The organism is Streptomyces sp. NPDC085946, assembly GCF_044540485.1.
In the GTDB taxonomy this organism is placed as follows: domain Bacteria; phylum Actinomycetota; class Actinomycetes; order Streptomycetales; family Streptomycetaceae; genus Streptomyces.
The window spans coordinates 57,165-112,611 of record NZ_JBITSF010000021.1; the positions used below are offsets into that span (position 1 = coordinate 57,165).

The 55,447-nt window shown below is 74.8% G+C and carries 51 protein-coding genes and 3 pseudogenes (2 of these 54 only partly in view); 29 read left to right on the forward strand and 25 right to left on the reverse strand.

Annotation, left to right across the window (positions count from 1 at the left end):
- On the reverse strand, window positions 1–797 hold the 5' portion of the coding sequence (locus ACIF8T_RS31645; protein WP_400039751.1) for a cytochrome P450. 409 nt of this gene lie to the left of the window's left edge; the window shows 797 of its 1,206 coding nt (coding positions 1–797); its start codon is at window positions 795–797; the stop codon falls past the left edge of the window.
- 235 nt (window positions 798–1,032) lie between these two features.
- Here ACIF8T_RS31645 and ACIF8T_RS31650 point away from each other — a divergent pair, with 235 nt between their 5' ends.
- Window positions 1,033–1,257 carry a helix-turn-helix domain-containing protein gene (locus tag ACIF8T_RS31650; protein WP_400039752.1) on the forward strand — a complete coding sequence of 75 codons (225 nt, stop codon included), beginning with the start codon at window positions 1,033–1,035 and terminating at the stop codon, window positions 1,255–1,257.
- Between the two features lie 138 nt (window positions 1,258–1,395).
- Here the strand turns inward: ACIF8T_RS31650 and ACIF8T_RS31655 are convergent, their stop codons facing one another.
- Window positions 1,396–2,547, reverse strand: a complete 1,152-nt coding sequence (locus ACIF8T_RS31655; RefSeq protein WP_400039753.1) for a helix-turn-helix transcriptional regulator — start codon at window positions 2,545–2,547, stop codon at window positions 1,396–1,398.
- Window positions 2,548–2,952: 405 nt separating this feature from the next.
- Between ACIF8T_RS31655 and ACIF8T_RS31660 the strand changes: the two genes are divergently transcribed.
- From ACIF8T_RS31660 to ACIF8T_RS31670, 3 genes are all read left to right on the forward strand, one after another.
- Window positions 2,953–3,573 carry a hypothetical protein gene (locus ACIF8T_RS31660; protein ID WP_400039755.1) on the forward strand — a complete coding sequence of 207 codons (621 nt, stop codon included), beginning with the start codon at window positions 2,953–2,955 and terminating at the stop codon, window positions 3,571–3,573.
- A gap of 319 nt (window positions 3,574–3,892) precedes the next feature.
- Window positions 3,893–4,864: a bacteriorhodopsin gene (locus ACIF8T_RS31665; protein WP_400039756.1), complete on the forward strand. Its 972-nt coding sequence runs from the start codon at window positions 3,893–3,895 to the stop codon at window positions 4,862–4,864.
- Window positions 4,861–5,925, forward strand: coding sequence for a Brp/Blh family beta-carotene 15,15'-dioxygenase (locus ACIF8T_RS31670; RefSeq protein ID WP_400039758.1), 1,065 nt, complete (start codon window positions 4,861–4,863; stop codon window positions 5,923–5,925). Before ACIF8T_RS31665 ends, ACIF8T_RS31670 begins: the two co-directional genes overlap by 4 nt.
- Window positions 5,926–6,543: 618 nt before the next feature.
- Here ACIF8T_RS31670 and ACIF8T_RS31675 read toward each other — a convergent pair.
- Window positions 6,544–8,295 (reverse strand): ThuA domain-containing protein, encoded by a 1,752-nt coding sequence (locus tag ACIF8T_RS31675; protein ID WP_400039760.1) that lies wholly within the window; start codon window positions 8,293–8,295, stop codon window positions 6,544–6,546.
- Window positions 8,296–8,311: 16 nt separating this feature from the next.
- A complete protein-coding gene (locus tag ACIF8T_RS31680; protein WP_400039762.1) occupies window positions 8,312–11,167 on the reverse strand; it encodes a PQQ-dependent sugar dehydrogenase in 2,856 nt (951 codons plus the stop codon).
- Window positions 11,168–11,568: 401 nt separating this feature from the next.
- Between ACIF8T_RS31680 and ACIF8T_RS31685 the strand changes: the two genes are divergently transcribed.
- Window positions 11,569–11,973 carry a pyridoxamine 5'-phosphate oxidase family protein gene (locus tag ACIF8T_RS31685; protein ID WP_400039763.1) on the forward strand — a complete coding sequence of 135 codons (405 nt, stop codon included), beginning with the start codon at window positions 11,569–11,571 and terminating at the stop codon, window positions 11,971–11,973.
- Between the two features lie 66 nt (window positions 11,974–12,039).
- Here the strand turns inward: ACIF8T_RS31685 and ACIF8T_RS31690 are convergent, their stop codons facing one another.
- The 3 genes from ACIF8T_RS31690 to ACIF8T_RS31700 all read right to left on the reverse strand — a co-directional run bounded on the left by ACIF8T_RS31690 (window position 12,040) and on the right by ACIF8T_RS31700 (window position 14,606).
- Complete coding sequence (locus ACIF8T_RS31690) at window positions 12,040–12,300, reverse strand: hypothetical protein (protein ID WP_400039765.1); 261 nt, start codon at window positions 12,298–12,300, stop codon at window positions 12,040–12,042.
- Window positions 12,301–12,649: 349 nt separating this feature from the next.
- Entirely contained in the window at window positions 12,650–13,360 is a 711-nt protein-coding gene (locus ACIF8T_RS31695) for an SDR family NAD(P)-dependent oxidoreductase (RefSeq protein WP_400039766.1), read from the reverse strand.
- 247 nt (window positions 13,361–13,607) lie between these two features.
- Window positions 13,608–14,606: a MerR family transcriptional regulator gene (locus ACIF8T_RS31700; protein WP_400039862.1), complete on the reverse strand. Its 999-nt coding sequence runs from the start codon at window positions 14,604–14,606 to the stop codon at window positions 13,608–13,610.
- Window positions 14,607–14,798: 192 nt separating this feature from the next.
- Here ACIF8T_RS31700 and ACIF8T_RS31705 point away from each other — a divergent pair, with 192 nt between their 5' ends.
- From ACIF8T_RS31705 to ACIF8T_RS31730, 6 genes are all read left to right on the forward strand, one after another.
- On the forward strand, window positions 14,799–15,401 hold the full coding sequence (locus tag ACIF8T_RS31705) for a sigma-70 family RNA polymerase sigma factor (RefSeq protein ID WP_400039768.1): 603 nt from the start codon (window positions 14,799–14,801) through the stop codon (window positions 15,399–15,401).
- 103 nt (window positions 15,402–15,504) lie between these two features.
- Window positions 15,505–16,353 carry a DUF4397 domain-containing protein gene (locus tag ACIF8T_RS31710; RefSeq protein ID WP_400039769.1) on the forward strand — a complete coding sequence of 283 codons (849 nt, stop codon included), beginning with the start codon at window positions 15,505–15,507 and terminating at the stop codon, window positions 16,351–16,353.
- Window positions 16,346–16,990 (forward strand): class F sortase, encoded by a 645-nt coding sequence (locus tag ACIF8T_RS31715; RefSeq protein ID WP_400039771.1) that lies wholly within the window; start codon window positions 16,346–16,348, stop codon window positions 16,988–16,990. Before ACIF8T_RS31710 ends, ACIF8T_RS31715 begins: the two co-directional genes overlap by 8 nt.
- A 60-nt stretch (window positions 16,991–17,050) precedes the next feature.
- Window positions 17,051–17,506, forward strand: a complete 456-nt coding sequence (locus ACIF8T_RS31720) for a hypothetical protein (RefSeq protein ID WP_400039773.1) — start codon at window positions 17,051–17,053, stop codon at window positions 17,504–17,506.
- Between the two features lie 247 nt (window positions 17,507–17,753).
- Window positions 17,754–21,917, forward strand: a complete 4,164-nt coding sequence (locus ACIF8T_RS31725; protein ID WP_400039775.1) for a SpoIIE family protein phosphatase — start codon at window positions 17,754–17,756, stop codon at window positions 21,915–21,917.
- Window positions 21,917–22,228 (forward strand): STAS domain-containing protein, encoded by a 312-nt coding sequence (locus ACIF8T_RS31730; protein ID WP_400039777.1) that lies wholly within the window; start codon window positions 21,917–21,919, stop codon window positions 22,226–22,228. The genes ACIF8T_RS31725 and ACIF8T_RS31730 overlap by 1 nt, the downstream gene beginning before the upstream one ends.
- A 22-nt stretch (window positions 22,229–22,250) precedes the next feature.
- Here the strand turns inward: ACIF8T_RS31730 and ACIF8T_RS31735 are convergent, their stop codons facing one another.
- Entirely contained in the window at window positions 22,251–22,565 is a 315-nt protein-coding gene (locus tag ACIF8T_RS31735) for an STAS domain-containing protein (protein ID WP_400039779.1), read from the reverse strand.
- 458 nt (window positions 22,566–23,023) lie between these two features.
- Between ACIF8T_RS31735 and ACIF8T_RS31740 the strand changes: the two genes are divergently transcribed.
- From ACIF8T_RS31740 to ACIF8T_RS31750, 3 genes and pseudogenes are all read left to right on the forward strand, one after another.
- Window positions 23,024–23,323 carry a hypothetical protein gene (locus ACIF8T_RS31740; protein ID WP_400039780.1) on the forward strand — a complete coding sequence of 100 codons (300 nt, stop codon included), beginning with the start codon at window positions 23,024–23,026 and terminating at the stop codon, window positions 23,321–23,323.
- Between the two features lie 129 nt (window positions 23,324–23,452).
- Window positions 23,453–23,674: pseudogene (locus ACIF8T_RS31745) on the forward strand (cupin domain-containing protein); the annotation flags it as partial.
- 143 nt (window positions 23,675–23,817) lie between these two features.
- The gene (locus tag ACIF8T_RS31750; protein WP_400039782.1) at window positions 23,818–24,225 is read left to right on the forward strand and encodes a helix-turn-helix domain-containing protein; all 408 of its coding nucleotides are present in this window, start codon (window positions 23,818–23,820) and stop codon (window positions 24,223–24,225) included.
- Here ACIF8T_RS31750 and ACIF8T_RS31755 read toward each other — a convergent pair.
- Window positions 24,131–25,960 carry a protein kinase gene (locus tag ACIF8T_RS31755; protein WP_400039784.1) on the reverse strand — a complete coding sequence of 610 codons (1,830 nt, stop codon included), beginning with the start codon at window positions 25,958–25,960 and terminating at the stop codon, window positions 24,131–24,133. The genes ACIF8T_RS31750 and ACIF8T_RS31755 overlap by 95 nt on opposite strands.
- Window positions 25,961–26,155: 195 nt before the next feature.
- Between ACIF8T_RS31755 and ACIF8T_RS31760 the strand changes: the two genes are divergently transcribed.
- The 3 genes from ACIF8T_RS31760 (at window position 26,156) to ACIF8T_RS31770 (ending at window position 28,650) form a co-directional block, all read left to right on the forward strand.
- Complete coding sequence (locus tag ACIF8T_RS31760) at window positions 26,156–26,761, forward strand: TetR/AcrR family transcriptional regulator (RefSeq protein WP_400039786.1); 606 nt, start codon at window positions 26,156–26,158, stop codon at window positions 26,759–26,761.
- Window positions 26,762–26,883: 122 nt separating this feature from the next.
- A complete protein-coding gene (locus ACIF8T_RS31765) occupies window positions 26,884–27,783 on the forward strand; it encodes an NAD-dependent protein deacetylase (RefSeq protein ID WP_400039788.1) in 900 nt (299 codons plus the stop codon).
- Between the two features lie 105 nt (window positions 27,784–27,888).
- Window positions 27,889–28,650, forward strand: coding sequence for a ZIP family metal transporter (locus tag ACIF8T_RS31770; protein WP_400039790.1), 762 nt, complete (start codon window positions 27,889–27,891; stop codon window positions 28,648–28,650).
- A 598-nt stretch (window positions 28,651–29,248) separates the two neighbouring features.
- Here the strand turns inward: ACIF8T_RS31770 and ACIF8T_RS31775 are convergent.
- The gene (locus ACIF8T_RS31775; RefSeq protein ID WP_400039792.1) at window positions 29,249–29,680 is read right to left on the reverse strand and encodes a hypothetical protein; all 432 of its coding nucleotides are present in this window, start codon (window positions 29,678–29,680) and stop codon (window positions 29,249–29,251) included.
- On the opposite strand from ACIF8T_RS31775, the gene ACIF8T_RS31780 reads away from it, so the two are divergent.
- From ACIF8T_RS31780 to ACIF8T_RS31790, 3 genes are all read left to right on the forward strand, one after another.
- Window positions 29,667–30,023: a CAP domain-containing protein gene (locus ACIF8T_RS31780; protein ID WP_400039794.1), complete on the forward strand. Its 357-nt coding sequence runs from the start codon at window positions 29,667–29,669 to the stop codon at window positions 30,021–30,023. The two genes, ACIF8T_RS31775 and ACIF8T_RS31780, sit on opposite strands and share 14 nt — an antisense overlap.
- Window positions 30,024–30,215: 192 nt before the next feature.
- Window positions 30,216–31,082: a potassium channel family protein gene (locus ACIF8T_RS31785; RefSeq protein WP_400039796.1), complete on the forward strand. Its 867-nt coding sequence runs from the start codon at window positions 30,216–30,218 to the stop codon at window positions 31,080–31,082.
- 231 nt (window positions 31,083–31,313) lie between these two features.
- Window positions 31,314–32,084 carry a GNAT family N-acetyltransferase gene (locus ACIF8T_RS31790; protein ID WP_400039863.1) on the forward strand — a complete coding sequence of 257 codons (771 nt, stop codon included), beginning with the start codon at window positions 31,314–31,316 and terminating at the stop codon, window positions 32,082–32,084.
- Window positions 32,085–32,305: 221 nt separating this feature from the next.
- Here ACIF8T_RS31790 and ACIF8T_RS31795 read toward each other — a convergent pair whose 3' ends face one another.
- The gene (locus ACIF8T_RS31795; RefSeq protein ID WP_400039798.1) at window positions 32,306–33,508 is read right to left on the reverse strand and encodes a heparin lyase I family protein; all 1,203 of its coding nucleotides are present in this window, start codon (window positions 33,506–33,508) and stop codon (window positions 32,306–32,308) included.
- Window positions 33,509–33,911: 403 nt separating this feature from the next.
- Between ACIF8T_RS31795 and ACIF8T_RS31800 the strand changes: the two are divergent.
- From ACIF8T_RS31800 to ACIF8T_RS31810, 3 genes and pseudogenes are all read left to right on the forward strand, one after another.
- Window positions 33,912–34,123: pseudogene (locus ACIF8T_RS31800) on the forward strand (hypothetical protein); the annotation flags it as partial.
- 254 nt (window positions 34,124–34,377) lie between these two features.
- Window positions 34,378–34,710 carry a glyoxalase superfamily protein gene (locus ACIF8T_RS31805; protein WP_400039800.1) on the forward strand — a complete coding sequence of 111 codons (333 nt, stop codon included), beginning with the start codon at window positions 34,378–34,380 and terminating at the stop codon, window positions 34,708–34,710.
- Between the two features lie 36 nt (window positions 34,711–34,746).
- Window positions 34,747–35,881 (forward strand): annotated as a pseudogene (locus ACIF8T_RS31810) (IS630 family transposase); the annotation flags it as partial.
- A gap of 68 nt (window positions 35,882–35,949) precedes the next feature.
- On the opposite strand, the gene ACIF8T_RS31815 reads toward ACIF8T_RS31810, so the two are convergent.
- Window positions 35,950–37,209 carry an SLC13 family permease gene (locus ACIF8T_RS31815; RefSeq protein ID WP_400039865.1) on the reverse strand — a complete coding sequence of 420 codons (1,260 nt, stop codon included), beginning with the start codon at window positions 37,207–37,209 and terminating at the stop codon, window positions 35,950–35,952.
- 177 nt (window positions 37,210–37,386) lie between these two features.
- Here ACIF8T_RS31815 and ACIF8T_RS31820 point away from each other — a divergent pair, with 177 nt between their 5' ends.
- Complete coding sequence (locus tag ACIF8T_RS31820) at window positions 37,387–38,904, forward strand: MFS transporter (protein WP_400039802.1); 1,518 nt, start codon at window positions 37,387–37,389, stop codon at window positions 38,902–38,904.
- Between the two features lie 362 nt (window positions 38,905–39,266).
- Here the strand turns inward: ACIF8T_RS31820 and ACIF8T_RS31825 are convergent, their stop codons facing one another.
- From ACIF8T_RS31825 to ACIF8T_RS31835, 3 genes are all read right to left on the reverse strand, one after another.
- Window positions 39,267–39,743, reverse strand: a complete 477-nt coding sequence (locus tag ACIF8T_RS31825) for a DUF6083 domain-containing protein (protein WP_400039804.1) — start codon at window positions 39,741–39,743, stop codon at window positions 39,267–39,269.
- Window positions 39,744–40,132: 389 nt separating this feature from the next.
- Complete coding sequence (locus ACIF8T_RS31830; protein ID WP_400039805.1) at window positions 40,133–41,437, reverse strand: MFS transporter; 1,305 nt, start codon at window positions 41,435–41,437, stop codon at window positions 40,133–40,135.
- Between the two features lie 603 nt (window positions 41,438–42,040).
- Window positions 42,041–43,558, reverse strand: a complete 1,518-nt coding sequence (locus ACIF8T_RS31835) for a glycoside hydrolase family 43 protein (protein WP_400039807.1) — start codon at window positions 43,556–43,558, stop codon at window positions 42,041–42,043.
- Between the two features lie 504 nt (window positions 43,559–44,062).
- Between ACIF8T_RS31835 and ACIF8T_RS31840 the strand changes: the two genes are divergently transcribed.
- Window positions 44,063–44,401, forward strand: coding sequence for a hypothetical protein (locus ACIF8T_RS31840; protein ID WP_400039809.1), 339 nt, complete (start codon window positions 44,063–44,065; stop codon window positions 44,399–44,401).
- A gap of 13 nt (window positions 44,402–44,414) precedes the next feature.
- Here ACIF8T_RS31840 and ACIF8T_RS31845 read toward each other — a convergent pair whose 3' ends face one another.
- On the reverse strand, window positions 44,415–44,810 hold the full coding sequence (locus ACIF8T_RS31845) for a cupin domain-containing protein (protein WP_400039811.1): 396 nt from the start codon (window positions 44,808–44,810) through the stop codon (window positions 44,415–44,417).
- A 149-nt stretch (window positions 44,811–44,959) separates the two neighbouring features.
- On the opposite strand from ACIF8T_RS31845, the gene ACIF8T_RS31850 reads away from it, so the two are divergent.
- The 3 genes from ACIF8T_RS31850 (at window position 44,960) to ACIF8T_RS31860 (ending at window position 47,124) form a co-directional block, all read left to right on the forward strand.
- On the forward strand, window positions 44,960–45,403 hold the full coding sequence (locus tag ACIF8T_RS31850) for an RrF2 family transcriptional regulator (protein ID WP_400039813.1): 444 nt from the start codon (window positions 44,960–44,962) through the stop codon (window positions 45,401–45,403).
- Between the two features lie 75 nt (window positions 45,404–45,478).
- Window positions 45,479–46,675, forward strand: coding sequence for a globin domain-containing protein (locus tag ACIF8T_RS31855; protein WP_400039814.1), 1,197 nt, complete (start codon window positions 45,479–45,481; stop codon window positions 46,673–46,675).
- Window positions 46,676–46,701: 26 nt separating this feature from the next.
- Entirely contained in the window at window positions 46,702–47,124 is a 423-nt protein-coding gene (locus ACIF8T_RS31860; RefSeq protein WP_400039816.1) for a hypothetical protein, read from the forward strand.
- Between the two features lie 66 nt (window positions 47,125–47,190).
- Here ACIF8T_RS31860 and ACIF8T_RS31865 read toward each other — a convergent pair whose 3' ends face one another.
- Window positions 47,191–47,799, reverse strand: coding sequence for an ABATE domain-containing protein (locus tag ACIF8T_RS31865; protein ID WP_400039818.1), 609 nt, complete (start codon window positions 47,797–47,799; stop codon window positions 47,191–47,193).
- Window positions 47,800–47,951: 152 nt separating this feature from the next.
- On the opposite strand from ACIF8T_RS31865, the gene ACIF8T_RS31870 reads away from it, so the two are divergent.
- Complete coding sequence (locus ACIF8T_RS31870; RefSeq protein WP_400039819.1) at window positions 47,952–48,671, forward strand: MBL fold metallo-hydrolase; 720 nt, start codon at window positions 47,952–47,954, stop codon at window positions 48,669–48,671.
- Between the two features lie 66 nt (window positions 48,672–48,737).
- Here ACIF8T_RS31870 and kynU read toward each other — a convergent pair whose 3' ends face one another.
- The 8 genes from kynU to paaB form a co-directional block, all read right to left on the reverse strand.
- The gene (gene kynU, locus ACIF8T_RS31875) at window positions 48,738–49,970 is read right to left on the reverse strand and encodes a kynureninase (protein WP_400039821.1); all 1,233 of its coding nucleotides are present in this window, start codon (window positions 49,968–49,970) and stop codon (window positions 48,738–48,740) included.
- Window positions 49,967–50,815 carry an alpha/beta hydrolase family protein gene (locus ACIF8T_RS31880; protein WP_400039823.1) on the reverse strand — a complete coding sequence of 283 codons (849 nt, stop codon included), beginning with the start codon at window positions 50,813–50,815 and terminating at the stop codon, window positions 49,967–49,969. Before ACIF8T_RS31880 ends, kynU begins: the two co-directional genes overlap by 4 nt.
- On the reverse strand, window positions 50,805–51,653 hold the full coding sequence (locus tag ACIF8T_RS31885) for a tryptophan 2,3-dioxygenase (protein ID WP_400039825.1): 849 nt from the start codon (window positions 51,651–51,653) through the stop codon (window positions 50,805–50,807). The genes ACIF8T_RS31880 and ACIF8T_RS31885 overlap by 11 nt, the downstream gene beginning before the upstream one ends.
- Before the next feature lie 101 nt (window positions 51,654–51,754).
- Window positions 51,755–52,531, reverse strand: coding sequence for an SDR family oxidoreductase (locus ACIF8T_RS31890; RefSeq protein ID WP_400039827.1), 777 nt, complete (start codon window positions 52,529–52,531; stop codon window positions 51,755–51,757).
- A 54-nt stretch (window positions 52,532–52,585) separates the two neighbouring features.
- Window positions 52,586–53,806, reverse strand: coding sequence for a 2Fe-2S iron-sulfur cluster-binding protein (locus ACIF8T_RS31895; RefSeq protein ID WP_400039828.1), 1,221 nt, complete (start codon window positions 53,804–53,806; stop codon window positions 52,586–52,588).
- Between the two features lie 13 nt (window positions 53,807–53,819).
- The gene (gene paaD / locus ACIF8T_RS31900) at window positions 53,820–54,323 is read right to left on the reverse strand and encodes a 1,2-phenylacetyl-CoA epoxidase subunit PaaD (RefSeq protein WP_400039867.1); all 504 of its coding nucleotides are present in this window, start codon (window positions 54,321–54,323) and stop codon (window positions 53,820–53,822) included.
- 65 nt (window positions 54,324–54,388) lie between these two features.
- Window positions 54,389–55,162, reverse strand: coding sequence for a 1,2-phenylacetyl-CoA epoxidase subunit PaaC (paaC, locus tag ACIF8T_RS31905; RefSeq protein WP_400039868.1), 774 nt, complete (start codon window positions 55,160–55,162; stop codon window positions 54,389–54,391).
- Between the two features lie 7 nt (window positions 55,163–55,169).
- Window positions 55,170–55,447: the 3' portion of a 1,2-phenylacetyl-CoA epoxidase subunit PaaB gene (paaB, locus tag ACIF8T_RS31910; RefSeq protein WP_400039830.1), read on the reverse strand. Its footprint extends 34 nt past the window's final position; the window shows 278 of its 312 coding nt (coding positions 35–312); the start codon falls outside the window, past its right edge — the gene reads right to left on this strand; the stop codon is at window positions 55,170–55,172.

Sequence of the window (55,447 nt, forward strand, 5' to 3'; positions counted from 1 at the left end):
GACGGATCCGCGCGCAGGGCGGCCAGTTGGTCGGGATGGGTGAGCAGCGCGAGGACACCGTTGGATATGAGGTTGACGGTGGTCTCGTGGCCGGCGACGAGCAACAGCCAGGCCATGCCGATGAGTTCGTCGTGGGACAGGCGGTCGCCGTCGTCGTCCGCGGTGTGCATCAGCGCGCTCATCAGGTCGTCGCCGGGATGCTGCCGTTTGTCCTCGACGAGCCGGCGGATGTAGTGGGCCATGGCGGTGGCCGCTGCCTGGCGGACGTCGGGGTCGGTGGCGCCGAGGGCGTCGTTGGACCAGGTGCGGAAGGACGCGCGGTCCAGGTCGGGGACGCCGAGGAGGGCGCAGATCACGGAGATGGGCAGCGGGAAGGACAGCGCCTCGACGAGGTCGGCGCGCCCGTCGGGGGCGGTGAGCATCCGGTCCAGGAGCGCGTCGGTCGTCTTCTGGATGCCGGGCGCGAGTTGCTCCACGCGGCGCGCGGTGAACTCGCGGGCGACCAGTTTGCGCAGCCGGGTGTGGTCGGGGGGATCGGCCCTGAGCATGTGCGGGCCGGAGGAGACGGCGCCCAGCCCCAGGGCGGGCGAGGCCTTGTCCCAGTCCTTGGAGAGCCGGGGGTCCGCCAGGGCGGCGCGCCCGGCTTCGTAGCCGACGACGAGCCAGGCCGGGGCGCCGCCTTCCGGCATGCGGATGCGGTGCACCGGGCCCTCGGCCCGTAACCGGGCGTAGACGGGATAGGGGTCGCGGGTGAACGACTCACCGAGCGCGGCCAGATCGACGACGTCGGCGTCCATGGGCTGCCACCTCACTTGATCGGGTTTCACGATGCTGACATGGTGCTCCCCCGCGTGAGCGGTTTCGAGCGGTTTACCGCGGGGCGGGGCCGCCCGGTCTCCGCCGGGCGCGCGGGAAGACGCCGCGGTCCACGGCCGCCCGTCCCCCTCGCCCGGTGCCCGGCGTTGTGGCTTCTCCCCCGTCCGGGGTAGACGACGATCACACCCGCAGGTCCCTCACCGAAGGAGACGGATCATGAACAAGGGCAAGCAGATCACCGGTACGGCTCGCGAGGAACTCGCCCGCGAGATGAAGAAGCAGTACGAGAGCGGCCTGTCCATACGGGCCATCGCCGAAGCCCACGGACGGTCGTACGGGTTCGTCCACCGTGTGCTCGGCGAGGCGCAGGTCTCCTTGCGCAGCCGCGGCGGGGAGCGTCCGCGCCGACGGCTGGAGGAGTCCGGCCGTGCGCAGCGGTGAGGACGCAGGCGGCGTCGGGCTGCCGGTCCGGGCGGCGGAGTCCGGGGGCGGCCGGCGCCGCCGTCGGGGCCGGGCCGCGGAGGGGTTCCGCGCCTCCGGGCGCTTTCCGTCGCTCGCCCGCCGGACGCGTGCGGCGCCTCAGGTCGTCGGGCGGGCCGCCGAGGCGGCCGCGTCGCGTTCCAGGGCGGGCCGGTAGTGCCGTGCGAACAGGGCCGCCACCAGGTCCCGGCGGCTGCGCACGCCCGTCTTGTCGAACACGGCCTTGAGATGGTCCTGGACGGTGTGTGGCGACACCCGGGTGAGGTGGCTGATTTCCGTGGTGGCGTGTCCCCGCAGGACGAGCTCGGTGATCGTGCGTTCCCGGGGCGTCAGCCCGTAGGCGGTGCACAGGAACGAGGTGCGTTCCTCCGGCCGGGCCGGCTCGATCGCCACGGCGACGACGGCTCCGCCCCGGTCCAGGGCGGCGGACCGGTCGTGGTCCTCCGCCAGCGACCAGGCGTGCAGCCGCGCCGGGCCGAGGGTGCGCGTGTGCGCCCAGGAAGTGACCGATCCGCCGGCCGCCGGGGCGCGGACCGCGGCGGCCACGGCGCACAGGGCGGGAGGCAGACCGGTGCGCCCGTCGCCGCGCGGGAACCGGTCACCGTCTCCCAGCTCGTCGAGCCACGGACCGGCCGTGGGACTCCGGTGCAGCACTCGGTAGCCGGCGTCGAGGAGGAGCAGCCCCGGGGCGGTGGGAGAGGACGCCTGCCGGGCCTGCCGGGTCACGTGGAGCCGGCGCAGCGCGTCGCCCAACGGCTGTGCGAGCGTCGCCGCCGCCGCGAGATCGGCGTCGTCGAAGGGGCGGGTGTCGGGTCCGCGGCCCAGGATCAGCGCGCCCCACACACCGTGCCGGTCGCGGAGCGCCACCCGCAACTCGTCGCGGTAGCCCAGGGGACGGACGATGTCCTGGTACCGGGGGCTGCGCGCCAGCAGGTCACCGGCTTCGCGGCTCAGCAGCCCGACGGGCGACGGGCGCCGCGCCAGGTCCGGCAGCAGGTTGACATCGCCCTCGCGGTACTCGATGTCCAGCATCCGCGGCATCAGCGCCTCGGGCACGGCGTGGCGGTAGTTGCCGCCGGTGTTCATCAGGGTCTCGGGGTCGACGGTGACACCGGCCCAGATGTCGCAGGGCAGCGAAGGGGCCAGCGTGGTCATCACCGCCTCGAAGAACTCCTCGACGTTCCGCGCGGTCGCCACCGCCCGTAACGCCGCCCTCCGGCCCCGCCCGACGCGTCCCCCGTCTTCGGACATGGGCTCAGGGTAACCACACCGACGGCACACCGACAGCGTCGCGACGCACGGATCGAGTGCCTGCGCCTGCCGGGCGGCCCCGGGACCCGCCGGAAGCCGTCGGAGGCGGCGCCGAACTCCTCCGCGGCGGGTCGGACCGGTTCCGCCAGGTGGTCCGGGTCGGTCGCGGCGCGCGGTGCGGCCCTGTCCACCTCGGCCGGGAGGGTCCCACGGCTCCGGAAGCACCGCGCTTGGGCGTCGGGCGAACGGGGCCGGGCGGTCGGCGGGCGACGTGCCCCTTGCGCTGACCTCGAGTAGCCGGGCCGGTGCGCCGCGTGCACGATGGGGCTCGGAGAGGCGGAGCCCACAGTCCTCCGTCCGGCAGGCAGGCAGGCAGGCAGGCAGGCAGGCAGGGAAGAGGACCCCATGGCGACCACCCCACCGCGCCGGGCCCGGGCACGGGCACGGGCCGCACTGGCCGGGCTGCTCGTCACAGCGGCGAGCGCGGCGACGCTCGTCTCCTGCGGCGGGGACGACGGCGGCGACGGTGCCGCCTCCGTCCGGCCCGGCCTTTCGGGCCCCTACACCGCGTCGTTCTCCGGCAGCCCGGCCTCCGCCCTCGCCTCCCTGGAGGAATCCGCCCGCGAACGCGCCTCGGCCGCCGCCTCCTCGGCCTCCGCCCGCGCCTCCGAGTTCGAGGCGTCGGTGTCGGCGGAGGTCGCGCGCGCCAATGCGGCGGCGCAGCGCGAACTGAAGGACGTCGAGGGCCGGGGCAACGCCCTCGCGGACGTCTCCCTGACCGGGAAGCCGCGCGCGCAGACCGGCGGCCTGCTCGCCGTCGTGGTCAACATCACCAACCACACCGACGAGACCGCGTCCTACGCGGTGCAGGTCGACTTCCGCGACTCCGACGGCAAGGTCGTGGAGACCCGCTACGTCGGCGCGGAGGACCTCGCGGCGGGCGACAGGGCGCAGCCGCTCGCCATCAGCCGCACACCCGCCGGACAGCAGCTGACCGCCGAGATCGCCAAGGCGCAGCGCTACTAGGACCTGCCCCGTCCGTCCGGTGACCGGCTGTGCGGCGGCGTGTCCCGTCCGAGCGGTTCGGGCCGTGTGCCGCGGCGGCCGGCAGGACAGTCACTCCGTCCACGAGGAGGCCGAGGACCAGCGGTCGCCTCAACGGGGGAACTCCGCTCGTCCCGGTCCCCGCGCCGTCCTAGGGTGAGGCCGTACCGGTCGCCTTCCGTCGCCGTGCGGTCACCCCGCCTCCCGCCACAGCGGGGCACGAGGCTCAGGAGGACGCGCCCGCGGCCCTGGCGGACAGGAGTCCGCACCACGGGGCGCCGAAGCGAAGGAGATCCTCACCATGTCCTCCACAGGAACGCCGGCCGCTCCTCCCGGGGACGGGGAGTTCTCGGGAACGCTGATCTACACGATCGGCGAGTACCGCATGATCCAGTACGCCCTGGCGGTGGCCGGTTTCGCCCTGCTGGCCGGCTTCCTCTACTCGGTCTCCAACAGGAACGAGGTGTCGCCGCGCCACCGCACCGCCGTCAACGCCAGCGCCCTCCTGCAGGCCGTGGCGTTCCTGGCGTACGTGGCCCTCTTCCTCTCCTGGCAGAACTCCTTCGTACGGGTGGACGAGAGGTACGTCCCCGTGGCCGGCGAGGCGTACGACGGGGGGCTGCGGTACGCGGACTGGTCCGTCACCGTTCCCCTGCTCGCGGTGGAGTTGCTGGGCGTGTGCGCGGTGGCCGGCAGGCGGCTGTTCCGGCAGCGCGCCACGGCCGTGGCGGCGGCGTTCCTGATGATCGTCACCGGTTTCCTGGGAGCCCAGGTCTTCGACGGCGGCAACCGGGTGCTGTGGCTGACGGTGTGGGCCGCGATCAGCACCGTGTTCTTGCTGGTGCTGTACGCGGTCCTCGGCCGCGCGGTGCTGGCCAGCCGTGACGAGCTGTCCCCGGACGCCTTCACCACCCTGAAGCGGGCCACCGTCATGGAGTTCGGCGTCTTCGGCGTCTATCCGCTGGTCTACCTGATCCAGCAGTCGGTCGGTCCCGGTTCCGACCTGGTCGCCTGGGCCCTGGTCACCCAGCTCGGGCTCTGCGCGGCCGACGTCGTCGCCAAGGTCGGCTTCGGCGCGATGATCCACAAGGTGGCCAAGCTGCGCACCGCCGACGACGTGCGGGCCGGCAGCGAGACCCATCCCGAGGAGGTGTGGGTCTCGCACGTCAAGCGGTCCGACGTCTGGCCCCCGGTGGCCGCGGCGCTGACCGGGCACAGTGCCCACCCCGCGCCGCTGCCGGTGCGTGACGGCGACGGCCGCCACGGCCGTTGACCCCCCGGGCGTTCGCCGGCGGGTCCCCTGCCACGCGGCTCCCCGCCGTCGCCACCGGTGTCTCCACCGGGGCGGTGGTCCTGGTGCTCGCCGTCCAGTGCGCCGCCCCGGGCCTCTGGCACCGCTGGTCGGTCCCGGTCTTCGTGGCCGGTGTGGTGGCCGGGATCCCCCACGGCGCGGTGGACCACCTGGTGCCGGGCTGGTTCCGGGGCACTCCTTCCGCCGGCCGCGACGGCGCCGTCCCGCTCGGCTACGCCCTGACCGCCGCGGGAGCCTTCACGGTCTGCTGGTGGGCGCCGACGTTCGCGCTGTGCGCCTTCCTGGCGGCCTCGGCCGCGCACTTCGGCCACGGCGAGGTCCGGTTCGACGCGCTGCGCCGCGCCGGTCCGGACGCGGACGGGCGAACGCTCGCGACCGCCCACGGCGCGGTCACCGTCGTGCTGCCCCTGACCCTGTGGCCCGAGCAGGTCCGGCCGGTCGTCCGGCTGCTCGCTCCCGAGGCGGAGCGGCTGCTCACCACGGCGGCACGGCCGGTGGCCGCGGTGCTGGCGGGGGTCTGCGTGCTGGCCGGATGCACGGTGGCACTGCTCCGCGCGCGGTTCCGGCAGGTCGCCGAACTCCTGCTCCTGACCGCCCTGTTCACGCTGGTCCCGCCGCTCGCGGCGTTCGGCACGTACTTCGGGGCCTGGCACTCGGTGCGGCACATCGCCCGGCTCGTGCTGACCGACCCGGCCAACGCGGAGCCGTTGCGTTCGGGGCCGACCGGGGCGGTACTGCGGCGGTTCTGCCGCCAGGCGGCCGCGCCCACCCTCGTGACCCTCGCCGTCCTGGCGCTCCTGTCCCGGGCCGCCGCGCCGGACGGCCCCGCGGTCACCGCGACCGGTGTGGCTCTGCTGGCCGCCCTCACCCTCCCCCACCTGCTCGTCGTCGCCCGTCTCGACCGCCACGCCCCTGGGGAGACGCCGGGCCCGGCCGGTAACCCGCGGAAACGGCCCGGCCGGCATGATCGCCCGGACAGGTCCCGGGTGTGCCGTCCGGGCCGGGCGGACGACCGCGCGTGAGGGACTCCGCGGCCAGCCGCCGGGCCGGAGGGGCCGCTTGCCGTGCGGACGCCGTACCGCCGCCGGTCCGTCTCGACAAGGTGCTGGAGGGACGCGCGGGAGACCCCGCGCTGCCGCCCGCGCTCGTCCGTCGCCCCTTCGCCTGCCGCCGGGGCTTCGGCCGCGTCGCCCTGCGCCCGGACCTCGGCGACGGCAACGGCGACGGCGACGGCGACGATCTAGGACCGGCCGGCGTCCGGCCGGTGGCCTCCCCCTGCCGGCGGAGGTGCTGCGGCGTCCGGCCGCCGATCCCGATCCGTGGACGCGGCGGCGGGCCCCGCGCGACCTCGGCCTGCCGGTGGAACTCGCCCGTCGGCCGGCGACCGATCCGCGGTGCGCCGCGCGAGCGCGGCCCGTCCCCGTCTTCCGGCCCGCGACCTGACGCGCCTGCCGGCCGATCCGTCGGAAGCGGTCGCGCCGGCCACGGCCGGCGCCCCCGGTCCGCCGTCCGGGCGGACGCACCGGCTGCTCCGTCCTGGCAGGCCTGTGGCACCGGTGTGCGCGCCGGACGCCGCGCCCCGCTCACACCGGTGAGCGGGGCGCGGCAGCCGGCGGCCGGGGGCTTCCCGGCCGGTCACCTCAGGGCAGGGTCCACTTCTGGTTGGCTCCGGTGTGGCAGGTCCACAGGTGGACGGGCGTTCCGTCGTTCCAGGTACCGCCGGACGCGTCCAGGCACTTGCCGGACTGCGGATTGCGGACCGTGCCGTCGGCCTGGGCCGCCCACTTCTGCGCACCCGTCCCGTTGCACGTCCACAACTGGACCCTCGTCCCGTCCGCACTGCCCCCGCCGGAGACGTCCAGGCACTTGCCCAGCGCCTTCAGCGAACCGTCACCGGAGACCGTCCACGTCTGCGCGGCACTGCCGTTGCACGTCCACAACTGGATCTTCGTCCCGTCGGCGGTGCCACCGCCGTCGACGTCCAGGCACTTGCCGCCGACCCCCTTCACCGCACCGGAACGGGGGCCGGGTTCCTGGCCCGCGCCCTGCTTGACGCGGATGTTGCGGAAGGACACCTCGTCGCCGTCGCCGTGGTTCTGGATGCCGATGTGTCCCTGGCGCAGGCTGCGCGCCGGGTCGGTGTTGGTGAAGTCGTTGATCTTCCGGCCGTTGAGGAAGATCTCCAGCCGTTCGCCGGTGACCCGCAGTTCGTAGGTGTTCCACTCCCCCGGCGGGTTCAGCGCGGCGTCGCGTGCGGCGAGGTCGGCGGACCGGAAACCGTAGACGGCACCGGTGGTGCGGTCGGCCGCGTCGGTGGCGTCGATCTGGATCTCGTAGCCGTTGTCCACCGCGGACCACGGGTCGTCGGAGGCCGGGAAGCCGAGGAAGACCCCGGAGTTGTCGTCGCCGGCCGCCTTCCAGTCGAGCTTGACGGAGTAGTCGCCGGTGAACTCCTTCGCGGAGTACCAGAGCATGCCCAGCCCGCCGTGGGAGGTGAGGGTGCCGTCCGCGAGGGTGAACCCGCCCGGGCCGGCCTGTGTCCAGCCGGTGGTGGACGAGCCGTCGAACAGGGCCGTGTAGCCGGTCTCGGGGCGGCAGTCGGCGTCGGTCATCCCGGCGGCCCAGCGGATGCCGCCGAGGAGGTGGCGGCGGAAGGCGGGCTCGGTGTACGACTCGTCGGTGTGGCCGCCGCCGGTGTAGAAGGCGCGGCCGCCCTCGTAGCCCTTGCACCAGGCGATCGGGTGGTCGCCGGACATGTTCCCGCCCGTGTAGCTGGACTCGTCGAGCGACGCCAGGACGCGGGCGGTGGTGCGCGGGTTGGTGCGGTAGTTGTACCACTCGTCGGTGCGCTGCCAGGCGGTGCCCAGGTGGGCGGTGGCGTCGTGCGCCCGGTCCTCCACCTTGACCGTGGCGGGCTGGATGGCCGGGTGGGAGTGGAAGAGGGCTCCGGCCAGCCCCGCGTAGAAGGGCCAGTCGTACTCGGTGTCGGCGGCGGCGTGGACACCGACGTATCCGCCGCCGCCCTGGATGTACTGCTCGAAGGCCGCCTGCTGGGCGGCGTTCAGCACGTCGCCCGTCGTGGACAGGAAGACGACCGCCTTGTACCGGGCGAGGTTGCCGGCCGTGAAGGCCTGGGCGTCCTCGGTGGCGTCGACGGTGAAGTTGTTCGCGGTTCCCAGGCCGGTCAGGGCCGTGATGCCGTCGTCGATCGAGGAGTGCCGGAAGCCCGCCGTCTTGGAGAAGACGAGGATCCGGTACGCCGGGTCGGCCGCCGCGCGGCTCTCCGCGGCGGCGGAAGGGCTCCCGGCCGCGGGCTGGGCGGCGGCTTGCGGGGTCAGGCAGAGCGCGGCGGCGGCGAACAGGCCGAGGGCCGCTTTCAGGGGTGTGCGCATGGGGGTCGCCTCCTTTCTACGGCAGGGTCCACTTCTGGTTGGCTCCGGTGTGGCAGGTCCACAGGTGGACGGGCGTTCCGTCGTTCCAGGTACCGCCGGACGCGTCCAGGCACTTGCCGGACTGCGGATTGCGGACCGTGCCGTCGGCCTGGGCCGCCCACTTCTGCGCACCCGTCCCGTTGCACGTCCACAACTGGATCCTCGTCCCGTCCGCACTGCCCCCGCCGGAGACGTCCAGGCACTTGCCCAGCGCCTTCAGCGAACCGTCACCGGAGACCGTCCACGTCTGCGCGGCACTGCCGTTGCACGTCCACAACTGGATCTTCGTCCCGTCGGCGGTGCCACCGCCGTCGACGTCCAGGCACTTGCCGCCGACCCCCTTCACCGCACCGGAACGGGTGGTGCCGCCGGAGGTGGTGAAGGAGAACTCGTCGACGTCGAACAGCGAGCCGCTGCCGCCCTTGAAGACGAGGTGCAGCTTCGTCGAACCGCTCGGCTGGTCGGCCAGGCCCGCCGATACCTCCTGGAAGGTCTCCCAGCCGCCGGTCACCGGTACGGTCGCCGTGCCGAGCAGGGTGCCGGTCGGCGATCCGGCGCGGATCTCGATGGTGCCGCCCGCGCCCGCCGAGGAGACCCGGGCGGTGAAGCGGGTGGCGTTGTCGAGGGCGTACGGCGTGAAGGAGATCCAGTCGCCGTTGTCGATGTGGCCGACGGTCCTGCCGCCGTGCGCGGGAGCGTGGTCGACGACCTGGACGCCCGCGGAGCCGCCGTAGTGCTCGGCCTGCCGGTGGCTGGGCTGGGTGATGTGCTGGTCGTGCGTGGTCAGCGCGGGCTGGCCGTTCGCGCCCCTGTCGGTGTACTCGGCGTCGACGACGCCGAAGATGTTGGCGTTCGGGTCGTGCTCGCCGTCCGCCAGGGTCTGCAGGGTGCCCTCGCAGCCGGTGGTGGAGGTCTGCGGGTGGCCGTGGCTGTCGTGTCCGACGATGAAGGTGACCTTCACCTTGGAGCAGTCGATCGTGCCGTCCTCGGGGTCGGTGACCGTCACCTTGAAGGGGATGGCGGCGCCGAAGTCGTAGATCCGTCCGTCCGCGGGCAGGTCGAGCCTGACCGTCGGGGCGGTGTTGCCGACGGTGATCTGCACCGACGCCGTCGCGGACTTGCCGGTCGGGTCCGTGACCTTCAGGGTGGCCGTGTACTGACCGTTGGCGGTGTAGGTGTGGGTGGGGCTGGCCGCGGTGGAGGTCGCGCCGTCGCCGAAGGTCCAGGCGTAGCCGAGGGTGCCGCCGTCGGGGTCGGAGCTGCCGGCGGAGGAGAAGGAGACGGCCAGGGGTGCCTTGCCGGAGGTGACGTCGGCCTTGGCCTGCGCGAGCGGGGCGAGACCGCCGGTGACGTGCTCGATGCGGTACAGGGCGGAGTTCGCGTCGCCGCTGAAGTAGCCGGTGCCGTAGTCGAGGACGTAGAGGGCGCCGTCCGGGCCGAAGGCCATGTCCATCACCTGGGTGCCGCTCCAGGGGAAGGAGTTGACGGACTGCACGGTGCCGTCGCCGCCGGACTCGATCCGCTTGATCCAGCGGCGGCCGAACTCGCCGGCGAAGAAGTCGCCGTCGTACTCCTGCGGGAACTTCGCCTCGGAGGCCGAGGCGGCGTCGTAGCGGTAGACCGGGCCGCCCATCGGGGACTCGGAGCCATTGCCGAACTCGGGGACGGATCCGCCGTCGTAGGGGATCCAGGCGGGCTGCGCGGGAGGCAGGTCGGTCAGGCCGGTGTTGCGCGGCGACGTGTTCCTCGGGGCCGCGCAGTTGAACGCCTGTCCCGAGGCGCCGGTGGCGAAGTCGTAGTCGACGTAGGCGTCGTTGTCGCCGGTGCAGTACGGCCAGCCGAAGTTGCCCGCCTTGGTGATCCGGTTGAACTCGACCTGCCCGGCGGGGCCGCGTGCGGCGCTCGCGGTGCCGGCGTCGGGTCCGTAGTCGCCGAGGTAGACGATGCCCGTGGCCTTGTCGACGCTCATCCGGAACGGGTTGCGAAAGCCCATGGCGTAGATCTCGGGGCGGGTCCTCGCGGTGCCGGGCGGGAAGAGGTTGCCGCTCGGGATCGAGTACGACCCGTCGGCGTTGACCTTGATCCGCAGGACCTTGCCGCGCAGGTCGTTGGTGTTGCCCGAGGAACGCTGGGCGTCGTAGGCGGGGTTGCGGCTCGCCCGCTCGTCGATCGGGGTGAAGCCGTCCGAGGCGAACGGGTTGGTGTCGTCGCCGGTGGACAGGTACAGGTTGCCGGCCGCGTCGAAGTCGATGTCGCCGCCGACGTGGCAGCACAGGCCGCGGGAGGCGGGCACGTCCAGGATCTTCTTCTCGGTGGCGAGGTCCAGGGTGCCGTCGGTCTTCAGGACGAACCGGGACAGCCGGTTGACGCCGTCGAAGGGAGTGAAGTCGGCGGCCGTGCCGTCGGCCGGGGCGTCACCCGCGGGTGTGCTGAGTCTGGGCGCGTAGTAGAGGTAGAGGTACCGGTTGGACGAGAAGCCGGGGTCCACGGCGACGCCCTGGAGGCCCTCCTCGTCGTGGCTGTAGACGTCCAGCTTGCCCGCGACGGTGGTGGTCCCCGCGGCGTTCGTCAGCCGGAGGGTGCCGTCGCGCGAGGTGTGCAGGACCGAGCGGTCCGGGAGCACCGCCAGCGTCATGGGCTCGCCCGTCTCGGCCACGCCCTTGGCCAGCGTGACCTGCTGGAACTCCGGGGCGGCGAGCGGCCGGGCGTTGCCGCCGTCCCGGTCCGCGGGCGCCGCGGCGGCCGGGGACATCGGTAACAGGCAGCCCAAGGCGCAGGCCGCGGCAGTCAGGAGGGAACGGACACGTCTGTGTCTGAGCGGTGTGATGCGCACAGAGGTCTCCCATGGTGGGGTGGGATGACGGCAGTCCTCACCGGACTGCCGGGGAGTGCACAGGCGCGCGCCGTCGCGCCGTCGTGACCGGCCAGCGATCTATGACCGGTTCATTTCAAGGAAGTTAGCGGGCTTTGTCGAGCTCCGTAACCCGTTCCGCACAAGATCTCGGCACTTTTTCCATGAGCGGGACAAAGTGGCGGAAGGGCAGGGAACGGGGCGCCGCGCGGCTTCCGGGCCGGGCGCGGATCGGGGATCTCGGGGAAGGCTCCCGGGCCCGAAGCGGGGTGTGAGGAAGCGGCGTTGCCCTCGGACGCCGTGTCCCCGGGATCACGGACCTGGGCCGATGGTCCGACGCGTCGGCTGATGCGTTCCCCCACGCCTGCTGGTCGGATGGCGGAATGAGCGATCACGTCGACGAGCCGGGGCCCGCCGTCCGCCGGCGCTTGGCCGAGGAGAGGAACGTCTGGCTGTGCACCGTGCGCCCGGACGGCTCCGCCCACGTCACGCCCGTCTGGTTCGTCTACCGGAGTTCCCGGTGGTGGATCGGTACGGACCGCGGTTCCGTCAAGGTCAGGAATATCCGCGGGGAGCCCCGTGTGTCCCTGGCTCTGGAGGACGGCCGGCTCCCGGTCGTCGCCGAAGGAGACGCAGCACTGGTCCATGACGGGTTCCCCCGCGAGGTCGTGGCCGCGTTCCAGCGGAAATACGGGTGGGACATCTCCGCTCCCGCCGGCTCCACCGGCAGCCGGGTGCTGCTGGAAGTGCGGGTGCGTCGGTGGCTGATGGCCGGCACGGCCCGGTGACGGCGGCGACGGTCACGGAATCGTGGTGCGTACCCGGGGGTGTGGGGGGTTGGGTGCGCGTCGTGCTCAGTGAGCGGTGCGAAGACCCACACCGACGGTGTGGTACGTGGCACTCGTCAGCTCGGGGGAGGTCCCGGGGGGCGGCTCGGCGGGGAGGCTGCGTCCGACGTCGAGGAGTAAGTCCGCCGCGTCGAGCAGCGCGCTGCGTGTCTCGTACTGGCCGTTGAGGCCGAGGTGCTTGACGAGCCGGCGGAGGCCCTCCTCGAAGGCCATGACCTGTTTCCGCAGCTCCGTGGGGTGCAGGGGCTGCGCTGTCTCTCTGTTCATTCAAGGCAAGTTAGCGACGGGGCGTACCGCCTGCGTACCGCTTTGCATGTATGCATGTGTGGAGATTCTGCGGTGTCAACCGCGATCGTCCGCCGAGATGACTGTCGCTTCGGACACGGCCGCCGTGTGAGGTCCCCGGCCGGTCCGAAGCCCTGGGGCGCCGCCCCTGACGGTTGGTTCCCCTGCGAGCAGACGCCAGGGGCGGCGGGGCCCGTTGCCCGAGCCCTCATCTCGACTTCGGCTTCAGGGGCGCCGGCGGATGCAGCGACCCGCCGGTTCCGGCGTTCTCACGGCGCCCGGTCGTACGGGGCGCGGCCGCGCGCGGGCCGGCCCGGACGCCGGGTGTCGCTCACCGGGCCCGTCGTTCGGCCACCGGCGTCCCGTCCGGGGCGCCGGTCAGCAGCTCCGCGTCCGCCGCCAGCGCGTCCGCGACCGCCGTGGCGATCCGGCGCGGGTCGCCTCCGGCGGGCAGCGGCGGGGCGGTGCCCGCCACGGGCCGGTCGGCGAAACCGGTGTCCAGGTGGCCCGGCCGGACGTCCAGCACCCGGATGCCGCTGCCGCGTGCCTCGCGGCGCACGGCGTCGAGCCAGGCCTTCAGCGCGGCTTTGGAGGCGCTGTAGTCGGCCATGCCCGGCTGCGGGCGCTGCGCGACCACGCCGGTGACGGCGACCAGCACCGCTCCGGAGCGCATCGTGGGCAGCGCCGCGCGGAAGAACGCGGCGGGTGCGAGGGCGTTGACCGCCATCAGGTGCTCCGCGACCCCGTCGTCGACCTCGCCGGCCGTGCCGAAGGCCACCGATCCGAACGCGGTCACGACGGCGTCCAGGCCTCCCAGGGCGGCGGAGGCGGTGTGCACCGCGCGGGCGCAGGAGCCGGGGTCGTAGGCGTCGAAGAGCACGGTGGGAGCACCCGGGTACGCCCGGGCCGTCCTCGCCAGGCGCTGGGGGTCGCGTCCGGCCAGGGCCGGACGGGCACCGCGGCCGACCAGTTCGGCGGTGATCATGCCGCCGAGGACGCCGGTGGCACCGGCCACCAGGACACGCGCGCCGTCGATCTCCACGCCTCCCCCTCACCGGGTCCGCGAGTGTGTTCCGTCGTCCCTTGCTTCGGGCAGCGCCCGGTTCGGGGATGCGGCTCCGGGGGACGCGGCGGTCCCGGGCCGTGCGCCGGGCCGGGAGCACTCCGCGGGCGGCGCGCTCCCGGCACGACCGCGGGGACGCCCGCCGCGACCGCCCGGCACCGGGCGGCACCCCGGACGACACCCCGCCGGACGGCCGCCACGACCGCCCGGCACCACGGCGGTCCCCTCACCCCGCCGTCACCGACTCCACGACCGCCACGGCCTCCGCCAGTCCCGGCGGGCGCGGCAGGCCGGGCACCGCCTGGCCCGTCCAGCCGGGACCGAGCGTCAGGACGACCGGCTTGCGGCGGGCCCCGCGCACCCCCCACTCCATCGCGGCCACGTGCTGGGCCAGCGGCCGGCTGGCGGTGGTACGGGACTGTGCCCACAGGCCCACCACGCTCGGCCCGGTCCTGCGCACCGCCGTGACGAGCGACTCGACGGGCAGGGCGCCGCCGAACATGCGCACCGGGATCCCGCGCTCGGCCAGCGCGGCGGCCAGCGCCTCCAGCGGCAGGGTGTGCGTCTCCCCCGGTACGCAGGCGAGCACCGCGGCGGCGTGGGGCCGGTCGGCGGCCACGGGGGGCGTGCTGCGGCGCAGCGCGCCGGAGACGTGCCAGGACAGGAAGTGCTCGACCTCGACGTACTTCTCCCCCGAGGTCTCCCACTTGCGGCCGACCGCCTGGAGCGTCGGCATGATCACCTCGGTCCACGCGGTGACCAGGCCGTACTCGGCGATCGCGGCCAGCAGCAGCTCGTCCAGCGCGGCGGCGTCCAGGCGCAGCGCGGCGCGGGCGATCCCCTTGCACTCCTGGCGTACGTCGCCGAGGCGCAGCCCGCTGCCGCCCCGGTCGCGGGCGCGGGCCGGCGGCCGCGACGGGCCGGCACCCCGCGGGAGCGGTGCCGTACCGGGCGGCGCGTCGCCGTTCGCCAGGCGCGCGGCCTCGGCGGGTGGCATTCCGGTCGCCGTCAGGGCGCACATCCTCTCCAGCCGCGCGATGTCCGGGGCGGTCCAGCGCCGGTGACGGCCGCCGGTGTGCGCCTCGGGACCCAGTCCGTAGCGGCGGTCCCACGTGCGGACGGTGGTGGGCGCGACCCCGAGGCGCCTGGCCACCTCGCCGGTGGTCAGGCCGGCGTCCCGCCGGGCGCCCCCGTCGTCCCGGTCCTCCGCGTTGTCTCCGCTCATGCCCATGCCCATGCCCATGCCCATGCCCATGCCTCCACTGTACGACGCACAAACGACGCACGTTGTCTGCGTCGTTTCGGCGCCCGACACTGAGGCATGCGGGCGGGCACCACGGTCCGCGCGGCGGCCGGTGCGGTTCACCGGACGGCCTTTCCGTCCCCGCATCCGCCGTACGGCAGGAGGAGTCAGGCCATGAGTACGCACACCATCACCGCCCCCGCCCCGCCCCTGGACGGAGCCGGGTACGAGGAGGAACTGGCCCGTGGCCTGCGCGCCGCCGACGAGGCGGCCCTCGCGGCGATCTACCGGCACTGGGGCTCGCTCGTCCACACCCTGGCCGTCCGGTCGCTCGGCGACGCCCACGAGGCCGAGGACGTGACCCAGCAGGTGTTCCTCGGCGCCTGGCGCGGCCGCGACGGCTTCCGCCCCGAGCGCGGTCCGCTCAGCGCCTGGCTGGTCGGCATCACGCGGCGCAAGATAGCCGACGCGCTGACGGCCAGGACGAGGCGTCTGGCGCTGGTCGACTCCGCCGCCCGCCAGGCCGGCACCGCCCGGCAGGTCCAGGCGGCACCGGACGACGTGCTGGACCGGGTGCTCCTGATCGACGAGCTGTCCCGTCTGCCGGCCCCCCAGCGGGAGGTGCTGTGCCTGGCCTTCTACGAGGACCTGACCCAGATGCAGATCGCCGAACGCACCGGCATGCCCCTGGGGACCGTCAAGAGCCACGCCCGCCGCGGCCTGAACCGGCTGCGCCAGGCGATCGAGCAGGGCGAGGCCCGCGGCCCGGGGGCGTGACGGCACCGAAGAAGCGGGCGGCCGCGCATCCACGGCGGCGCCCGTCCACGAACCAGGAGTGAGACTCCGCACGGTACGGAGAATCTAGAAAGGGGTTGTCCCCATGGCTTCCACGACTTCCACGACCCACCGGCCCGCCCTCGCCGTCGCCGCATCGGCCGGTGCCTGCGTTCTGGCCTTCGGCACCGTGCCCGCCCTGGCGGCCCCCGCCGCCGCACAGGGCTCGGCCACGGTGTCCGTCTTCCACGGCATTCCGGGCATGACCGTCGACGTGTACGCCAACGGCGACGAACTGATCAGCGACTTCAAGCCCGGCACGGTGACCGACCCTCAGTCCCTCGACTCCGGCACCTACGACATCAAGATCTTCGCGGCGGGCCAGAACCCCGACGGAACTCCGGCGCTGGAGAAGAAGATCGAGGTGCCCGAGGGCGCGAACGCCACGATCGCCGCCCACCTGAACGCCGGCGGCGACCCCCAGCTGACCGCCTTCGTCAACGACGTCACGAAGGTCGACGCCGGCAAGGCCCGCCTGACGGTACGTCATGTCGCGGCCGCGCCCGCCGTCGACGTCCGGGCGGGCGGGCAGCCGGTCTTCACCGGCCTGGAGAACCCGAAGGAGGACACCGCCGAGGTCGACGCGGGCACCGTGAACGCCGATGTCGTGCTCGCCGGCACGGACACCGTGGCCATCGGCCCGGCCGACCTGAAGCTCGAAGAGGGGACGAGCAACGTCGTGTACGCCTGGGGCAGCGCCGAGGACAAGAACCTGGCCCTGCAGACCCAGACGTTCGGCGGCATGGAGTCGGCGCCCAGGACCGTCAACGCCGGCTCCGGCGGCGCCTCCGGAGCCAACTCGTCCGAGCAGTGGCTGGCCTGGGCGGCAGCGGCCGGAACGGTCACCCTGACGGGAGTCCTGGTGGGCCGCCGGTTCGCGGGGCGGCGTGGTTGAGTCCACGAGCCGGCTGGCCTGGGCGGCGGTGACGACCGGCACGCTGGCGATCGTCCTCGGCGTGAGCGGTCCCCCCTCGCTCCCGGCCGCGCCGCCGCCCGACTTCGGACCCGCGGCCGCGTCACCGGACACGGCGGCCGCCCGGCTCCCGGCCGGCACCGGCCCGCGGGCCGGTGCCGGGCACCAGGACCCGCCGCCCCGGCGGGTCCTGGTGCCCGGCGTCGGCCTCGACGCCCGGGTGACTCCGGTCGGGGTGAGCGGGCAGGGCGATCTGGCCGTGCCCGAGGACCCCGCCGTGGCCGGCTGGTACCGCTTCGGCCCGGAGCCCGGCAGCGCGCGGGGGTCGGCCGTGCTGGTCGGGCACGTCGACGGCGACACGGGCGCGCTCGGCGAGTTCGCGGCCCTCTTCGACGTACGGCGCGGGGACCGCGTCGAGGTGCGGCGGGCGGGGGCGGGCCCGGCGGTCTACCGGGTCGTGTCGCGCGTCACGGTGCCGAAGGAGGACCTGCCGGTCTCCGTCTTCCGCCGGACGGGCGCCCCGGTCCTCACGCTCATCACCTGCGCACCCCCCTTCGCCCCCGGGCAGGGGGGCTACCTGGCCAACCTCGTCGTCACGGCGGAACCGGCCGGGACCTGACGACACCCCGGGGCCGGACGTGCCCCCGGGCACACGGACTTCGCGGAACTGGAGAGTACGGTGGCCCACGTCGAGCCCGCACACCTGGTGGAACTGTCGCTGGGAAACGCCGCCTCCAGCGACGCGGACGTCAGCGCGCTGCAGCACCTGGCGGCCTGCGCCCGCTGCCGGGACGAACTCCGGGCGCTGACCCGCATGGTGGCCGCCGCACGCGGCACGGGTACGGCGGATCCGGCGGCCGCGCCCCCGGAGCGCGTCTGGCGGCGCATCCTCCTGGAGTTGTCGCAGGAGGCCGAAGCGCCCTCACCGCGCGCGGGGATCACCGCTCTCCGCCCTCCGGCGGCAGCGGCCCCCCGGGCGGGGCGGGCCCGGTTCGCGGCCGGAGCGCCGGCAGGCCGTCTCGTCCTCGGTGCGCTCGCGGGAGCCGCCCTGGTCTGGTGGGCGGCACGCGGCCGCTCGCCGCGCGCTCCGCTCCCCCGCGCCGGAGTCCACGGGAACGTGCTGCGCGGGCCGTGAGCGCGGGCCGGCGGCACGCCTCGCACGCCCGTCCTCCGACGCCCCGGCCCGGGCACGCGGCCGGCAGGCGATCGGGCTCCGGGCGTCGGCGCGGGGAGGGGGCGCGGACGGCGCCGGGCGTCGGGTGGCGGGCCGGTGCCGGGCATCATCACCGCCGACCGGGCGTCGGGTGGCGGGCCGGTGCCGGGCATCATCACCGCCGACCGGGGCAGAAAGCGCGTAGGACGGCGGGACGAGAGGGCGGCGCATGGCAGATCGGCACGAGGACGGGCACCGGGGACCGGACCGTGCCCGGGTCTTCTCCGCCGACGACGCGGTCGGCAGGGATCTCGCGGCGGTGGACTGGGCCGCCACCCCCCTGGGGCCGCCGGACACCTGGCCGCAGAGCCTGCGGACGGCGGTGAGCATCCTGCTGTCGTCCCGGTTCTCCATGTGGATGGCCTGGGGTCCGGACCTGACGTTCTTCTGCAACGACGCCTACCGCCGCGACACGCTGGGCCGCAAGTACCCGTGGGCGCTGGGCCGGCCGGCCAGTGAGGTGTGGGCGGAGATCTGGGACGACATCGGCCCCCGGATCGACACGGTCCTGACCACGGGACAGGCCACGTGGGACGAGGCGCTGCTGCTGTTCCTGGAGAGGTCCGGCTACCGCGAGGAGACCTACCACACGTTCTCCTACAGCCCGCTGCGCGACGACGACGGCACGGTGGTGGGGATGCTGTGCGTGGTCAGCGAGGAGACCACCCGGGTCATCGGCGACCGGCGCATGGCCACCCTGCGGGACCTGGGCTCCGACCCGAGCGTGGTCCGCACCGAGGCGGAGATGCTGGACTTCGCCGCCCGGCAGCTGGCCCGCAATCCGCACGACCTGCCGTTCACCTGCACCTACCTCTTCCGGGAGGACGGCTTTGCCCACCTGACCGCCGCCACCGGCATCGCCGCCGGGCATCCGGCGGCGCCGCGGGTGCTCGCACCCGGCGGACCGGACGGTCCGTGGCCCGTGGCGGCCGCGGCCCGGGCGCAGTCCGTCCTCGTCGCGCTCGACGACGGCCGGTACGACGCCCTGCCGGCCGGCGCCTGGTCCCAGCCCCCGGCCCAGGCACTGGTGGTGCCGCTCCTGCGGCAGGGCGACTCGCCGTACGGCTTCCTGGTGGCGGGGCTGAACCGGCACCGGCCGCTGGACGACGCCTACCGCGGATTCGTGGAACTGCTCGCCGGGCACGTGGCGACCGGCATCGGCAGCGCGCGCAGCTACCAGGCCCAGCAGCGCCGGGCGGAGGAGCTGGCCGAGCTGGACCGGGCCAAGACGGCGTTCTTCTCCAACATCAGCCACGAGTTCCGCACCCCCCTCACGCTGATCATGGGGCCGCTGGAGGAGGTGCTGGCGCAGCCGCTGGACGACCCGCGGCTGCGGGAGGAACTGGAGGTCGTCCGCCGCAACGGGCTGCGGCTGGGCAAGCTGGTCAACGCGCTGCTGGACTTCTCCCGCATCGAGGCCGGGCGGATGCGGGCGACCTACGAGCCGGTCGACCTGGCCGCGGTCACGGCCGAGCTGGCCAGCGTCTTCCGCTCGGCCGTCGACAGGGCCGGACTGGCGTTCGACGTGGACTGCCGGCCGCTCGGCCGGCCGGTCCACGTCGACCGCGGCATGTGGGAGAAGGTGATGCTCAACCTGCTCAGCAACGCGTTGAAGTTCACCTTCGAGGGCGGCATCCGCGTCACCGTGCGCGCCGTGGACGGGCACGCCGAGGTCACCGTCGCGGACACCGGCATCGGTGTCCCGGCCGAGGAGATGCCGAGGCTGTTCGAGCGGTTCCACCGGATCGAGAACGTGCGCGCCCGGTCCAACGAGGGCAGCGGCATCGGCCTGGCGCTGGTCAAGGAGCTGGTCGGCCTGCACGGCGGCACGATCACCGCGGACAGCACCGCGGGGCTGGGCACCCGGTTCACCGTCCTGCTGCCGTTCGGCAGCGCGCACCTGCCCGCCGAGGCCGTCGTCCCGGCCGGTGCGACGGGAACCGCCTCGGGCTCCGCCGAGCCGTACCTGCAGGAAGCGCTCCGGTGGCTGCCCGGCGAGCGGGCCCGGAACGCGGCCGGGACCGACGTGCCGGCGCCCGGGCCCGCCCCGGCCCTGCCCGCGGCGGGCCCCGCCCTCCCCGCGCGGGTGCTGATCGCCGACGACAACGCCGACATGCGCGACTACCTCACCCGGCTCCTGAAGGACGCCGGGTACCAGGTCTCGGCCGTCACCGACGGCATGAGCGCCCTGGACGCCGTGCGGGCGGACTCCCCCGACCTCGTCGTCAGCGACGTGATGATGCCGGGCCTGGACGGGCTGGCGCTGGTGTCGGCGCTGCGCTCGGACCCGCGGACCGCCTCCGTGCCCGTGCTGCTGCTGTCGGCGCGGGCCGGGCAGGAGGCCTCCATCGAGGGCCTGCGGGCCGGCGCCGACGACTACCTGGTCAAGCCGTTCGCCGCCGCCGAGTTGCTGGCCCGCGTCCGCACCAACGTCGAACTGGCGCGGCTGCGCACCCATCACCTGCGGTGGCGCAACGCCCTGATCGACTCCCTCCAGGAGGCCTTCTTCGTCTGCGACGACAAGGGCGCCGTCGTGGAGATCAACGCGGCGTTCACGGAGGTCCTCGGGTACGGCCCCGAAGGCCTGCCCTACCGGCCCGTGCACCCGTGGTGGCCGGACGCCGACACCGACCCCGAGGCGCACCGGATGGTCGAGGCCGCCTTCACCCGGCTGACGAGCAGGCCCCACGGCTCCTACACCATCCCCGTGCGGCACCGTGACGGGCATCGGCTGTGGGTGAGCGCCCTGTTCAACCACGCCGAGGACCCCGACACCGGGCACCGCGTGATCGTCGGCACGTTCCGTGACGTGACCGCCGAGCACTACGCCGTCCAGCGCGACACCGCCCTGGCCTCGCTCAGCACCCGGCTCTCCGAGGCCACCAGCCTGTCCGACGCCCTCGCCGGCGCGCTGCACGCGCTGAAGGACCTGTGGCGGGCGCGGCACGTGGTGGCCGGCGTCTTCGGCCACGGGGAAGATCCCGTCCTCACCGGTACCGACCCCGGTCTGACCTGGGAGGACCTGCCCGCCGACCGCCGCCGGTTCCTCACCGACCTGCGGCAACGGCCCCCGCTCACCCCGCTGTCCGACCGGTCCGGCGCGGGCATCGTCCTGGAACACCCCGACGGCCCGCTGGCCCTGTGGATCGACCTCGGGGAGCGCAGGCCGTTCACCGACGAGGACCGGCTGCTGCTGACCCTGCTGGCCGGGCGGCTCACCCAGGGGCTGGTCCGCGTGCACCAGATCGACCAGCAGCGCGAGACCGCCGTCGCCCTCCAGCGCGCGATCCTGGGCCCGGCCCTGCTCCCCACCGGGTTCGCGGTCCGCTACGAGCCGGCCGCCCGGCCCCTGGAGGTGGGCGGCGACTGGTACGACACCGTCACGCTGCCCGACGGCCGCATCGGCATCGTCGTCGGCGACTGCGTCGGCCACGGGCTGGAGGCCGCCAGCATCATGGGGCAGCTGCGCAGCGCCTGCCGTGCCCTGCTGCTGCGGGAGCCGAGCCCGGCGCGCACCCTCATGGCGCTGGACCGGTTCGCCGCCGACCTCCCGGGCGCCGTGTGCACGACCGTCTTCTGCGGTGTCCTGGACCCGGCGACCGGACAGCTCGCCTATTCCAGCGCGGGGCACCCGCCGGGCATCCTGGTCCGTCCCGACGGGTCCAGCCGGCTCCTCGACGAGGGCTCCTCCCTGCCGCTGGCCGTCCGCCCGGGCCGGGAGCGCTCCGACAGCGTCTGCACGCTGCCCGCTCGCTCCACGCTGCTGCTGTACACCGACGGCCTCGTCGAACGCCGCCGTCGCTCCCTGACCGCGGGCATCGAACAGGCCGGTGCGGCGTTGCGGGAGGGCCAGGACCTGTCCGTGGACGAGCTGGCCACCGAGCTGATGCGGCGCCTCGAACCGGACGGCGGCTACGAGGACGACGTCGCGGTCCTGCTGTACCGCCATCCCGCGCCGCTGGAGGTGGCCTTCCCGGCCGACGCCGCCCAGCTCTCCCCGGTCCGCAAGGCCCTGCGCGAATGGCTCGGCACGAGCGGTCTCTCCCTGTACCTCACGCAGAACGTCCTGGTGGCGGCGGGCGAGGCCTGCGCCAACGCGATCGAGCACGGCCACCGCGACGCGCCGGGCGGGACCATCCGCCTGCGCGCGGAGGTCCGCGCCCACGCCCTGCACCTCACCGTCGCGGACAGCGGCCGGTGGAAGGTGCCGCAGCCGGAACTCAACCAGCACCGGGGGCGTGGCATCCGGTTGATGGAGGCGCTGATGCAGCAGGTCACCATAGCCCCGGGCACCCAGGGCACCGTCGTCAACATGCACACGAGGATTCCGTGATGACCACTTCCCTCACCCTGACGGCCGGACGGGACGCCGACGGCAAGGTGCTCCTGACGGTCGCCGGAGAGATCGACCAGGCCAACGCGGGGATCCTCGCCACCGGCCTGGAGGAGGCCTCCGGGCCGGTCGTCGTCGACCTGACCGACGTGGAGTACCTCGACAGTGCGGGCCTGAGCGTGCTCTTCGCGCACAGCGGCCACCTGGAACTGATCGCCACGGACCTGCTGACGCCGGTGCTGAGAGTCTCGGGCCTCGCCGAGCTCGTCCCCGTGCGCGGCGCGCCCGCCTCCGGCGCACCCCCGCGGTGACGTCCGCCGGTGCGGGGAGGCCTCAGGAGGAGGGGGCGGTGCCGGGCTCCAGCGTCATGACGGTGTCGAGTCCCAGCATGGTGAGCATCCGCAGCAGGCCGTCGTTCAGCCCGGTCACGGCCAGCGTGCCCCCGTTGCGTTCGAGACGGTGGTACCAGCCCACCAGGGCGCTCACTCCGGTCGAGTCCAGGTGCTGGGTGCGCGAGGCGTCCAGGACGAGATGACGGCAGCCTTCGTCGATCACCCGTTCGACGGCCACGCGCAGGGACGCCGTGGTGTACAGGTCCACGTCCTCAGGCAGTTCCGCCACGGTCCGGTCGCCCTCGCGCTCGCTCACTTGGAGCACCGATCTACCCCCTCGTTCCGTACAGCACCCACCGGTTTCCCCCTTCGGCAAGACTACTGGGCAAGCTCCGTCCGCTTTTCACGAACACCTCATCCTCTTCACATCGAACCGGCGGCCTCATCAGCGGCGGGGCCGGTGGACGGCCGCCGCGGGCGGCCGCGGCCGGAGGAGTACCCGGTGAGCGGCGGGTCGACGCAGGCTGCCGCCGACCGGCCGGTGACGCCGACGCGCGGGGTCGTGGAGCCGGGCTCGTGACAGCCGCCGCCGTCCGCGTACGGGCACCGTCGACAGCGCGGACTTCCGGTGCCGGGTGTGCGGGGAGGGCGGGCGGGTGGGCGCGGCAGCCAGGTGCTTCCGCGCGGCGGCAGGGCCCACGACGCGGTGGTCCGTCCGGGCCGCGGGGTGACGGTCCGGGCCGCGGGGTGACGGTCCGGCAAGGAGGAAAGATCGTGAAGCTGACGCGACGGACAGCGACGGCGGGCGTCTGCGCCGCGGTGGCCGCGGGCGCGGTGTCGGTCGGAGGCGGCTCGGCCGTGGCGGCCGCTCCCCGGGCGGCGGAGCACCATCCGGTTCGCACCACGGAGGCCGGCGGTCCCCGCACCCACGGTGACGACACCGCCCGGCTGCCCACGGATCCGTGGATCGCCGGCCGGCCGGCGGCCTTCCACCCGCCGGCCGCCCGGCGCCTGGCGGTGTTCGACCCGTGGGTCGAGGACCAGCCGGTGATGTTCCCTCCGGCCACGGGCTGAGCGGCGCAGCCGTTGGATGACGCCGGAGACGGTGCCGGCCTCGGCCGGCCCGGGCGCCGCACGCGATCGTGGTCCCGGCCGCCGGGACGCCCTCGGCCGCGACGGTCAGGCCGGCCGGCCGCGGCGGCGGTGGCCCCGGCGAACGCGGCGAAGGTCCGCGGCGGGCGTCCGAGGGCGCGCCGCACGCCGTCGGAGACACGGGCGTCCCTGCCCGCCGTGCTGGTGGTGCCGGCCGAGGACAGCCCGTACCCGTCGGTGGAGGCGGTGGCCGAGGAGGTCGCCCGGGACCGGCCGGGGCGGCAGCCGGCGCTGGACCGGCTCCTGGACCTGACGCCGGCCGGCGCGCTGCGCGGCTGGTTCGACGCCCCGGACGCCGACACCCCGGCCTGGTGCCGGGCGCTGGACGACCCGGTCGTGGGCGCCGCGCCGCGGCTGCTGCACGCCACGCCCGCCCGACCGGCCGACCGTGGGCCGTGGCGGGCCTGGCGGCCGAGGTGGGGGTGTCACGGGCGGCGCTCGCCCGGAGGTTCACCGCGCCGGTCGGCGGACCTCCGACGTCCTGTCTCGCGGGCCGGCGGATCGCCCTGGCCGCGACCCTGCTGCGGGAGACCGGCCACACGGTGAGCGCGCTCGCCAGGAAGGTGGGATACGCCGACGTCTTCGCGCTGGGCGTGGCGTTCAAGTGGCTGCGCGGCACCCGGCCGAGTGATCACCGCGGCCCGGGAGCGGCAGGGCGGGCCGGATGGGACCCGTCCGCCGCCCCGCCCCCGCGCCTCGCCGACCGCCCGGTCGGGTCCTGCCGCGCCGTCAGGCCTTCGTCCAGCGCTGGGACGCCGTCCCCGCCGCGCACGTCCGGGTCGAGACGCCCGAGCCGAAGGCCAGGTCGAGGCAGCCGCCGTTGAAGACGCTCCTCAGGGTGCCGCCGGAGCCGGGGCGCCACAGGTGGGCGGTGCCGCCGGCGGCGCAGTCCCCGGTGAAGACGGCCTGACCGTTCATGGCGGCACTGGCGCACGCGCCGGTGGACCCGTTGACGATCTTCACCGCGCCGTCCGCCGCGCTCCGGAACGTCCAGGACGCGGCCGGGTCCGTACAGGAGCCGGTGTCGGTGCTGTTGAAGACCTGGACGAGGCACTCGCCCCGCTCGCCGTTGCGCAGAGCGAAGCGGCCGGGGCCGGAGGAGCCCTGGTCCGCGGAGTCGCCGCCCGATCCGCTCGTGCCGGTGGACCCGGGAGAACCGGAGGATCCGGTGGTCCCGCCGGAACCGTCCGGTCCACCGGTCGTGCCGGTTCCTCCCGAACCGGCCGGGTCGTCGGCACCGCCCGCGGAGTCACCGCCGTCCGCGTCGCGGCCCCCCGCCGCGGAGCCGCCGGCGGCACGGGCGTCGTCCCGGTCGGTGCGGTCCCCGCCCTCGGACGGCGGACGGGACGACGCCGTGTCCGGCTTCTTTCCCGCCGGCGCCGAGGCGGACGGTGTGGGGGCGGGCGGGGCCGGGGTCGACGCGGACGGCGTGGACCGCGCCCCGGCGGACAAGTCGGACGTGTGCGGCAGGAGCTGGATCGCGAGGGTCGTCCCGGTGGCCACCACGACGACGGGGACGACGGCGAGCACGACGCGGGTGCGGCGGCGCCGCTCCCGCTTCCCCGGCCCGGCGGGGCCGGGGGCGGGTTCGGGGCCGGACTCGGACTCGGACTCGGGCCCGGGCCCGGGCAGGCGGTCCGGATCCGGCACCGTCGCCGCGAAGGCGGCCCGCTCGGCCAGCGGACCCGCGACGGCGGCCGGCCACAGCGGCGGTGTGAAGGGGCCGTGGGCCTCGGCGATGCCGACCAGTTCGGCGGCGGTCGGACGGCCCTCGTGGTCCTTGTCGAGGCAGCTCGCGACGACCTCGGCGAGCCCGGCGTCGAGGGCCCGCAGCGAGGCGAGGTCGGGTTCCTCGTGCACGATGCGGTAGAGCACGCCGTGCAGCGGCTCCTCCCCGAAGGGCGGTGCGCCCGCCGCCGCGTACGCGATCACCGAGCCGAGCGCGAACACGTCGACCGCCGCGTTCGAAGCCCCGTTCCCCACGGCCTGTTCCGGCGACATGTACGCGGGGGTGCCCACCGCCAGTCCGGTGGCGGTCAGCCGGCTCTGGTCGGCGGCCCGGGCGACACCGAAGTCGATGAGGGTGGCGCCGTCGAGGGTCAGCATCACGTTGGACGGCTTGAGGTCCCGGTGCACCATGCCCAGGGCGTGCACCGCCGCCAGTCCGGCGGCCGCCTCCCGCAGCAGCAGCCACAACGCGTCGGCGGGCAGCGGCCCGTGGACGTCGACCGCCTCGCGCAGGGTGAGGCCGGGCACGTAACCGGTGGCGAACCACGGCGGCCGCGCGTCACGGTCGGCGGCGAGCAGCGGCGCGGTGGCCTCCGCGGGCAGCCGGGCCAGGTTGTCGAGCTCGTGCCCGAACCGGCGGAGGAATCCGGCGTCCTCGGTCATGACGGAGGGCAGCACCTGCTTGACGGCGACGTACCGGCCCTCGAACACCCCGAGGTACACCCGCCCCATGCCGCCGGGCCCGAGACGGCCCAGCAGCGGGATACCGCCGATCCGGCGCGGGTCCCCGTCCTGAAGGGGCTTGGCCCCGCCGCCGTCCGGCTCTGCCACGTCTGCCCCGTTCCTCGTCGCGCGGTCCGATCGCGGGCGGCCGCCCGTCCGTCCCCCTCCGCACGGACGGACGCGCACACCCGACGGGAGCCAGTCTGCGGCAGCCCCGCTAGGATTGTAAGGAGTTTCTAGAAAATGACTCTAGAATCTGCTTTCGCCGCAGCTTTCCAGCCACGTGCCGATGCGAGGACGTCCATGAGCCCCAAGCAGCACCGCGGCGAGGTCACCGCCGATCTGCTCCTCGACGCCGCGCTCCGCCTCTACACGGAGTCGGGCGAGCAGGGCGTCACCGTCAGCGCCGTCACCAGCACCAGCGGCGTCAGCCTGGGAAGCCTCTACCACCACTTCGGCAGCCTCGACGGGCTGCTCACCGCACTGACGGACCGCTGGACGGGCCGCCTGCTGGGCCAGATGGTGACCGCGCTGACCGGAACCGACCGTGCGCGCGAGGGGATCCGGGCCGTGGTCGAGACCTACTTCGCGTTCGTCCGCGACCATCCCGGCGCGGCGCAGCTCGTCCACTCCCCGCGCGCCGACCAGCGCTTGATGGCAGACGGCCAGGCGGTGCGGGACGCGCAGGAGCCCACCGTCTCCGTGTTCGCCCTCTGGGCGCGGCCCCGCATCGAGGCCGGTGAACTCGCCCCGCTGCCCGTGCCCTTGCTGGAGACCCTCATCCTCGGCCCGGTGGTCGGCCTGGCCCGCCGCCGGCTCTCCGGCGTCCACGACGTCGACCTCGACGAGACCGTCGCCCGGGTCCTGTCGGAGCGCATCTGGCGGGCGGTGCGCGCGGAGCCCGCGTGACCGCGCGGGCCCCCCGGCCCCCGTAACGGGCCCCCGGCCCCCGTAAGAGGAGAAGACGCGGATTTCCGGTCGTCGCCCTGGCCTCCGGGGATCGGCGGCCGCCCGTTCCGTACCCTGGCGGCATGCGCATGCGCCCCACTCTGAGCTGGACCCCCACCGAGGACCTGCCGCCGGCCACCACGGACCTGGGACCGGTCGCCGACGCGCTGAGCGGCGGCGGTGTGCTGGTGCTCAGCGGGGCGGGCATCTCCACGGAGTCGGGCATCCCCGACTACCGGGGCGAGGGCGGGAGCCTGAGCCGGCACACCCCGATGACCTACCAGGACTTCACCGCCGGCGCCCGGGCCCGGCGCCGGTACTGGGCGCGCAGCCACCTCGGCTGGCGCACCTTCGGCCGGGCCCGTCCCAACGCCGGGCACCGGGCCGTGGCCGCGTTCGAGCGGCACGGCCTGCTCTCCGGTGTGATCACCCAGAACGTCGACGGTCTGCACCAGGCCGCCGGCAGCGCGAACGTCGTGGAACTCCACGGGGCCCTGGACCGGGTCGTCTGCCTGTCCTGCGGCGCCCTCAGCCCGCGCCGCGAACTCGCCCGGCGGCTGGAGGAGGCCAACGCCGGCTTCGCGCCGGTGGCCGCGGGCATCAACCCGGACGGCGACGCCGACCTCACCGACGAACAGGTCGGGGACTTCCGCGTGGTGCCCTGCGCGGTCTGCGGCGGCATCCTCAAACCGGACGTGGTGTTCTTCGGCGAGGCCGTTCCGCCCCAGCGCGTCGAGCACTGCCGCCGGCTAGTCCGCGAGGCGACCGCGCTGCTCGTCCTCGGCTCCTCGCTGACGGTGATGTCCGGGCTCCGGTTCGTCCGCCAGGCCGCCCAGGCCGGGAAGCCGGTGCTCATCGTCAACCGGGACCCGACCCGGGGCGACCGGCACGCCGTCACCCGCGTCGCGCTCCCGCTGGGAACGGCCCTGACCACCGTCGCCGACCGGCTCGGCATCCCCGTCGACGGCCGGCCGGCCGCCTGAGCGGGACGCGCGTACGCCCCGCGGGCGCCGCTCCCCGCCCGGCGCGCGGCCCTCGCGGCCGGCTCCGGCCGGTCACCCGGGCCCCCGCCGGGGTACCAGGGCCTCATGGCTGAAGTGGTGCAGGCGGGTCTGTGGGGGCTGGTGGCGGGTTCGGCGCTGCTGCTCGGTGCGGTGCTGGGGTACGGGCTGCGGGTCCCGCAGAAGGTGATCGCGACGGTGATGGCGTTCGGCGCGGGGGTGCTGCTGTCGGCGGTCAGCTTCGAGCTGGTCGGAGAGGCCTACGAGGAGGCCGGGCTCGCTCCCGCGGCCATCGGCACACTGGCCGGGGCGGCGGCCTACACCGCGGGCAACGTGTGGCTGGCCCGCCGCGGGGCCCGGCACCGCAAACGCTCCGGGCGGCTGCCGGCGCACGCGCAGCCGTCGGAGGCCCAGCAGGGCGGCTCGGGGCTGGCGCTGGCGCTCGGGGCGCTGCTCGACGGCGTCCCGGAGTCCGCGGTCATCGGCGTGAGCCTGCTCGACGGCGGAGCGGTCAGTCTGGTGACCGTGGCCGCGGTGTTCATCAGCAACGTCCCCGAGGGGCTGTCCAGTTCGGCGGGGATGAAGAAGGCCGGCCGCGGCAAGGCCTACGTCTTCGGGGTGTGGGGCGCCATCGCGGCGGCGAGCACCCTCTCGGCGGTCCTCGGCTACTCCGTGGTCGGCGGGTTCTCCCCCGCCGTCATCGCCGCCGTCACCGCGGTCGCCGCCGGAGCGATCCTCGCGATGATCGCCGACACGATGATCCCCGAGGCCTTCGAAGACGCCCACCTCGCGATCGGCCTGATCACCGTGAGCGGTTTCCTCGTCTCCTTCGCCCTCTCCCACGTCTGACCGCGGACCTCGTCCCGCCGGGGCGGCGCCGGTACGGAACCGATCCCGCGGGCCGGCCGGCGGCGACCGCCCCGTGACATCCCTCACAGCTGCTGCGGGAACTAGGCGCTGGGCATAGTAGAAGCCCTTCTTGGGACATTGGGGAATTGTCCGGCTTGGCCGAGCCGCTCGTCGGACCCGGGCCGGCCCTTCTCCGGCAGGCGGACGAACCCACCCGTTTTCCCGGGGCTCAGGGGCGTCTGACGGAGCGGCAGGGCCCGCGAAGCGCCGTGCACGCCGGTCCGGCACCGCCCCCGAGCCCTTGGCAAGGGCCGCCCGTGACTACGAAGCACGGTAGTACCGCGACTCCTTGCGATCAGTTGTGCGGCCGCCCTAAGAATGACGACCCGCAGGGCGTTTCCGCAGTTCAGGACCGGATTCTGCGCACTGCCAGCCACACGAGGGCGCTCGGCGATCACGGAGTGAGGTCACGCATGGCGAAGCATCGCAAGAAGAGGCACCGTCGAATAATCATCGCGCTTGTCGCCGCGGGGGCCGTGGGCGTGCCGTCCGCCGCCATGGCCTGTGCCGACTGGCAGGGCGGCGGAGGAGAACAGGCCTACGGCGCCGAACGGAACGACACCTGGAACCGGGCGGCCGACGCCGACCGGGACCAGGACCGGACGTGGGACCGCGACCGGCGCCGCGGCGAGAGCGGCGCACCCACTGCGACGGCGTCCACGACCCCGGCGGCGTCCACGACCCCGACCGCATCCAGGACTCCGAGCGCGTCGAAGACCCCGGCCGCGTCGAAGACTCCGGCCGCTGCGGCAAGCACCCCGAAGACCACGGCCCCGAAGACCACGACGCCGAAGCCCACGGCGCCGAAGCCCACGGCGCCGAAGCCCACGGCGCCGAAGCCCACGGGCACCGCGTCCGCCGGCACCCCGCAGACCACCGCCCCGCCCTCGGCGACGCCCGCGCCGCCGAGCACCCCGAAGGCCGCCGCCCCGGCGACCGGGGCCGTCGCCCGGGTCGTGGAACTCGTCAACGCCGAACGCGGCAAGGCCGGTTGCTCCCCCGTCACCCTGAACGCGACCCTGACCAAGGCCGCGCAGGCACACAGCGAGGACATGGCCGCGCACCGGAACATGTCGCACACCGGCTCCGACGGCTCCGCCCCGGGTGACCGGATCACGCGCGCCGGCTACAACTGGAGCACCTACGGCGAGAACGTCGCCTACGGTTACGCCGCTCCCGAGCAGGTCATGGCGGGCTGGATGGCCAGCCCCGGCCACAAGGCCAACATCCTCAACTGCGCGTTCAAGGAGATCGGCGTCGGTCTCGCCCAGCCCGGCGACTACTGGACCCAGGACTTCGGTACCGCCCGGTAGGCCACGGCACGCCGGCACCCCCGGGACTCCTCCCCTGGCCCCGTCCCCTGCTTCCTGGTGGCAAGCAGGGGATCCAGGGCACACAAGCCTGGGAAACGACGTCGACCGACGAGCACTGCCGGAGCCGTTCCCCCAGGTCACCGCCCGGGCCGACCTGGCCGGCCGGAGCGCTGCCGGCGTGGAGGAGGACGGATGGACTGGCTGGTCACGCTGACCGGTGCCGCCGTGGTGTTGATCATCTTGCGCGATGTGTTCCACACGCTCTGGCATCCCACCCGGCACGGAGGCCTGAGCCGCGTCGTGATGACAGGGCTGTGGCGGCTGCTGCCCCCGAGCCGGGCGGTCCGGGGGGCGGCCGGCCTGGTCGGGCCGCTCGGCATGGTCTGCGTGGTGGTCATGTGGGCCGGCGGGGTGGCCGTGGGGTGGGCGCTGGTCTACTGGCCGCACCTGCCGGAGGCGTTCTCCTTCTCCAGTTCGCTGGACCCGGCCGATCACGCGGGCCCGGTGGACGCCCTCTACGTCTCCCTGGTGGTCCTCGCCACGCTCGGCCTCGGGGACATCGCGCCCGCGGCCGGCTGGCTGCGCGTCGTCGCCCCGCTCGAAGCCCTGGTGGGTTTCGCGCTGCTGACCGCGACGGTCTCCTGGATCCTCGGCATCTATCCCGCGCTGGCCCGGCGCCGGGCACTGGCGCTGCGGATCCGCCACCTGCGCCGGGCCGGTGCGACGCCGCAGCAGCTGGACTCCGACACCGGGGCGGCGATCCTGGACGGTCTCGCCCAGGAGGTCACCCGCGTCTGCGTGGACTTCACCCAGTACCCCGAGTCCTACTACTTCCACGACGGTCACGGCGACACCTCACTGGCCCGGACCATCACCTGCGCCGCCGACCTGGCCGAGCGGGGACGGACGGCGCGAGGCGCCGGCACCCGGCTCGCGGCGTCCGTGCTCACCTCGGCGCTCGAGGACCTGGCCGCCGTGCTCGACGCCCGCTTCCTGCACACGGAGGGCTCCCCGCAGCAGGTGCTGGCCGCCTACGCCCGCGACCACAGCACCGGCTGAGCCCCGCGGCAGGTCCCGCTCCCGGCCGGCCGCACGGCCTCCGGCACCGCCGACGCGGGCGTGGCCGTGGTCCGCGCGGTCGTCTCCGCGGCCCCCGCCGCTGCCTGCCGGCAGGGGCGGGACCGCACGTTCCCGGGATGCTTCGCCGGTTCCGCTGGGCAGGGATGTCCCCGGCGACGGACCGACGAAGGAGCCCAGGTGACGAGGAACCCCGCTGACGCGGTCGAATCGATGGAGCAGCTCGCCACGGTGTGGCGCCGCATGGCGCTCGACCGGGATCCGGACGCGGACGTACGGGACCTGCCGGGCATCGCGGTGCGCTGGGCCGACTGCCGGTTCGCCTTCTGGAACTGCGTCACGCTCACCGACGCCGGGGCGGACGGGAGCCTGCTGGCGGAACGGCTGGGGCGGGCGGCGGCCCTCATGCGGTCGAAGAGGCGGCCGGGGTTCCTGTGGGTGTTCGAGGACCTGCTCGACGCCGGCGCGCGCACCGGCCTCATGGAGGCGGCCGGGCGGGCCGGCCTGGCGCACGCCTTCTCGGGCACCGGGATGGCCGGCGACCTGCTGCCCCTCCCCGACCCGTCGCACCCGGACCTGACGTTCGTGCGGGTCCGCACGGACGCGCACCTCCAGGCCTACGCGGACCTCAACGCGCGGGCCTACGGCATGCCCCTGGAGGACGGCCGCGACGGACTCGTGGGCTCCGCGCTGTGGAAGAAGGAGGTGCACGCCTACCTGGGCCTGCGGGACGGCGTTCCCGTGACGTGTGCCGGGGCGGTGGAGGCGGACGGCCGTCTCTTCGTCGTCCTGGTGGCCACGGACCCGCGCTGGGAGCGCAGGGGGTACGGAGAGGCCGTGACCCGCAAGGCCCTCCACGAAGGGGGCCGGGCCACCGGACTGACCCGGGCCACGCTGCACGCGACCGCCGCCGGGGCGCCCGTGTACCCGCGGATCGGCTTCGAGCCGAACTCCCCCCTGCACTTCTTCACCCTGGCGGGCTGACACCGGTGGCGTGTCCCGTGGCGTGCCCCGTGCGCGCGCCGTCGCCCGGCACCTCGTGATGCCGTCGCCCGGCCTTCCAAGGCCGGGCGACGGCATGCCGGTGGTGCGAGGAGGTCGTCGGGCCGGCGGTCCCGGGGTGGGCGGCATCGCCGGGGCCCGCCGCCGGCCCGAGCCTCCCGCCTTCCGGGGCCGCGGCACGGGCCCCGGTCGGCGCGCGCTCGTCAGAGGCCGAGGGGGCCGGCTTCGGTGATACTCGCCCAGTCGTTCTCGGGATTGGCCCAGAAGGAGATCTTCAGGTAGCGGGCGTCCACGGGTCCCGGGGTGAAGAGGACCGTCTCCGGCGCGGTGGTCGTCCCTGAGCTCCTGCCTTCCCAGACCTTGGTGTAGGAGACACCGTCCTGGGACGCGTGGATGGTGTAGTCGTTCCACCGCAGATCGCCGCGGTGCCAGGCCACGGCCGCGCCGCACAGGTGGCGCGACGCACCGGTGTCGAGGATCAGCGCGGCACCGAAGCCCTGGCCGGACCAGCGGGTCGACAGGTTGCCGTCGACGGCGTTGGCGGGCGGGTTCGCCGGCTCGTACGTGGTGGCGGACGCGGCGGCCACCGGCACGGCCCGCGCGCAGGTCCGCTGCGGTGTGACGTCCTGGTGGACGGCGCGCTCGTCACCCAGGCGCAGGGCGTCGTAGTACATCACGCGCTGGGTGGTGCTGGACGGGGCGCCGGTGTTCCAGTCCCACTTGTAGATGCCGAACTTGAAGTAGGGCGAGCGCGGGCCGCCGCCGTGGGTGGCGCCGGTGCGGTGCACGACGCGTTCGCCGTTCTTCCAGACCTGCAGGAGGCCGGCGCTGTCCGTGCGCCAGGTCACGTGGAAGACCCAGTCCACCCAGACACCGGTGGTGTACGCGCCCAGGTCGATGAACTGGCCGCGGAAGTCGATCTTCCAGCGTCCTTCGTCGGTCAGCAGGGCCAGGGGCGGTGAGCCGCCCGGGCAGCCGACGTCGCACTGGTGCCACTGGCTCACGATCTCGGCCGAGGTGTCATGGGCCCAGGTCGTCGCCAGGTTGATGCTGAAGCCGTACCACCGCTCGGCGTCGACCGGCTGCTCGTCGCGCTGCGATATCTCCGCCCGCTTGCTGCTGGAGACGACCGGGTCGGTCTTGCGGAGCTCGAAGCGTGCCGCGTGGGAGCCGTCGCGCGTGGGTCCGGTGACGTTGGTGGCGCCGTACGACGTGCCCCACTGCTTGGTGAAGCCGGGCGGTGCCGTCGCCGGGAGAGTGCGGTCGGCCGGTTGTTCCCAGTCGAGGGTGCGCTGGACACCGGCGGGGTCGGCCCACGCCGGCCGCGCGGGCGACAGGGCGATCCCGGCGATCAGCATGGACGTGACCATCACCAGGATCCACGCTCTGGGGCGCGATCTGCTCATGGCGGAGCTCCTTCGCGGAACGCCCGGGCGGACGGCCGCCCGGGCTCGTGGTCGGCGTGCGGGCCCCGACTCTTCCCCCGGCGGGAGTCGTGGACAAGGGCCGGGCGCACGGCGCGCGGGAGCATCCGGGACACGGCCCGCACCACCGCCCGACGGCCGACGCCGTCTCCTCCGATGGCCGTACCCGCTGCACGACGAGGCGTGGACGACGGCCCGCCGCGGCACCGCGGGCAGCGATGCCGGTGACGGTGCGGCCGGCCCCGGCGGCGGACAGACACCGGCCTCAGCCCTGCGGACGCCGCGCTGCCGGGACACTTGGGGCCGCGGGCCGGGCGGCCGGGCAGCCGGGCGACCGAGCGACCGAGCGACCGAGCGACCGAGCGACCGGGGAAGCGAAACCCTCATGCACCGTTCGCACGGCTCTGCGACCATCCCCCGCACGACTCAGAGTCTCGGGTCGTCGGTCGTCCGGCACACCCACCGCCTCCCCTCCCCCACGGGCCCCGCCGGCGAAGGCGACATCGCGGCGCGGCAGTTCGACGCCGCGCTGATGTCCGTGGCTTCCAGTTGTCGGCGGAGCTGCTGGAGCACCTGTCGGGGATGACCGAGGGCGCCACCCGGGTCACGCTGTGGGACGGCGCCACGCCCCCGGACGAGCCCGTGACGTACATCGGTCTGGAACGCCCCGACGGCCTGCACCCGGGGTCCCGGGTCGTCACCCTCGAAAACCTGCGCGACTTGATCCCGGAGTGACTGCTGTGGTCGGCCCCGGCGAGGCCATGACGGGGCTTCCTTCTACAGACTGCACATCTGACACCTAGTGCCGTATCAGGCAACGTTCGCCCTGGGTGGTCTGCGACGATGACGCCATGGACGAGGAAGTCATTCCCATTCTTCGCGTCGAGGACGCTGCGGCGGCGGTCGCTTGGTACGAGCGGCTGGGCTTCGCCAAGCGGTGGGAGCACCGCTTCGAACCGGGATTTCCCGCGTTCGTCGAGGTCGCCCGGGGCGGGGTGCGGTTGTTCTTGTCCGAGCACAAGGGCGATGCCCGTCCCGACACGTTGGTCTACCTCCGCGTTCGTGATGTCGAGGCCGTCGCCTCCGAGTTCGGGGTGCAGGCGAAGGATGCTCCGTGGGCGCGTGAGATTGAGTTGCACGACCCTGACGGCAACCGGCTGCGGATCGGCACGCCGCCGGGATGACGCTCGCCGGCAGTGCGCGGCAGGGAAGCTGTACTGGTGGCTGAGCGAGTACGCGTCCGCGAGATCCGCGAGATCGGTGACGACGAGGGGCAGCGCCTGCTGCGGATCATCCGCCGGGGCAGTGGGTCGGTGGTGACCTGGCGGCGGGCCCAGACGGTGCTGCTGTCCGCGCAGAGCATGCCGGTGACGAAGATCGCCGAGGTGACATTCACCAGCGCGGATCGGGTCCGGAATGTGATCCATAACTTCAACGCGGACGGCTTCGACTCCCCACTACCCGAAGTACAAGGGCGGTCGGCCCAGGACATTCGCCCTGCCCGAGCAGCGCGAGATCAAGAAGATCGCCAAGTCCAGGCCGGCCGGGCACGGTCTGCCGTTCTCGACCTGGAGCCCGGCCAAGCTGGCCGACTTCCTGGTCGCCGAGGGGGTGGTCGACGACATCAGCCACGAGGACCTACGGGTCCTGCTCCGCGAGGAGGGCATGTCCTTTCAACGCACAAAGACCTGGAAGACCTCCCGCGATCCCGACTACGCGGCCAAGAAGGCCCGCGTCGAGCACCTCTACGCGATTGCTGACGGCGAGGTCATACCTGAGGACGGCGAGCCCGAAGTCGTCTTCTGTCTCGATGAGTTCGGTCCGCTCAACCTCCAGCCCCACCCCGGTCGGCAGTGGGCCGAGCGCGGCGGACGACACAGGGATCCCGACCGGGAGCCGAGGCCTCGCAGGCGGGCGACCTACACCCGCTCGCACGGAGTCAGGCACCTTTTCGCCGCCTACGACCTGGGCAGGGACAGGCTCTACGGACACATCAAGCCGAAGAAGAACCGGACGAGATTCCTGGAGTTCTGCCGCTACTTGCGCAGCCTCTACCCGCTGGAGATCCGCATCTCGATCGTGCTCGACAACTTCTCCCCGCACCTGACCACGAAGAGGGACAGCCGGGTCGGCGACCGGGCCGCGGTCAACAACGTCGAGCTCGCCTGCACGCCTACGAACAGCTCGTGGCTGAACCGCATCGAGACCCAGTTCACCGCCCTGCGCTACTTCACCCTCGACGGCACCGACCACGCCAGCCACAAGGAGCAGGGCAGCATGATCCGCCGCTACATCATCTGGCGAAACCGTCACGCTGACGATCAACGGCTACGAGCCGTGGTCGACAGGGCGTCGCGGCAAGGCGCCTGCTCGGGCGCCCTCCCGCCCGCGGGCACCCCAGGCGTGAGCCCTCCGGCCCGGCGCTACGTGCCGACGACCCTCAGCGAGAGCCACAGCGCGAGGGTGGCGGCGAGCAGGGCCGCGGGGACGGTGAGGGCGCCGAGGGCCGTGAACTCCCTCAACCGCACGTCGTGACCGTGCTGGTGAACGATGCGGCGCCACAGCAGAGTGGCCAGGGAACCGGCGTAGGTGAGGTTCGGGCCGATGTTGACGCCGAGGAGGACCGCGAGGACGGCCCCCGGGCCGGAGGCGGCGGCGAGCGGGGCGAGGGCCAGGACCGCGGGCAGGTTGTTGATCACGTTCGCCAGCAGGGCGGCCAGGACGGCGGTGCCCAGCAGGGCGGGCAGGGACGTGCCGTGCGGGAGGAGGCCGGCGAGCAGTCCTCCGAGACCGTTGTCGACGACGGCGCGCACGACGATCCCGAGTGCCAGGACGAAGGCGAGGAAGGGCAGGGCCGCGGCGCGCACGAGGGCGGCCGGGGTGGTGTGCCGGCGGGCCAGGGCACGGACCGCGAGCACCGTGGCACCGGCCGCCGCGGCCCAGGCCGGGTCGGCGCCGCAGGCCGAGGCCACACCGAAGCCGGCGAGGGTCGCGGCGACGGTGAGCAGGGGGAACAGCGGCAGCCTGACGGGCTCGGCGTCCTCGTCCGACGCGCACGGGGCGGCCAGGTCGGCGGCGAAGAAGCGGCGGAAGACGGCGTACTCGACGGCGACGGCGGCCAGCCACGGCAGCGTCATCAGCAGCGCGAAGCGGGTGAAGGTCAGCCCCGTGGCGGTGAACGCGAGCAGGTTGGTCAGGTTGGACACCGGGAGCAGCAGGGAGGCCGTGTTCGACAGGTGGGCGCTCGCGTAGGCGTGCGGGCGGGGGCTCGTGCCCATCCGCGCGGCCGTGGCGAACACGACCGGCGTGAGCAGGACCACGGTGGCGTCCAGGCTCAGCGCGGCCGTGATCGCCGAGGCCAGTGCGAAGACCGCACCGAGCAGCCGCTCGGGGCGCCGCCGCGCCGAGCGGGCCATCCAGGTGCCGCAGGCCCGGAACAGCCCTTCGTCGTCGCAGAGCCTGGCCAGCACCAGGGCAGCCGCCAGGAACCCGATCACCGGCCCGAGCCGGGCCGCCTCCTCCCGCACATGGTCGAGCGGCACGGCGCCGACGGCGACCAGCAGCGCGGCGGCGGGTATCGCGAGGACCGCCTCCGACCACCCCGACCGGCGCAGGACAGCACCGGCCAGCACCACGATCAGCGCGACGACGGACAGGAAGGTGAACAGCACGTCGTAGATCATCCGATACCCGGGTGGCACGGTTCGCACCGGGCCACGGCCGGCCTCCGGGGGGACGGAAAGCGGGCGGGTTCCCTGTGCGCGCCCCGCCGGGCGTTCCGGTCGCCGGCCGGGGTGTGTGCCGGCGTCCGGGCGGGGGAACCTGGTGCGCCGGAGCGTGCCCTGGTGAGAGGAGCGCAAGTGACAGCGTCGACGTCGGCGGGAGGCGGCCGGGGGCCGGGCGCCGGGGATGACGGGTACGAGCCGGATCCGCACCGGTGGCGGGCCCTGTGGGTCACCCTGGTGGCCGGCTTCATGAGCCTGCTGGACGTGACGATCGTCGCGGTCGCCCTGCCCACGATCCAGCGGGACCTGCACGCCTCCCCCGCGCAGGTGCAGTGGGTGGTGTCCGGATACGCCCTCACCTTCGCCCTGGCGCTCGTCACCGCCGGGCGCCTGGGCGACGCGCTGGACCGGCGGCGCATCTTCCTCCTGGCCCTCGGCTGCTTCGTGCTCTTCAGCGCCGCCTGCGGAGCGGCCCCCGACATCACCCTGCTGGTGGCGGCGCGCCTGGCCCAGGGTCTGGCGGCCGGCTTCATGGCACCGCAGAACTCCGCGCTGATCCAGCAGTTGTTCCGCGGCGCCGAACGCGGCCGCGCCTTCGGCTTCTTCGGCGCGACCGTCGGCATCTCCTCCGCCGCGGGCCCGATCGTCGGCGGCTCCCTCCTCGCCCTGGCCTCCGGGCCGCAGGGCTGGCGGTGGATCTTCTACGTCAACGTTCCCCTCGGCGTCCTCGCCGTCCTGCTCGGCCGCCGCCTGCTGCCGCGCACCCGGCGTTCGGGGCGCGGGCACGTGGACCTGCCGGGCGTCCTGCTCCTCGGCCTCGGTGTCCTCGCCGTCATGTACCCGCTGGTCCAGGCGGAGTCCGGCGGCATCGGCCGCCTGTGGTGGCTGTTCCCCGCGGGCGCCGCGGTCCTCGCCCTGTTCGTCCGGTGGCAGCGCCGTCTCGTCGCCCGGGACGCCGAGCCGCTGCTCGACCCGCGCCTGTTCACCACCGTGCGCGGCTACGCGGTGGGCGCCGGTGTCGGCACCTTGTACTTCATCGGCTTCAGCGGCGTCTGGCTGGTGTTCGCCCTCTTCTACCAGCACGGCCTCGGCTTCTCCCCCCTGCGGTCGGGCCTGGCCGTGACACCGTTCGCCCTCGGGTCGGCGAGCGCCGCCGTGGTCGCGGGGCGGCTGGTGGACCGGTTCGGCCGGCTGCTCACCGTGTGCGGCCTCGCCGGCGTGATCGTCGGTCTGGGCGGCACCGCGCTGCTGCTCCGCTTCGCGCCCCTGGACACCGCTGCCTGGATCGCCGCCCCGGCGCTGTTCCTCGGCGGCGTCGGCGGCGGGTTCGTGGTCTCCCCCAACATCACGATGACGCTGCGGGACGTGCCGGTGCGCATGGCGGGTGCGGCGGGCGGTGCCCTGCAGACCGGGCAGCGGCTCGGCGCGGCCGTGGGCACGGCGGCCCTGCCGGGCCTGTACTACCTGGTGCTCGGCTCGGGTGACGACTACCGGGCCGCCGTCGTCACCGCGCTGGGCGCCGCCCTCGTCGGCATGGCGGCGTCGCTGGCCCTCGCGGTGTCCGACTGCCGGCGGGACCGGCGCGCGCGCCGTCCGGGCCGGCCGTGCCCGGACGAGGTCGCCCACCACCCGGTGCACGCCCGGCAGTCCTGACCGGCGGCCGGAGGACGAGCCTCATCCGACGGGCCTCGTCCGACGGGCCTGAGGTACGACCGGCCCGGCGCGTCCTCCGCGGGCGGGGGGCGGTCCGTGGTGCGGAACCGGGCCCGGTACGCGGTGGGGGACGCCCTCGCCGGCCCGGTGTCCGGCGCCGGTGTCCCGGCCGTCGAGATCGCGTCCGTCGTCATGCCCACCCGCCGGTCCTCCCTGCTCGGTTCCGCCGGTCCTCCCTGTGGAACCGAGTCTTCTCGCCCCGGTGATCCGACCGCCATGTCCGCAGCGCCGCGCATCCCACGGATACGGATACGGATACGGATACGGACACGGCGCACGCCGGACGCGCCGCGGCCCGGCGGTCAGCCGACGTCCGGCAGCGTGTCCGGGAAGGCCTCCTGCCGTGCCAGGCGGGCGTTGTGCTCACGGACGGCGGTCAGCCACCGCCACGGCTGCAGCTCGTCCAGGGACAGTCCCGGGCAGGCCAGCTGGTGCGGGATGCGGCACGTCGTGCCGGGCGGGGGCTCGTCCAGGCCGCCGTTCCAGGCGGTGCCGTCGCCGTCCAGGTGCCACCGGTGCCCGCCGGGGACGAGGTGGGCGGGCACGGTGAGGCGCGGTTCGAGGAGGACGTGCTGCCCGGTGTAGGTGGGCCTGCGCTCCCCGGTGAGTCCGCACCGCGGGCAGACCGGGGGGCGGGGTGGTTCGGGGCCCGTGGCGCCGTCGCGGCGGGCCTGGGCGCGGTCGGTGGTCCTCCACGGCTGCGGTGTGCCGACGGGCGGCTGCCGGGATCCGTCCGGGCCCGGCCCGGGCAACGGGACGATGCTGTCGGTGTACCCCATGCCCTGAGCGTGCGAGGCCCGCGCGGGAAGGGACAGGGCGTAGGCCGGGCGCACCAGGAGCAGAGGGACGGGGCACACGGGGGCGGGCGTACGGAGGAGCCGGCTTCCGCACGCGCGCGGGCGGGGCGCGGGTGACGTCCGCCGGGCGGGCGACCCGCTCGCGCGCCCGACGGTCGGGGAACGCCTCGTCGGACGCCGGCAGGTACACGACCGCCTGCGCGGCCTGTCCGTCCGTGTCGCACGGCGTCGCCGCTCCGCAGCCGTCCTGCCGGGCCGGCGGGCGGGCGGGCGGGCGCCGCGAGGATCTTCGGCATCCACGGGCTCACGACGCGCGGGACGGCGCACCGCCCCCGGCCGCCTCCCGCCACGCGGGGTGAGAGGCGGTGTCCTCAGATGCGGTAGCGGCGCAGGGCCGGTACGGCCGCCGCGAGGCCCAGCATGAGGGCGACGACCAGGAGGCCGCCGCCCGCGACGGCCGCGCGGGGGCCGAAGGCGGCGCCGGCCGTGCCGTGCAGGACGTCGGCCAGGCGGGGGCCGCCCGCGACCACGACGGTGAAGACGCCCTGCATCCGGCCGCGCATCTCGTCGGTGGCGGCGGACAGCAGGATCGCTCCGCGGAAGACCATGGAGACCATGTCGGCGATCCCGGCGGCGGCCAGGCAGACGACCGCGAGCCACAGGCTGCCGCTCAGCCCGAAGCCGGCGATCGCCGCGCCCCAGGCGACGACCGCGCCGATGACCATCCAGCCGTGCCGGCGGGCCCGGGAGAAGGTGCCGGAGAACAGGCCGCCCAGCAGGGCGCCGACGGGGATCGCCGCGAACAGCAGGCCGAGCGCGAGCCCCTCGCCGTACGGTGCGTAGGTCTCGGCGGCGAGCTGCGGGAACAGGGCGCGGGGCATGCCGAAGACCATCGCGATGATGTCCGCGAGGAAGGACAGCAGCAGGACCTTGTGCCGGGCGATGTAGCGGAAGCCCTCGGCTATCTCGCGCACCCCGGCGCGCCGGGCCGTCGAACCGGTCAGGGGAGGCAGCGCGGGCAGGCGGACGACGGCCCAGAGCGTGACGCACAGGGCGAGGGCGTCGATCAGGTACAGCTCGGGCAGGCCGATGACGGGGATGAGGGCGCCGGCCAGCAGCGGTCCGGCGACCAGGCCGGTCTGCATGACGGTGGAGCCGAGGGCGTTGGCCGCGGCCAGCTCGTGCGCCGGGACCAGCCGGGCGACGGAGGCGTTGCGGGCGGGCGCGTTGAGGCCGAAGAACGCCTGCTGCGCGGCGAGCAGCACCATGAGCACGGCCACCGAGTCGAGTCCGCCGACGGCCTGGAGCCAGAACAGGACCGAGGTGACGGCGATGCCGGTGTTGGTGATCAGCAGGAGCCTGCGCCGGTCCATGGTGTCGGCGACCGCGCCGCCCCACAGCGCGAACACCACCATCGGCAGCAGCCCGGCGAGGCTGGCGTAGCCGACCCAGGCGGAGGAGCCGGTGATGTCGTAGATCTGCTTGGGCACGGCGACGGCGGTGAGCTGGCTGCCGACGGCCGTGACGATGGTGGAGGACCACAGCCTGCGGTAGGCGGGCCGCCGCAGCGGACGGGTGTCCATCGCCCAGCGCCGCCAGCCGCGGCGCGCCTGCTCTGCTTGCGGGTCCTTCTCGGCCGGGGCCTCGGACGGGGTGCTGCTCTCGCTGGTGTCCACGCGCTTCCTGGGTGCTCGTTACATCTTTCTGTCGGGAGGTCACTATCGCAGCAGCCGCCGCGGTCGCCCGCGCGTGGGCCCGGCCGGCAGCACCTCGGGGTGCCGGTGGTGAAGCCGACTCGTGCCGTCGTGCCGTCCGTCCCGGCGGGGGCCACGGAGCCGTACGCCGTGCCGCACGCGGTGCCGTCGTCGCGCGGGGAGCGGAGCAGGAGGTCCTCGCGGCGCTCGTCCCGCGCTCACCGGTCGCGGTGGCGTGCACCGGCCGGATGTGCTCCGCGGGCGCGCCGTCCCGGGTCTCCCGCCGGACCGGCACCGGGCCGTCGGTGACCGCCTCCACCGTGCCGTTCCCACCGCCGGGAAGGAGCCGGCCGTCGCGGCCGGCCGGGAGCACGCCCGCCGGCGGCGCGCTCACCGCGGACTTCGTCCCGGGCGTGCGCGAACGTCCTCCCGGTGGACCGGCACGGCTCGGTCGCCGGGGGACGCCCCGGCCGGTGGGGGTCCGCCTTCCGGCCCGCTGACGCCCCCGCGGGGCAACGCGGTCGACGCGGGTGCCGCGCCTGCGCGTCACCGCCACGGGAGAGGACGGGCGCCGCGCGTGAGGGCTCAGCTCGTGAGGGGTTCGTAGTCGAACCAGTCGAAGCGCGCGGTGCCGGTCGCGGCGTACATGCCGATGACACGGCCGGTGAAGCCGCCGGCGACCTCGGTGGACAGGTACTTGCCGTCCAGTGCGGCGAGGGCGGTGAAGGTGCCGTCCGGTTCCTCGATGCCGAACGTGACGGTGTCGGGGCCGGTGCGCGGGTCGTTCACCGCGTCCGCGGCGGTCACCTCGATGCGCAGCCGTACGGGTCCGGGCGGTGCCGGCCGGGATGCCACCACGGTGCTCAGCGGACCGATCCGGGCGCGCACCCGCACCTCGCCGGGCGATGCCTCGAGGTCGTAGTGGTGCTGTTCGTCGAGGCGGACGGCCAGGCCGCCGCTCCCCTCCGACACGTCGGCCAGGGCGCGCACGCGGCAGGAGAGGTGCTGCTGGCGCCTGCCGACGAAGGTGACGCCGGGGTCGTCGAGCGAGGCGCCGCGGGCGCGCAGGGTCAGCCAGCCGGGCCGTTCCCCGGTGGTGCAGTCCTCCGGGGGCCGGTGGCGCAACGAGACCCAGTGCGGGGGCAGTTCGCCCAGGTCGAAGTCGTCGCGGGCCGGTGCGGCGGCGACGGGGTGCAGCGGCCAGGCGGGCTCGGGCAGGACGGACGGCAGGTCGCCCACCACCGGCCAGCCGTCGGCCCAGTCGACCGGTGCCAGGAAGGTCTCCCGGCCGAGGACGTGCCAGCCGGGGGTGCCGCCGCCCGGCCGCACGCCGAGCAGCACCATCCACCACGACCCGTCGGGGGCCTGGACCAGGTCCGCGTGGCCGGTGTTCTGGACGGGGTGGTCGGTGCCGCGGTGGGTCAGGATCGGGTTGGCCGGGCACGGCTCGAACGGGCCGTCGGGGGTGCGGCCGCGGGCGACCGAGACGCCGTGGCAGCGCTCGGTGCCGCCCTCGGCGATGAACAGGTACCAGTAGTCGCCGATGTGGTGGAGGTGCGGGGCTTCGGGGGCCTTGGCGCCGGGCGTGCCGGACCAGATGCGGCGCTGCGGGCCGGACGTCTCCCCGGTGCGGGGATCGATGCGGACCTGCGCGACTCCGGCGGTGGTGCACCAGCAGGTGCCGTCGTCGTCCCAGGCGAGGTCGGGGTCGATGCCGTGCACTCCGGGCAGCCGGACGGGGTCGGACCAGGGTCCGGCCGGGTCGGTGGCCGTGAACAGCAGGTTCCCGTCGCCGCTGACGTTGGTGACGATCAGCCAGAAGCGGCCGTCGTGGTACCGCAGCGTGGGCGCGTAGACGCCGCCCGAGGAAGGCGAGTCCGGCGGCAGGCGCAACTGGCTCGGACGGTCCAGGGCGTTGCCGATCTGGGTCCAGTGCACCAGGTCCCGGCTGTGGAAGAGGGGCACACCCGGGAAGTACTCGAAGCTGGAGCAGGCCAGGTAATAGTCGTCGCCCGCCCGGCATATGGACGGATCGGGGTGGAAGCCGGGGATCACGGGATTGCGGACGGTGCTGCGCGTCCCGGGCGTGCTCGACACTCTCATGAGGTCCTCTCCCCGCTGTCTTCCGGCAGCGGATGCTCGGCGGGGCCGGTGCGTTCGACGGCTTTCCGCGTCGAACACGACACCCGCACCCGGGACATGATGACCGACCGTCCCGGCGTCCGCCCCGCTGGTCCCCGTCCCGGGCCGTCCGCCGGCCCGGGACGCCGGTCCCACGCCCTCGTGGACTTCCGGCTCGGTGCTGCCGGCCGGACCCGTCGGGAGCGTCGGAGCACCCGTGGTCACGCCGTCCTCCGCCGAGGGACCCGGCCTCCGCGGCGGAACCGTCCGTCCCCGGTCAGGACGCACGCCCCGAGCGGGCCGGTACCGCCACCACGCCGCGTCCTGCCCGGGCGCGGCCCTCGGCGAGGGACCCGCGCGGCACGCGGCGCGCGGGTCCGTGAGGCCGGGGGCGCGGTCCGGGGACGGCTGCGGCACGCCGGGCCCCGAGGGGACCGACCGCCGCGCGGACGGGCCGCCCGGCGGTCCTGCGCGTGATCGCGACGAGTGCGGGCCGTCGGCGGTCGCCGGGCCGGCGAGGCGCCCTCCGGAGAGGTCCGGGCCGCCGCCCTGTCGCTGCTCGGCCCGGAGGACGGCGACACCCGCACCGCCCGCGAGGACGTACGGCGTCCGGTACAGGGTTTGGACGACCCGCACGAGCCGGTCCGTCACCACGCCGCCGCCGGTCTCCTCCGGTGGGCGGAGGCCGCCGGAGCCCTGCCCCCGGACGGCGGCCGGGCGCGCGCCCGTCTGGCGCTGCTCGCCTCCGGCGACGGCTCGGTGCGGGTGCGGGGCGCCGCCGTGGACGTACTGGAGGCCCCTGCCGCGCACGGCCCCGGCGCCTGACCGGCGGGCGTGCTCATCCGTCGGGCCGGGTCCCGATCCACAGGCCCGCCCGGCGGCGGTGGACCGTCACGTACGACAGGCCGTCCTCCCCCGCGGTCAGGCTGCGGGCGCTGCCGTGCGGCAGCCAGACCAGGCTGCCGGGGGTCAGCCGCTGCGGGCCCGGTGCCGAGCCGAGGGTGCCGTCGCCGGCGACGACGAGCAGCAGGACGTCGAGGTCCGGTTCGCGGTGGGTGCCGATGTGCCCGTGGGGCGGGACGCGGACGAGGTTGGCGTCGAGCTGGCGTCCCGGCTCGGCCAGCCGCCACAGCGCGCCGGTCCCCGCCGGCTCGGCGGCGAGCGACTCCGTGTGGCACAGGACCCGCGGAACGGGCCCGTCGTCCGCCCCGGTGGGGGCCTCCGCGTCAGTCATGAACCGTCACCATCCCCTACGCACCTCCCGCCGCCCGGCGCCGGTCGTCCGGCCCCCGGGAGGGAGGGTGCCGGGTCCGTGACGTACCGCACACCACCCGAGGACGGATCAAACAGGAATCTAACATGCGCATTTGCTAGCGTCCGGGTGTGCGGCTGACGAAGTTCACCGACCTGGCGCTGCGTGCCGTGATGCGCCTGGCGGTCTCCGAGCAGGACGGTTCCCCGACCACCCGGGAGGTGGCGGAGGCCATGGGCGTGCCCGCCACGCACATGGCGAAGGCCGTCACCCGCCTGCAGCACCTCGGCGTGCTGGAGGCCCGGCGGGGCCGCGGCGGCGGACTGGCGCTCACCCCCCTGGGCCGTCACGCCTCCGTCGGCTGGCTGGTGCGGGAGCTGGAGGGCGAGGGCGAGGTCGTCGCCTGCGAGGGCGATTCGCCCTGCCCGCTGCGCGGGGCGTGCCGCCTGCGCCAGGCGCTGCGCGACGCGCAGGAGGCCTTCTACGCCACGCTCGACCCGCTCACCGTGGCCGACCTGGTGACCTCCCCGACCGGACCCGTCCTCGTCGGACTCGTCGGCCACCGCCCCGGGTGACCCGCGGCCCGCCCGACACGGACCGGCCACACACGCCGTAAAACACGAATGTCACATACCAATTAAGGAGTCGCCGTGCTGTCCGAGCAGGCCACCCCGGTCGTCCGCGCCACCCTGCCCGTCGTCGGGGCGTCCCTCGGCGAGATCACCGAGCTGTTCTACGCCAAGCTCTTCGCCGACCGCCCCGAGCTCCTGAGGGACCTCTTCAACCGCGGCAACCAGGCCGGCGGCGACCAGCAGAAGGCCCTGGCGGGCTCCGTCGCGGCCTTCGCGGGCATGCTGCTCGACCACCCCGGGACCCGGCCGGACGCCCTGCTCACCCGGATCGCCCACAAGCACGCCTCCCTCGGCATCACCGCCGACCAGTACGCGCTCGTCCACCACCACCTCTTCGCCGCGATCGGCGACGTCCTCGGCGGCGCCGTCACCGAGGAGGTGGCCGCCGCCTGGGACGAGGTCTACTGGCTGATGGCCAACGCGCTGATCGCCCTGGAGACCCGGCTCTACCAGGAGTCCGGTACCCCCGACGGGCGGACGTGGCGCCCGATGGAGATCGTCGAGCGGCGCGAGGAGACCCCCGACGCGGTCTCGTTCGTCCTGCGCCGCACCGACGGCGCCCCGGCCGGCCCCTTCCGCCCGGGCCAGTACGTCAGCGTGCGGGTCGAACTCCCGGACGGCGCCCGCCAGATACGCCAGTACAGCCTCTCCCGCGCACCCGGCGACCCGCAGTGGCGCATCACCGTCAAGCGCCTGCGCGGCGGTGCGGGCCCCGAGGGCGAGGTGTCGTCCTGGCTGCACGAGCACGCCCGGGCCGGTGACGTGCTGACCGTCTCCGCGCCGTTCGGCGACCTGGTGCTGCCGGAGGGCGACGGGCCGCTGCTGCTGGCCTCCGCCGGGATCGGCGTCACGCCGATGCTGTCGATGCTCGGCCGGCTGGCGGCCGGGGGCACCGCCCGCCCGGTGACCGTGCTGCACGCCGACCGCACCCCCGCCGACCACGCCCACCGCGACGAGCAGCTCCGGCTCGTCCGGGCGGTCCCGGGCGCCCGGCTCCACCTGTGGTACGAGGAGCCGGGCGACCTCGCGCCGCAGGCACGGCGCGGCCTGGCCGACGTGAGCGCGCTCGACCTCCCCGAAGGGCTGACCGCCTACCTGTGCGGCCCGCTGCCGTTCATGCGCGCCGTACGCGGCGACCTCCTCCGCCGCGGCGTCCCCGCCCGGTCGATCCACTACGAGGTCTTCGGGCCCGACCTCTGGCTCGCCGGCGAGTAGAACGGACCGAACGAAAGGAAGCGCCCATGGACACCACCGCCGCCGCGGCCGCCGTCACCTTCGTGTGGCTCGGGATGGTCCTGGCCATCTCCTTCCTGGAGGCGCCGCTGAAGTTCCGGGCACCCGGCGTCACCGTGCCCCTCGGGCTCGGCATCGGCCGCCTGGTCTTCCGCGCGCTCAACCGCGTCGAGACGCTGCTGGCCGCCGCCGTGATCGCGCTGACGGCGGCCGGCGGAGGCCCCGCCTCCGTGGCGGTGCTCACCGCGGTCGCCGCGCTCGTGCTCGCCGCGCAGCTGCTCGTGATCCGGCCGCGCCTCAACCGCCGTTCGGACCGGGTGCTCGCCGGTGAGGAACTGCCCCGCTCCCGCGCCCACCTCCTGTACGTGGCCGCGGAGACGGTCAAGGTCCTGGTTCTCCTCGCGCTGGGGATCGAGAGCCTCACGGTCTGAGCACGGCGTGGTGCGACCGGCCCCGGCGGGGCGGCCCGGCGAGGCCGCCCCGCCGGGGCCGGTCCGTCATCGCGGGGTGCCGCCGCGCCGGGCGTAAGCGCGGGCGGCGCGGGCGCGGTCGCCGCAGCGGGTGGAGCACCAGTGGCGGCGGCCGTGGGTGCGCAGCAGGAACCGGTCGCAGGGCGGGGAGCCGCACGCGGCGAGGAGGCCGGCGTCCGGGCCGGTGAGCAGGTCGGCGGCGTCGGCGGCGAGGACCGCCAGCGCGTGGTTCACGGCCTGGTCGGTGGGGTGGGCCTCGACGCGGCACGGCCCCCGCGTCGCGTCCCAGGCGAGCAGGGGTGCCGTGGGCACGGCCGTCAGCGCCGCGTTCACCGCGTGCAGGGACCGCTCGGGCGGGGCGGCGCCCTCGACGCGGGCGGCGAAGAGGGCTCGTACGTGGTCGCGCAGGGTGCGCATGCGCCGCGCGCACACGTCGTACAGCCGGACCTCCGGGGTGGTCAGCCGGTGGGCGGCGAGCCAGCGCACGGCGGAGCCGGGGGCGGCGAGCAGGTCGTAGCCCTGGCCGCCGGGGAGGGTCGCGGCGGTGTCGGCGAAGTCCAGGGAGCGGTAGCGGTCGGTGCCCGGAGCCGGGGGCAGAGCGGCCCGCGCCAGGTCGGCGGCCACGGTCTCTTCCATGTCCTCATGGTAGCCCTTGCCTTTTTCCGTGATGCCCGCATAGGTTCCCTCACGGAAAACACGACATCCATCCGTGAGGAACACTCGTCCATGTCCCAGCACCTCGCCGACCGGGTCCCGGTCCGCACCTTCGGCGGCCCACCGCCCTCTTCGTGTACGGCGGCCTGCGCTTCCTGACCGACCCGACCTTCGACGGGCCCGGCGACTACCCCACGGCCGGCCCGCTCCTGACCAAGACCGCGCCCTCCGCCGCGACGCCCGCCGGCCTCGGTCCGGTCGACGTGGTGCTGCTCTCGCACGACGAGCACGCCGACAACCTCGACCGCTCCGGCCGGGCCCTGCTCGCGGACGTCCCGCTCACGCTCACCACCACCGGCGGCGCCGGGCGCCTGGGCGGGAAGGCCAGGGGCCTGGCCGACTGGGAGTCGGCGGAGCTGGACCGCCCCGGCGGCGGCACGGTCACCGTGACCGCCGTGCCCGCCCTGCACGGCCCCGGCACGCGTGAGGAGACGGAGCCGTTCACCGGCCAGGTCGTCGGGTTCGTCCTGACCGGCGAGGGCCTGCCCACCGTGTACGTCAGCGGTGACAACGCCTCCCTCGACGTGGTCGAGGAGATCGCCGGGCGCTTCGCCCCGGTGGACACCGCCCTCCTCTTCGCCGGAGCCCCCCGCTTCCCCGTCCTCTTCGACGGCGCGCCGCTCGTCCTGGACAGCGCGCAGGCCGCCGAGGCCGCGCGCCTGCTCGGCGCCCGCCGGGTCGTGCCCGTGCACTACGACGGCTGGGCCCACTTCACGGAGGGCCGCGACGCGCTGGAGGCCGCCTTCGGCGCCGCCGGCCTGGCCGACCGCCTGGACTGGGGGCGGAACGCCTGAGGCCAGACCCTGCCCGGCCGCACGGGCGGCCCGCCGTCCCGGAGGCCTGCCTCCCGCCGGGTGTCCCTACGCCGGCGACTCCTCGTAGGCGCCCTGCTCGACGATGCCGCGCAGGCGGTGGGCGGCGGTGAGGAGTTCCCGGTGGGTGGTGTAGAGGGCGTTCACGCCGAAGCGCAGGAGGTCCGGGGGCCGCATGTCGATGATCACGCCGTGGTCCGCCAGGGCCCGGGTCAGGCCTCCGGCGTGCGGGTGGCGCAGGGCGACGTGGCTGCCGCGGCGTGCGGGGTCGGCGGGCGTGACGGACTCGAAGCCCAGCGGGGCGAGGAGTGCGGCCGCGCAGTCCAGGAAGAAGCCGGTGAGGGACAGGCTCTTGGCGCGCACCTGCGCCAGGTCGACGTCGTCGAAGACGGTGAGCGCGGCCTCCAGGGAGAGCAGGGACAGGATGGGCGGCGTGCCGATCCGGGCACGGCCCACGCCCGGCGCGGGCGCGTAGTCACGGCCCATGCCGAAGGGGTCGGCGTGACCGGTCCAGCCGGGCAGCGGCGTCTCGAACGCCTCGTGGTGGCGCCGGGCCACGTAGAGGTAGGCGGGGGCGCCGGGGCCGCCGTTGAGGAACTTGTAGCCGCAGCCGACGGCGAAGTCCACGCCGAGGGCGTCGAGGTGCAGGGGAAGAGCACCGGCGGCATGGCACAGGTCCCACACCACCAGGGCGCCGGCCCGGTGCGCGGCCTCGGTGACCGCCCGCATGTCGTGCAGCTCGCCGGTGCGGAAGTCGACGGGCGAGTAGCTGACCACGGCGACGCGGTCGCCCTCGGCGGCCAGGAACGAGGCCAGGCCGGCCGGAGGGACCCAGCGTGTTTCGAGGCCCTGGCGGCCGGCCACCGCCCGGGCCAGGTACCGGTCGGTGGGGAAATGGCCGGGGTCGGTGACCAGCAGCGTCCGGCCGGGGCGCAGTGCCGACGCGGCGCTGAGCGCGGTGAACAGCTGCACGCTGGTGGAGTCGCCCGCCACCGTCTGCCCGGGCGCGGCACCGAGGAGGCGGCCGACGGCGTCGCCCACCCGCAGGGGTGCGGCCCACCAGCCGTTGGTCTCCCAGGAGCGGATCAGGTCGGTCCCCCACTGCCGGGTCACGACGTCGGTGAGGGCCCGGGGGACGGCGGCGGGCAGGGCGCCCAGGGAGTTGCCGTCGAGGTAGACGACGCCGTCCGGGAGGAGGAAGCGGTCACGGAAGGGGGCCAGGACGTCGTCGGCGTCGAGCCGCGCGGCCTGCTCGTCGAGTGCGGTGGGAGCGGTCGTCACGTCTGCGGGACCTTTCCGCTGTCGTCGTCCGGACGTCGTGCGCCGAACGCGGCCGCCATCTCCCCCAGGGTGTCGGCGACCGCGCGGGCGCCGGGCGCACCCGGTTCGATGAGCGTGTAGTGGCCCGTGCCGGGCAGCACGACGGTCCGCAGATCGCGGTGCACGGACGCGTAGTCGGCGAACTGGGTGAGCGGGACCTCCTCGTCGGCGGCTCCGTGCAGCAGCACGGTGGGGACGCCGGTCGTGCCCGCGCCGCGCAGCAGGGTGAGGGGGTCGACGGAGGGCAGCCGCTCCTCGAACACGTCCTCGCCGCCGAGGAGTTGCAGGGCGGCGCCGTCGCTGAGGTCGTCGCGGCGGGTGGCGGTCAGGTCCGTGAGCGGGGCGAGGGCCAGCACGGCGGTGGGCAGGACCCGGGTGTGCCAGCGCGAGCCGGGCGGCAGCAGGCCGCGGGCCGCGCACCACAGGGCGAGGTGGCCGCCCGAGCAGTGCCCCGCCAGGACGTACGGCCGCCCCTGCGGCAGGGTGTCCACGATCCGCGCGACGTCGTCGAAGGTCTCCGGGTAGCCGCCGGCGCCGCCGGAGCGGCGGAAGCCGGGCAGCAGGACGTCGAAGCCCTGCCGGGAGAGGTAGGCCGCGAAGGGGGTCAGGTGCATGCGGTCGTAGCGCCAGTAGCCGCCGTGCAGCAGGATCACCAGCGGGGCGTCCGGGTCGTCGGCGGGCCAGGCGTCGTAGACCTGGTGCGGGTGGTCCCCGTAGCGGCCGTGCGCGGGCGCCAGGACCGGCTTCAGGCTCAGCACCCGCCGCTCCTCCTCGGCCGCGAAGGCGGAGATGGTCCTAGACGCCACCGCGCACCTCCCACAGCTCCGGGAAGACCGGGCGGGCCGCCCGCTGCTCCAGCCAGGCCAGCCCGGTGGAGCCGGCGCTGCCGCTCTTGGTCCCCATGGCGCGGCGTACCACCATGACGTGGTCGAAGCGCCAGCGCGCGACGAGTTCGGCGATGTCGGTGAGCAGTTCGCCGAGGGTGAGCAGCGGGTGGTGCGGCGGGCCCGCGTACACCTGCCGCCACGCCTCGACCACGTCCGGGTCCGGGCCGTACAGGTGGGTCACGTCCCGTTCCCGGACGTGCTCGGGGACCGGCAGGCCCCGGCGGTGCAGGAAGCGCAGCACCTCGTCGTACAGGGACGGCTCGCGGTAGGTCTCGCCGAGCGCCTCGTGGACGGCGGCGTCGCCCTGGTGGAGGCGGAGCATCCCGGCGGACTTCTCGCCCAGCAGGAACTCCATGTGCCGGTACATCGCCGACTGGAAGCCGGAGGCCCTGCCGAACGCGGCCCGGAAGCCGTTGAACTGGCCGGGTGTCAGCGACGCGATCGGCGCCCAGGCGGCGTTGAGGGCGGTCAGGGCGCGGCGGCTGCGCACCAGCGCGTCCAGGGCCGCGTCCAGGTCGTCCTTGGCGAAGGCCGTCCTGGCGGTGCGCCACTCGTGGACGATCAGGGTGAACCACAGCTCCATCACCTGGGTGGTGACCAGGAACCCCATCTCGTCCGGGGCCTCGGTGAGGGGCTGCTGCAGCGTGTTGAGGACGGTCGCGTGCACGTACGTGTCGTAGGGGCTCGCGCCCGGGAAGGGCTGGGTCAGCGGGTCGGCGTCGTCCACGGCGGGCGGGGCGGACGTGCGGTCGGTCATGGCATCTCCTAGTGCTGCCGTCGGCCGGGGGCGCGGCCGTGCGGCCGGGGCGGGGGCCACCGGTCGCACGGTGCGGGGAAGCGGGGCCGCGGGCGGCCGTCTCATACGCCGAGGTGGACGCCGCCGGAGGCGTCGATCCACTGGCCGGTCACCCAGCGGGCCTCGTCGCTCGCCACGAAGGACACGACGTCGGCGATGTCCGCGGGGGCGCCGAGCCGGCCGAAGACGGAGGCGTCCGAGTACCTCTGGCGGATCTCCGGGATGCTCAGCGTGGGGTTGATCTCCGTCTCGGTGTAGCCGGGCGCGACGCTGTTCACCGTGATGCCCCGGGGGCCGAGCTCCTGCGCGAGGGTCAGGGTGAGGTAGTCCAGGGCGGCCTTGGTCATGGTGTAGGCGACGATCGGGGGGAAGGCGACGCGGGTGGCCACCGAGGAGACGTTCACGATCCTGCCGCCGTCGCGCAGCCGGTCCAGTCCGCGCTGCACGATGAAGAACGGCGCCTTGGTGTTGACGGCGAACACCCGGTCGTAGTCCGCCTCGGTGACGTCCGCGATGCGGCGCGGGAGGGTGATGCCGGCGTTGTTGACGAGGATGTCCACGCCGGGTGCCGCGTCCTGTGCGGCCAGGGCCCGGTCGTAGGCCTCCCAGAGCGTGTCGGCGTCGCCGGGGACGCCGAGTTCGGCGTGGACGGGGAAGGCCCGGCCGCCGTCGGCCTCGATCTCCTTGACCGTGCGCTCGGCCGCCGCCCGGTCGTGGCCGTAGTGGACGGCGACGAGGGCGCCCTCGCGGCCCAGGCGGCGGCTGACGGCCCGCCCGATGCCGCGGCTTCCTCCGGTGACCAGGGCGGTCTTGCCCTCGTGCCGCAGGGTGATGGTCAACGTCTTTCTCCTTCGGGTGAGTGGGGACCGGCTCCGCCACGGGCGTGCGCCGGGTCAGGCGTCGAAGTCGAGGGTGAGGTCGGTGCCGAGCGGCCGGGCCCGGCACACGAGCGTGTAGCCCGCGGCGAGTTCCCCGGCGTCCAGGGCGTGCTGGGGGCCTGCCGTCACCCGGCCGGACACGACGCGGGCCCGGCAGCTGCCGCACACGCCCTCCCGGCAGGCGTAGGGCACGTCGGGGTGGGAGCGCAGCAAGGCGTCGAGGAGCGTGGTGTCCTCGGGTCCGGCGGTCGCGAGGCGGCGGCGGCCGCCGAGCAGGGCGGTGACACGGGTGCGGTGCGGGGCGTCCGCCGGGCGGGGCGGGGCGCTCCGCCGGGGGGTGCCGGCGGGCGTGAAGGACTCCGAGCGGATCAGGGCCGGGTCGGCGCCCCACGCCGTCAGCGCCCGGTGCAGTGCGGCGACCAGGCCGCCCGGGCCGCACAGGGCGAAGGCGGTGCCGGGGCCGGGGCGGGCGTCGACCGCGCCGAGCAGGCGCGGGAGGCTCACCTCGTCGATCCGCCCGCCCGGCAGGCCGCTGCCGTGCTCCTCCCGGGTGAGGACGTACAGGACGGTGAGGCGGTCGACGAACGCGTCCTTCAGGCCGGCCAGTTCGTCGGCGAGCAGGGCGTCGGCGGACGTCGGGACCGAGTGGACCAGGGAGACGCGGCAGGCGGGGTCCTCGCGCAGCGCGGCGGCGGCCATGGCGGCGAGGGGGGTGATGCCCGAGCCGCCCGCGATCAGCACGTGGTGGCCGCCGGGCTGCCGGGGCAGGGCGAAGGCGCTGACGGGCGGGGAGAGTTCGAGGACGTCGCCCGGCGCCAGGGCGGTGGCGGCGTGGGCGCCGAAGCCGTCGGGGGCGCCGCGCCGGACGACCAGGCGCAGGGCGGCCGGGTCGTCGGGCGGGGGGCACACCGAGTAGCTGCGGCGCAGTTCCGTGCCGGCGCGGTGGTGCCGGACCACGACGTGGTCGCCGGGCCGGTGGGCGAAGACCTCGCGCAGGGGCTCGGGCACCTCCAGGGTGATCGCGACCGCGTCCCCGGGCACGTGCCGGACCTCGGCGGTGACGAGGCGGTGCCAGCCGGTGCGCCGGCCCGCGGGCACCGGCTGGACGAGGGGTCCGGGGCGGGGGGCGGGAGGGGGTGTGACGGGCGGGGTGGTGGCCGGGGCGGGTGCGTCGGCGGTGGTGCCGGCCGGGCCCGGAGCGGCAGCGGTCGTCCGGGGGGCGTCGGTGGTGTTCATGGTCTGGTCCGCCTCACAGCGCGCCGAGGTGGGGGAAGAGTTCCTGGCAGGCCGTGCACCGCAGTACCGACTGGCAGCGGGCCGGCCCGAAGGGGCTGTGCGGCCGGGTGGCGCGCGAGCCGCAGTGCGGGCAGGGCACCCGGGCCAGGCCGACGGCGACCGGACCGCCGGCCGGTACGGGGACGGGCGGGGCGATGCCGTGGGCGGCGAGCTTCTCCCGGCCGGCGGCCGTGATGCGCTCCGGCGTCCACGCCGGGGACAGCACCTGCCGCACCCGCCCTCCGGGGTGGCCGCTCGCGGCGAGCACGTCGCGGACCGCCGAGACGATCACGGGCAGCGCCGGGCAGCCCAGGTAGGTCGGGGTGATCTCCACTTCGAGCACGCCGTCGGCGGCCGGGGCGACCGAGCGGATCACGCCGAGGTCGCCGAGGCCGATCATCGGCAGCTCCGGGTCGGGCAGCGCCTCCACCAGGGCCCGGACCTCCGCCGCCGTGCGGGCGGGGCGCAGGGCCGTCACGGGCCGGGGCGCCGGGGCCGCCGTCCGGGCCGGCGCGCGTCGCGTCACCGAGGGGGTACGGCCGTTCACCAGCGGCCTCCCGGGAACTGCCGGTGCACCGACTGCATTTCGGCGATCAGCGGCCCGAACTCCTCGGTGTGCAGGCCGGTGCGTCCGCCGCGGGCCTGCCAGCCCGGTGCCGGCACGGTCAGACCCGCCCGGGTCACGACCTCGCTCACGCGCCGCTCCCACTCCGGGCGCAGCGGGGCCGGCGAGGGGACCGTGCCCGCCGCCACGAGGTGGCGCAGGACCTCGTCCTCGTCGAACAGCTCGGCGGTGTAGGGCCACACCCGTTCCAGGCCGCGCTGCATGCGGCGGGAGCTCTCGGCGGTGCCCAGGCCCAGCCGCAGCGTCCAGTTGTCGGCGTGCATCCGGTGGAAGGCCACCTCCCTGGCGGCCCGTTCGCCGAAGCCGGCCAGCCGGGGGTCCGCGCAACCGGCCAGGGCCTCGTAGTGGAGGACCGCGTAGTGGGTGTACGCCAGTTGCCGCGCGACGGTCACCGCGAAGTCCCCGTTGGGCAGCTCGGTCAGCAGGGCGTTGGTGAACTCCCGGTCGGAGCGGGTGAAGGCGAACTCGTCCTCGGTGCGGCCGGTTCCGTCGACGCGGCCGCTGAGGGTGAGCAGCGTGCGGGCGTGGCCGATCAGGTCGAGGGCGATGTTGGACAGGGCCATGTCCTCCTCGATGGCCGGTGCCCGCGTGATCCACTGGCACAGCCGCTGTCCGAGGACGAGCGCGTCGTCGCCGAGGCGCAGCAGGTGCACGGCGAGGTGGGCGTCGACGCGGCCGGTGTCCGCGGCCACGGCCGGGTCAGTCGATGTGGTCACCTTCAGGGCCTTTCTCGGTCAGCGGCGCGAACTGCTCCGGATACCGGTAGGGCTTGTGCCGGGCGCCCGCGAAGAACGGGTCGCGTTCGTCCGGGGAGGCCGCGTGCACGGCGTCCGAGCGGACCACCCACAGCGACAGCGGGTCGCCGCGCCGGGTGTACAGGTCGCGGGCCCGCAGCAGGGCCGTGTCGGCGTCGGCGGCGCGCACGGAGCCCACGTGCTGGTGGGCGAGGCCGCGGCGCGGCCTGAGGAAGACCTCCC

Bases quoted from the DNA above. Each gene is read 5' to 3' on its own strand.
- ACIF8T_RS31650 (WP_400039752.1), top strand. From the start codon at position 1,033: ATGAACAAGGGCAAGCAGATCACCGGTACGGCTCGCGAGGAACTCGCC.
- ACIF8T_RS31655 (WP_400039753.1), bottom strand. From the start codon at position 2,547: ATGTCCGAAGACGGGGGACGCGTCGGGCGGGGCCGGAGGGCGGCGTTA.
- ACIF8T_RS31660 (WP_400039755.1), top strand. From the start codon at position 2,953: ATGGCGACCACCCCACCGCGCCGGGCCCGGGCACGGGCACGGGCCGCA.
- ACIF8T_RS31665 (WP_400039756.1), top strand. From the start codon at position 3,893: ATGTCCTCCACAGGAACGCCGGCCGCTCCTCCCGGGGACGGGGAGTTC.
- ACIF8T_RS31675 (WP_400039760.1), bottom strand. From the start codon at position 8,295: ATGCGCACACCCCTGAAAGCGGCCCTCGGCCTGTTCGCCGCCGCCGCG.
- ACIF8T_RS31685 (WP_400039763.1), top strand. From the start codon at position 11,569: ATGAGCGATCACGTCGACGAGCCGGGGCCCGCCGTCCGCCGGCGCTTG.
- ACIF8T_RS31690 (WP_400039765.1), bottom strand. From the start codon at position 12,300: ATGAACAGAGAGACAGCGCAGCCCCTGCACCCCACGGAGCTGCGGAAA.
- ACIF8T_RS31700 (WP_400039862.1), bottom strand. From the start codon at position 14,606: ATGAGCGGAGACAACGCGGAGGACCGGGACGACGGGGGCGCCCGGCGG.
- ACIF8T_RS31705 (WP_400039768.1), top strand. From the start codon at position 14,799: ATGAGTACGCACACCATCACCGCCCCCGCCCCGCCCCTGGACGGAGCC.
- ACIF8T_RS31710 (WP_400039769.1), top strand. From the start codon at position 15,505: ATGGCTTCCACGACTTCCACGACCCACCGGCCCGCCCTCGCCGTCGCC.
- ACIF8T_RS31725 (WP_400039775.1), top strand. From the start codon at position 17,754: ATGGCAGATCGGCACGAGGACGGGCACCGGGGACCGGACCGTGCCCGG.
- ACIF8T_RS31730 (WP_400039777.1), top strand. From the start codon at position 21,917: ATGACCACTTCCCTCACCCTGACGGCCGGACGGGACGCCGACGGCAAG.
- ACIF8T_RS31760 (WP_400039786.1), top strand. From the start codon at position 26,156: ATGAGCCCCAAGCAGCACCGCGGCGAGGTCACCGCCGATCTGCTCCTC.
- ACIF8T_RS31765 (WP_400039788.1), top strand. From the start codon at position 26,884: ATGCGCATGCGCCCCACTCTGAGCTGGACCCCCACCGAGGACCTGCCG.
- ACIF8T_RS31770 (WP_400039790.1), top strand. From the start codon at position 27,889: ATGGCTGAAGTGGTGCAGGCGGGTCTGTGGGGGCTGGTGGCGGGTTCG.
- ACIF8T_RS31785 (WP_400039796.1), top strand. From the start codon at position 30,216: ATGGACTGGCTGGTCACGCTGACCGGTGCCGCCGTGGTGTTGATCATC.
- ACIF8T_RS31790 (WP_400039863.1), top strand. From the start codon at position 31,314: ATGGAGCAGCTCGCCACGGTGTGGCGCCGCATGGCGCTCGACCGGGAT.
- ACIF8T_RS31795 (WP_400039798.1), bottom strand. From the start codon at position 33,508: ATGAGCAGATCGCGCCCCAGAGCGTGGATCCTGGTGATGGTCACGTCC.
- ACIF8T_RS31805 (WP_400039800.1), top strand. From the start codon at position 34,378: ATGGACGAGGAAGTCATTCCCATTCTTCGCGTCGAGGACGCTGCGGCG.
- ACIF8T_RS31815 (WP_400039865.1), bottom strand. From the start codon at position 37,209: ATGATCTACGACGTGCTGTTCACCTTCCTGTCCGTCGTCGCGCTGATC.
- ACIF8T_RS31825 (WP_400039804.1), bottom strand. From the start codon at position 39,743: ATGGGGTACACCGACAGCATCGTCCCGTTGCCCGGGCCGGGCCCGGAC.
- ACIF8T_RS31835 (WP_400039807.1), bottom strand. From the start codon at position 43,558: ATGAGAGTGTCGAGCACGCCCGGGACGCGCAGCACCGTCCGCAATCCC.
- ACIF8T_RS31845 (WP_400039811.1), bottom strand. From the start codon at position 44,810: ATGACTGACGCGGAGGCCCCCACCGGGGCGGACGACGGGCCCGTTCCG.
- ACIF8T_RS31860 (WP_400039816.1), top strand. From the start codon at position 46,702: ATGGACACCACCGCCGCCGCGGCCGCCGTCACCTTCGTGTGGCTCGGG.
- ACIF8T_RS31865 (WP_400039818.1), bottom strand. From the start codon at position 47,799: ATGGAAGAGACCGTGGCCGCCGACCTGGCGCGGGCCGCTCTGCCCCCG.
- ACIF8T_RS31885 (WP_400039825.1), bottom strand. From the start codon at position 51,653: ATGACCGACCGCACGTCCGCCCCGCCCGCCGTGGACGACGCCGACCCG.
- ACIF8T_RS31895 (WP_400039828.1), bottom strand. From the start codon at position 53,806: ATGAACACCACCGACGCCCCCCGGACGACCGCTGCCGCTCCGGGCCCG.